This is a genomic window from Brevundimonas naejangsanensis DSM 23858 (assembly GCF_000421705.1).
Classification (GTDB): domain Bacteria; phylum Pseudomonadota; class Alphaproteobacteria; order Caulobacterales; family Caulobacteraceae; genus Brevundimonas; species Brevundimonas naejangsanensis.
In genome coordinates this window covers 1-42,138 of record NZ_ATXN01000010.1, presented here as the reverse complement: position 1 = coordinate 42,138, position 42,138 = coordinate 1, and the positions used below count along the sequence as shown (strand labels likewise).

General features: G+C 65.7%; 35 protein-coding genes, 1 tRNA gene and 1 pseudogene. 13 read left to right on the top strand and 24 right to left on the bottom strand.

The genetic code is table 11. The features are described 5' to 3' along the window. Nucleotides 1-226: pseudogene (locus tag H556_RS16440) on the top strand (M61 family metallopeptidase); the annotation flags it as partial. A 272-nt stretch (nucleotides 227-498) separates the two neighbouring features. Here the strand turns inward: H556_RS16440 and rplL are convergent. The 5 genes from rplL to H556_RS0115480 all read right to left on the bottom strand — a co-directional run bounded on the left by rplL (nucleotide 499) and on the right by H556_RS0115480 (nucleotide 3,906). Then, the gene (rplL, locus tag H556_RS0115500) at nucleotides 499-879 is read right to left on the bottom strand and encodes a 50S ribosomal protein L7/L12 (protein ID WP_003168523.1); all 381 of its coding nucleotides are present in this window, start codon (nucleotides 877-879) and stop codon (nucleotides 499-501) included. 55 nt (nucleotides 880-934) lie between these two features. Continuing rightward, nucleotides 935-1,450 carry a 50S ribosomal protein L10 gene (rplJ, locus tag H556_RS0115495; RefSeq protein ID WP_024355300.1) on the bottom strand — a complete coding sequence of 172 codons (516 nt, stop codon included), beginning with the start codon at nucleotides 1,448-1,450 and terminating at the stop codon, nucleotides 935-937. A gap of 341 nt (nucleotides 1,451-1,791) precedes the next feature. After that, nucleotides 1,792-2,241 carry an NUDIX hydrolase gene (locus tag H556_RS0115490; RefSeq protein ID WP_024355299.1) on the bottom strand — a complete coding sequence of 150 codons (450 nt, stop codon included), beginning with the start codon at nucleotides 2,239-2,241 and terminating at the stop codon, nucleotides 1,792-1,794. Beyond that, on the bottom strand, nucleotides 2,241-3,242 hold the full coding sequence (locus H556_RS0115485) for an inorganic phosphate transporter (protein WP_024355298.1): 1,002 nt from the start codon (nucleotides 3,240-3,242) through the stop codon (nucleotides 2,241-2,243). Before H556_RS0115485 ends, H556_RS0115490 begins: the two co-directional genes overlap by 1 nt. A 7-nt stretch (nucleotides 3,243-3,249) precedes the next feature. After that, a complete protein-coding gene (locus H556_RS0115480; protein WP_024355297.1) occupies nucleotides 3,250-3,906 on the bottom strand; it encodes a DUF47 domain-containing protein in 657 nt (218 codons plus the stop codon). Between H556_RS0115480 and H556_RS0115475 the strand changes: the two genes are divergently transcribed. Beyond that, entirely contained in the window at nucleotides 3,905-5,284 is a 1,380-nt protein-coding gene (locus H556_RS0115475) for an aspartyl/asparaginyl beta-hydroxylase domain-containing protein (protein WP_245559523.1), read from the top strand. The genes H556_RS0115480 and H556_RS0115475 overlap by 2 nt on opposite strands. Here the strand turns inward: H556_RS0115475 and H556_RS0115470 are convergent. Further along, complete coding sequence (locus H556_RS0115470; RefSeq protein ID WP_024355295.1) at nucleotides 5,257-5,682, bottom strand: winged helix-turn-helix transcriptional regulator; 426 nt, start codon at nucleotides 5,680-5,682, stop codon at nucleotides 5,257-5,259. The two genes, H556_RS0115475 and H556_RS0115470, sit on opposite strands and share 28 nt — an antisense overlap. Before the next feature lie 55 nt (nucleotides 5,683-5,737). Here H556_RS0115470 and H556_RS0115465 point away from each other — a divergent pair, with 55 nt between their 5' ends. Further along, nucleotides 5,738-6,349 carry an NAD(P)-dependent oxidoreductase gene (locus H556_RS0115465; RefSeq protein ID WP_024355294.1) on the top strand — a complete coding sequence of 204 codons (612 nt, stop codon included), beginning with the start codon at nucleotides 5,738-5,740 and terminating at the stop codon, nucleotides 6,347-6,349. 13 nt (nucleotides 6,350-6,362) lie between these two features. Beyond that, nucleotides 6,363-6,875 carry a nuclear transport factor 2 family protein gene (locus H556_RS0115460; protein ID WP_024355293.1) on the top strand — a complete coding sequence of 171 codons (513 nt, stop codon included), beginning with the start codon at nucleotides 6,363-6,365 and terminating at the stop codon, nucleotides 6,873-6,875. 118 nt (nucleotides 6,876-6,993) lie between these two features. On the opposite strand, the gene rplA is transcribed toward H556_RS0115460, so the two are convergent. The 6 genes from rplA to H556_RS0115430 all read right to left on the bottom strand — a co-directional run bounded on the left by rplA (nucleotide 6,994) and on the right by H556_RS0115430 (nucleotide 10,019). After that, on the bottom strand, nucleotides 6,994-7,683 hold the full coding sequence (rplA, locus tag H556_RS0115455; protein WP_003168515.1) for a 50S ribosomal protein L1: 690 nt from the start codon (nucleotides 7,681-7,683) through the stop codon (nucleotides 6,994-6,996). Nucleotides 7,684-7,686: 3 nt separating this feature from the next. Continuing rightward, nucleotides 7,687-8,118, bottom strand: coding sequence for a 50S ribosomal protein L11 (gene rplK / locus H556_RS0115450; RefSeq protein WP_024355292.1), 432 nt, complete (start codon nucleotides 8,116-8,118; stop codon nucleotides 7,687-7,689). 197 nt (nucleotides 8,119-8,315) lie between these two features. Then, nucleotides 8,316-8,891 carry a transcription termination/antitermination protein NusG gene (gene nusG / locus H556_RS0115445; protein ID WP_003168512.1) on the bottom strand — a complete coding sequence of 192 codons (576 nt, stop codon included), beginning with the start codon at nucleotides 8,889-8,891 and terminating at the stop codon, nucleotides 8,316-8,318. Nucleotides 8,892-8,904: 13 nt separating this feature from the next. Further along, complete coding sequence (secE, locus tag H556_RS0115440) at nucleotides 8,905-9,204, bottom strand: preprotein translocase subunit SecE (protein ID WP_024355291.1); 300 nt, start codon at nucleotides 9,202-9,204, stop codon at nucleotides 8,905-8,907. A 70-nt stretch (nucleotides 9,205-9,274) separates the two neighbouring features. Further along, nucleotides 9,275-9,350, bottom strand: a tRNA-Trp gene (locus H556_RS0115435). 138 nt (nucleotides 9,351-9,488) lie between these two features. Next, nucleotides 9,489-10,019 (bottom strand): pyridoxamine 5'-phosphate oxidase family protein, encoded by a 531-nt coding sequence (locus tag H556_RS0115430; protein WP_024355290.1) that lies wholly within the window; start codon nucleotides 10,017-10,019, stop codon nucleotides 9,489-9,491. A gap of 17 nt (nucleotides 10,020-10,036) precedes the next feature. Here H556_RS0115430 and H556_RS0115425 point away from each other — a divergent pair, with 17 nt between their 5' ends. Continuing rightward, nucleotides 10,037-10,549 carry a hypothetical protein gene (locus tag H556_RS0115425; protein ID WP_024355289.1) on the top strand — a complete coding sequence of 171 codons (513 nt, stop codon included), beginning with the start codon at nucleotides 10,037-10,039 and terminating at the stop codon, nucleotides 10,547-10,549. Nucleotides 10,550-10,608: 59 nt separating this feature from the next. After that, nucleotides 10,609-11,349, top strand: a complete 741-nt coding sequence (locus H556_RS0115420; protein ID WP_024355288.1) for a Crp/Fnr family transcriptional regulator — start codon at nucleotides 10,609-10,611, stop codon at nucleotides 11,347-11,349. Between the two features lie 64 nt (nucleotides 11,350-11,413). Here H556_RS0115420 and H556_RS0115415 read toward each other — a convergent pair whose 3' ends face one another. From H556_RS0115415 to H556_RS0115400, 4 genes are all read right to left on the bottom strand, one after another. Then, on the bottom strand, nucleotides 11,414-12,067 hold the full coding sequence (locus tag H556_RS0115415; protein ID WP_024355287.1) for an OmpW/AlkL family protein: 654 nt from the start codon (nucleotides 12,065-12,067) through the stop codon (nucleotides 11,414-11,416). Between the two features lie 192 nt (nucleotides 12,068-12,259). Beyond that, nucleotides 12,260-12,379, bottom strand: a complete 120-nt coding sequence (cydX, locus tag H556_RS0115410; RefSeq protein ID WP_024355286.1) for a cytochrome bd-I oxidase subunit CydX — start codon at nucleotides 12,377-12,379, stop codon at nucleotides 12,260-12,262. A 22-nt stretch (nucleotides 12,380-12,401) separates the two neighbouring features. Next, complete coding sequence (gene cydB / locus H556_RS0115405) at nucleotides 12,402-13,550, bottom strand: cytochrome d ubiquinol oxidase subunit II (protein WP_024355285.1); 1,149 nt, start codon at nucleotides 13,548-13,550, stop codon at nucleotides 12,402-12,404. A gap of 26 nt (nucleotides 13,551-13,576) precedes the next feature. After that, nucleotides 13,577-15,142, bottom strand: coding sequence for a cytochrome ubiquinol oxidase subunit I (locus H556_RS0115400; protein WP_024355284.1), 1,566 nt, complete (start codon nucleotides 15,140-15,142; stop codon nucleotides 13,577-13,579). Between the two features lie 184 nt (nucleotides 15,143-15,326). Here H556_RS0115400 and cydD point away from each other — a divergent pair, with 184 nt between their 5' ends. From cydD to H556_RS0115380, 3 genes are all read left to right on the top strand, one after another. Next, the gene (gene cydD / locus H556_RS0115395) at nucleotides 15,327-16,988 is read left to right on the top strand and encodes a thiol reductant ABC exporter subunit CydD (RefSeq protein WP_245559521.1); all 1,662 of its coding nucleotides are present in this window, start codon (nucleotides 15,327-15,329) and stop codon (nucleotides 16,986-16,988) included. Then, on the top strand, nucleotides 16,985-18,649 hold the full coding sequence (locus tag H556_RS0115390) for an amino acid ABC transporter ATP-binding/permease protein (RefSeq protein ID WP_024355282.1): 1,665 nt from the start codon (nucleotides 16,985-16,987) through the stop codon (nucleotides 18,647-18,649). Before cydD ends, H556_RS0115390 begins: the two co-directional genes overlap by 4 nt. A gap of 197 nt (nucleotides 18,650-18,846) precedes the next feature. Next, nucleotides 18,847-19,218, top strand: coding sequence for a hypothetical protein (locus tag H556_RS0115380; protein ID WP_024355281.1), 372 nt, complete (start codon nucleotides 18,847-18,849; stop codon nucleotides 19,216-19,218). A 43-nt stretch (nucleotides 19,219-19,261) separates the two neighbouring features. Here H556_RS0115380 and H556_RS0115375 read toward each other — a convergent pair whose 3' ends face one another. The 6 genes from H556_RS0115375 to rpsL all read right to left on the bottom strand — a co-directional run bounded on the left by H556_RS0115375 (nucleotide 19,262) and on the right by rpsL (nucleotide 27,016). Continuing rightward, nucleotides 19,262-20,575 carry a hemolysin family protein gene (locus H556_RS0115375; RefSeq protein ID WP_024355280.1) on the bottom strand — a complete coding sequence of 438 codons (1,314 nt, stop codon included), beginning with the start codon at nucleotides 20,573-20,575 and terminating at the stop codon, nucleotides 19,262-19,264. Between the two features lie 124 nt (nucleotides 20,576-20,699). After that, nucleotides 20,700-22,283 carry a PAS domain-containing hybrid sensor histidine kinase/response regulator gene (locus tag H556_RS0115370; RefSeq protein ID WP_024355279.1) on the bottom strand — a complete coding sequence of 528 codons (1,584 nt, stop codon included), beginning with the start codon at nucleotides 22,281-22,283 and terminating at the stop codon, nucleotides 20,700-20,702. 314 nt (nucleotides 22,284-22,597) lie between these two features. After that, nucleotides 22,598-23,788: an elongation factor Tu gene (gene tuf, locus H556_RS0115365; RefSeq protein WP_024353177.1), complete on the bottom strand. Its 1,191-nt coding sequence runs from the start codon at nucleotides 23,786-23,788 to the stop codon at nucleotides 22,598-22,600. Nucleotides 23,789-23,899: 111 nt separating this feature from the next. Beyond that, on the bottom strand, nucleotides 23,900-25,978 hold the full coding sequence (gene fusA / locus H556_RS0115360) for an elongation factor G (RefSeq protein WP_024355278.1): 2,079 nt from the start codon (nucleotides 25,976-25,978) through the stop codon (nucleotides 23,900-23,902). Nucleotides 25,979-26,127: 149 nt separating this feature from the next. After that, a complete protein-coding gene (gene rpsG, locus H556_RS0115355) occupies nucleotides 26,128-26,601 on the bottom strand; it encodes a 30S ribosomal protein S7 (protein WP_003168535.1) in 474 nt (157 codons plus the stop codon). A 40-nt stretch (nucleotides 26,602-26,641) separates the two neighbouring features. Next, complete coding sequence (rpsL, locus tag H556_RS0115350) at nucleotides 26,642-27,016, bottom strand: 30S ribosomal protein S12 (RefSeq protein ID WP_003165508.1); 375 nt, start codon at nucleotides 27,014-27,016, stop codon at nucleotides 26,642-26,644. Between the two features lie 370 nt (nucleotides 27,017-27,386). Here rpsL and H556_RS0115345 point away from each other — a divergent pair, with 370 nt between their 5' ends. Next, a complete protein-coding gene (locus H556_RS0115345; protein WP_024355277.1) occupies nucleotides 27,387-28,229 on the top strand; it encodes a hypothetical protein in 843 nt (280 codons plus the stop codon). Between the two features lie 169 nt (nucleotides 28,230-28,398). Here H556_RS0115345 and rpoC read toward each other — a convergent pair whose 3' ends face one another. After that, nucleotides 28,399-32,592, bottom strand: a complete 4,194-nt coding sequence (gene rpoC, locus H556_RS0115340; RefSeq protein WP_024355276.1) for a DNA-directed RNA polymerase subunit beta' — start codon at nucleotides 32,590-32,592, stop codon at nucleotides 28,399-28,401. A 99-nt stretch (nucleotides 32,593-32,691) separates the two neighbouring features. Next, nucleotides 32,692-36,807 (bottom strand): DNA-directed RNA polymerase subunit beta, encoded by a 4,116-nt coding sequence (rpoB, locus tag H556_RS0115335; RefSeq protein ID WP_024355275.1) that lies wholly within the window; start codon nucleotides 36,805-36,807, stop codon nucleotides 32,692-32,694. A 323-nt stretch (nucleotides 36,808-37,130) separates the two neighbouring features. Between rpoB and H556_RS0115330 the strand changes: the two genes are divergently transcribed. The 3 genes from H556_RS0115330 (at nucleotide 37,131) to H556_RS0115315 (ending at nucleotide 42,075) form a co-directional block, all read left to right on the top strand. After that, complete coding sequence (locus H556_RS0115330) at nucleotides 37,131-37,646, top strand: FKBP-type peptidyl-prolyl cis-trans isomerase (RefSeq protein WP_024355274.1); 516 nt, start codon at nucleotides 37,131-37,133, stop codon at nucleotides 37,644-37,646. A 264-nt stretch (nucleotides 37,647-37,910) separates the two neighbouring features. After that, complete coding sequence (locus H556_RS0115320; RefSeq protein ID WP_024355273.1) at nucleotides 37,911-39,854, top strand: M61 family metallopeptidase; 1,944 nt, start codon at nucleotides 37,911-37,913, stop codon at nucleotides 39,852-39,854. Nucleotides 39,855-40,065: 211 nt separating this feature from the next. Next, nucleotides 40,066-42,075, top strand: coding sequence for a M61 family metallopeptidase (locus tag H556_RS0115315; protein WP_024355272.1), 2,010 nt, complete (start codon nucleotides 40,066-40,068; stop codon nucleotides 42,073-42,075). Nucleotides 42,076-42,138 lie beyond the last annotated feature (63 nt).

Here is a 42,138-nt window from a genome sequence, read left to right as displayed (position 1 = left end):
GGAACTGGTGGCCGTCAACGACCTCGCCGGCTCGGCCGAGAAACTGCGCGACGCCATCACCGCCGCCAAGGGGACCGACGCCCCGATCCGCCTGCTGCTCAAGAACGGCGACCGCTACCGCACGGTCGACTTCGACTACCACGACGGCCTGCGCTACCCGCGCCTGGAGCGCATTCCCGGCACGCCGGATCGGCTGGGCGACATCCTCAGCCCGCGCCGGCGGTAGAAACCAAGGCGCGGCGCGCCTCTCCCTCCCCTTCATGGGGAGGGTGGTCGACGCGAAGCGGAGCCCGGGTGGGGGGGACTTGGCGACCCTGATCTCAGCGTTTGATTTGCCTCGCCGCCCCCCCCCGGCTTCGGCCTGACGGCCTCAGCCACCCTCCCCATGAAGGGGAGGGAGAAGATCGCGCTTCAAAAAGAAAACGGGCCGGAGGTTTCCCTCCGGCCCGCTTCGCTTTGAAAGCTGTCTCTGGCGAACCAGAGGCCAGATCCGAAATCTTACTTGATTTCGACCTTGGCGCCGGCTTCTTCCAGCTTCTTCTTCAGCTCTTCAGCGGCTTGCTTCGAGACGTTCTCGACGACCGGCTGCGGAGCGCCTTCGACCAGGTCCTTGGCTTCCTTCAGACCCAGGTCGGTGCGGACGCCGCGGACTTCCTTGATGACGTTGATCTTCTTGTCGCCGCCGTCAACCAGGACAACGGTGAACTCGGTTTGCTCTTCAGCAGCTTCAGCCGGAGCAGCGCCACCGGCGACAGCAGCGACGGCGACCGGAGCAGCAGCCGAGACGCCCCACTTGTCTTCCAGCAGCTTCGACAGTTCAGCGGCTTCCAGGACGGTCAGAGCCGACAGTTCTTCAACGATTTTGGCGAGATCAGCCATTTTAGTCTTCCTTCGGTAGGATGAGGTTCAGAGAGATATGCAGAGATGACGGGGCTTAGGCGGCGTCTTTGGTCGCGTACGCGTTGAAGACGCGGGCCAGTTGGCCGGCAGGCGCCTGCAGGACGCCAGCAACCTTGGTCGCCGGGGCTTGCAGCAGGCCGATGAGCTTGCCGCGCAGTTGATCCAGCGACGGCAGCTTGGACAGAGCCTCGACGCCCTTGGCGTCCAGAACCTTGTCGCCCATGAAACCACCAAGGATGTTGAACTTGTCGTTCCCCTTGGCGAATTCGGCCGTGACCTTGGCGGCGGTGACCGGGTCGGCTGCATAAGCGATGCCCACGGGACCCTTGAACAGGTCGTGGTACTCGCTGCCTTCCTCGACGCCCAGCGCCTTGAGCGCCAGACGGTTCTTCACCACCTTGAACGCGCCGCCTTCCTTACGAAGGCGACGGCGCAGGTCTTCCATCTCCACAACGGTCAGACCCAGGTTGTGGGTCACGACCACGGCGCCCGCGTCGGCGAACACGCTCTTCAGCTGTTCGATCGACTCGGCTTTTTGTGCGCGGTCCATTGTGGTCTCCAGTTTTGGCATTCGCCGCCGGGCTTATTCCCGACGACGGATTTGGCTTAAGCGCCATGCATCGCTGCACAGCGTTCAGGCCGGTCGTATTGTCCGAAGGAAGCGCGGCCCGCCCGCCGGATACCGGCAGGACGAAAGCTCTTTGCATCCCCATCTCCCCACGGCGCCAGAGGGCTCTCTGGACGATTATGACGCGGGCGACCCCCGCATCCCGAAGTTCTCGGACAGGCATCGTCAGAACCGAGGCCCTGACGAGATGCGGGCTCTATACACGGCCCGGCGGGAAAATCAACGGCTGGGCGGCGCCTTCCAGCGCCCGACACGAAAGCGGCCTATTCGGCCACGCCGCCGCTTGGCTGGAAGTGAAGGATCAGCTCCGACAGTTCCGCCTCGTCCACCGCCGCGGCGGCGTCTTCAGCCGACATCCAGCGGCGTTCGCGCTGGGCGTCCTCGGGCCAGGCGCCCAGTTGGATGAAGACCTCCAGCGGATAGACGCTGGCGATGGTGGCCTGAACCCGCCCCGACTTCAGCCGCTTGCCATAGCGGAACCAGCCGATGGGCGCGCCCATGACGTCGCCCTGAACGCCCGCCTCCTCATAAGCCTCGATTACGGCCGCTTCGGCGTCGGTCTTGCCGGCCATGCGGTTGCCCTTGGGGATGACCCAGCGCCGCGTCTCGCGCGAGGTGATCATCATGATCTCGACGCCGTCCGCGCCGTGCCGCCAGGGCAGGGCCGCGACCTGACGCGTCTCCGATGACAGGGTGCGGGGCTTGCTCGACATCAGGTCAGGAACAGGCCGCCCACGGCGTAGAACAGGGCGCCGATGGCGGCGGCGGCGGGCATGGTGATGAACCAGGCGGTGACGATGCTGCGCGCCACGCTCCAGCGCACGGCCGAGACACGCTTGGCCGCGCCCACGCCGACGATGGCGCCGGTGATGGTGTGGGTGGTTGAAACGGGTATGCCCATGCTGGTCGCCGCGAACAGGGTGATCGCCCCGCCCGTCTCAGCACAGAACCCCTGCTGGGGGCTGAGCCGCGTGATCCGCGACCCCATGGTGTGAACGATCTTCCACCCGCCGAACAGGGTGCCCAGGGCGATGGCCGCCTGACAGGTGATGACAACCCAGAAAGGCACATGGAACTCTCCGCCCAGCATGCCGCGCGAATAGAGCAGAATGGCGATGATCCCCATCGTCTTCTGGGCGTCGTTGCCCCCGTGCCCCAGGGAATAGGCCGAGGCGGAGACGAACTGCAAACCACGGAAGACTCGGTCGGCGAAGTTCGGATTGGCCTTGGCGAACAGCCAGGACACGATCAGCACCAGCAGCAGCGCCAGCAGGAAGCCGATCGCCGGAGACATGAAGATGGCCCCGACCGTCTTCAGCACGCCGCTGATGACCACGGCCCCGCCGCCCGCCTTGGCCACCCCGGCCCCCAGCAGGCCGCCGATCAGGGCGTGCGAACTGGACGACGGAATTCCGAACAACCAGGTGATGATGTTCCAGCTGATGGCCCCCATCAGGGCGCCGAAGATCACCTGATCCGAAATGATGTCCGGCGAGATGATGCCTCGACCGATCGTGTCCGCAACGTGCAGCCCGAAGAACAGAAAGGCGATGAAGTTGAAGAAGGCCGCCCACCCCACCGCATAGATCGGCGGCAGAACGCGCGTGGCTACGATGGTGGCGATGGAATTGGCCGCATCGTGCAGGCCGTTCAGAAAGTCGAACAGCAGGGCGACGCCGATCAGGAAGATCAGGATCAGGAGGGCGTGGTCCATGATGGTCCTACAGGTGCTCGACCAGGACGCCGTTGATGCGGTTGGCCACATCCTCGAACCGGTCGATCACCTTCTCCAGGTGATCCAGCAGTTGGCTGCCGATGATGAAGCCCAGAGTGTTGCCGCCCGTGCCGTCATGGCGGTGCGCCTCATACAGCGCCTTCATCCCGGCGTCGTACAGGTCGTCGCTGCGCGCCTCCAGATCGGTGATGCGCTCGGTCAGGACCACCAGACGTTCGTGGTTCTTGCGCATGGCCGGCAGCAGGGTGAAGGCTTCCTGCGTCAGAGCCGCGCACTGCACGGCGATGTCGGCCAGTTCCTGCATCTTGGGCGAGAAGGCGCGCATCTCGTACAGGGTGACCACCTTGGCCGCCTTCTGCATCTGGTCGATGGTGTCGTCCAGCGAGTTGGTCAGGCCGCGAATGTCGGCGCGGTCGAACGGGGTGATGAAACTGCGGCGCACGGCGAACAGAACCTCGCGCGCGACCTCGTCGGCTTCCTCTTCATGGGCGACCACCTTGGCGCACCATTCGCCGGTCTCCGGCCCGCCGTCCATCATCTTGCGCAGCGCGCCCGCGCCGTGAACCAAGCTCAGAGCATGGGCGTCGAAAAGCCGAAAGAAGTTGTCTTCCTTAGGCAGCAGCGCCTGAAACCAGTTGAGCATGGTCGTCTCCCGCAAAGCCGCCTCCTGCGTGTGGAGGATCAAGCCGGGCTCCAACTCCCGGCTTACAGCCGCTTCGTCAAGTCATCCGTATGCGGATTTCAGGTTTTCTTCCCCCACTATTGACGCCCCCCATGTGGCGCCTCATGAGGAAAAGTGTCATTTATATGGTCAAATAACGGCCAAAATCGCCATGCCATACCCTGCAGCGCAAGAACGTCTACTGGTCGCCGCCGGCCAGGCCCTGGCTCGTCGCGACCCCCGTTCCGCACTGGAATTGCTTGATCAGGCCGATCAATTCGGCCCGACGCACAATGCGACTCTGAATCGCGCCGTCGCCCTGCGTCTGCTGGGCGACTATCATGGTTCGTTGCGCGTACTGGATGACGCGCTGGAGATGCGCCCCTACGACTTCATGGCCCTGTTGGCGAAAGGGGCCATGCTGGAGAAGATCAACCAGCCCAAGGCGGCGATCGAGATCTATCGCAATGCTCTGAAGATCGCCCCCCCGCGCGATTCCTGCCCGCCGGGCGTCATCGCCCAAATGGATTACGCTGACCGCCTGGTCGAACAACACGCCAGAAATCTGGCCGATTTCATGAAGGACCGCGTGGCGTCCCTAAAGCCCGAACTCAGTGACGCCAGCCGCGAGCGTTTCGATGAGGGGCTCGAAATTTATGCCGGATTGAAGCAGCCGCCCAGACACCAACCGCTGCTGCTCAACTATCCGCGCCTGCCCATCATTCCCTTTTATGACCGTTCCCTGTTTCCGTGGCTGTCGACGCTGGAAGAGGCGACGCCGGTGATTCAGGCCGAGTTGACCGCCCTGCTTGAAACCGACTTTGACGCCTTCTCTCCCTACATCGCCTATCCTAAGGGAGCGCCGGTGAACCAATGGGGCGAGTTGAACCATTCGCGCAAATGGACCTCCCTCTTCCTGTGGAAGGACGGACGACGCCAGGACGATATCTGCGCCCGCGCGCCTGCCACAGCCGCCCTTCTGGAAAGCCTGCCCATGGCGGATCAGGAGGATTTCGCCCCTACGGCTGTATTCTCCGCCCTACAGCCCAAGACGCACATTCCACCGCACACGGGCTCGTCCAATGTGCGCCTGCTGACCCACCTGCCCCTGATCCTGCCGGGCCCGGCGCGCTTTCGCGTAGGCAATACAGTTCGCGAATGGGAGATGGGCACGGCATGGGTGTTCGACGACACCATCGAGCACGAAGCCTGGAATGACGCCGAATCCATGCGGGTCATCCTGATTTTTGACGTCTGGAACCCCTACCTGGACGAAGGCGAAAAGCGCCTGATCACCGAGATGATGAAGGCGCAGCGGGACTATATGTCAGATCAGGCTTCGCCCCGCCCCTTGTCATAGGCTGACCGAGCGGCCGCCACCTGCTCCATCCGCGTCTCGGCCCAGTCGATCATCGGTCGCAGGGCCTTCACCAGTTCCCGCCCCAGAGGCGTGATGGCGTAGGTGACCGAGACAGGCACGCTGGCCTCCACCGTGCGGGTGACAAGGCCGTCGCGCTCAATCTGACGCAGGGTCTGGCTGAGCATCTTCTGGGACACGCCTTCTATCCGGCGCTTCAGCGCGTTGAAGCGCATCGGGCCGTCATCCAGCGTCGTCAGCAACAAAACTGTCCATTTATCCGCGATCCGATCCAGCAGCAGGCGGGTCGGACAGTCGACAGCATAGACGTCGCCGCGACCATCCTCGCGCACGTCGGTCACCGCCGGGGAACCTGGTGAGGAAAAAGTGCCTTCTTGCATGGCCGCTTCCCCTATCACACCTGGTACCCATTGGTAACTTAAAGAGAGCAAGCCGATGAAAGTGACTGTTCTGGGCGCAAGCGGCCGCGCCGGTTCGGAGATCGTCAAGGAACTGGACCGACGTGGACATGCCGTGACCGCCGTCGCCCGACGGCCTGAACGCATTCCCGAGACGCCTGGCGTCACCGCCGTCGCAGGAGACGTCAACCAGCCTCAGACCCTCGCCCCTGCCCTGAGCGGCGCCGACGCCGTCGTCAGCGCCATCATGTTCGTCGACAGCGATCCGCAGCGCCTGATCAAGGCGGTCAAGGACGCGGGCGTCCCGCGCTACCTGGTCGTAGGCGGCGCAGGCAGTCTGGAAGTCGCCCCCGGACGGGCGCTGATCAACACGCCCGGCTTTCCCGACGCCTACAGGGCCGAGGCCGAGGCGGGCGGGCGCTTCCTCGAAACCCTGCGCGCCGAACCGGAACTGAACTGGACCTTCCTGTCGCCGTCGGCCCTGTTTGACGGGTCAGAGCGCACCGGGACCTTCCGACTGGGCGACAACACCCTGCTGACGGACGATCAGGGCGACAGCCGCATTTCCTTCCCCGACTACGCCATCGCCATGGTCGATGAGATCGAGACGCCCCGTTACCCCCGCGCCCGCTTCACCGTCGGCTACTGAAAAGGGCGCACAGATGAAATCGTTCGCGCTGGCCGCACTGGCCGCCCTCACCTTCAACGCCGCAGCCGCTCCGGCCAGCGCCGGTGAGGCGCCCTCTGCTTCGGCACAGACGTCCGCCGCGCGCACCCCGACTGAAGCCGAAAACGCCCGGATCGTCGTCGCCTTCTATGATCTGGCCTTCAACCAGCATCGCCCGACCGAGGCGGCGCGGCTCTACATCGGCGACCGTTACATCCAGCACAATCCCCTCGTGCCTAACGGCGCCGAGCCATTCTACGCCTACTTTGAAGGCTTCTTCCGCGACAACCCGCAATCGCGCGCCACCATCCACCGCGTGATCGCAGACGGCGATCTGGTCGCCCTGCATGTCCATTCGCAAGAGACGCCCGACGATCCCGGCCGCGCCATCGTCGACATCTTCCGCGTCGAGAACGGCAAGATCGTTGAGCATTTCGACGTCATACAGGCCGTCCCCGCCACAACCGCCAACGGCAACACCATGTTCAGCGGCGACAAGGCCGACTGACCGAGCCAGCGAATACACGCCTCAAGCAGCGCGAGGCGCGGCGAACGTAATCAACAAAGAAAACGGCCCCGGAAGATCGCTCTTCCGGGGCCGTCGTCATTCTTAGCCGTGAAGCCTATCAGGCGCCCAGCGAAGCCGGGTCGACCTTGAAGCCGGGGCCCATCGTCGAGGACAGGGCGATGCGCTTCACATAGGTGCCCTTGGCGCCCGACGGCTTGGCGCGGACGAGGGCGTCCACGATAGCCTTGACGTTGGCTTCCAGGGCGTCCTGCGTGAAGGAGGCCTTGCCGATGCCGGCGTGGACGATGCCCGCCTTTTCGACGCGGAACTCAACGGCGCCGCCCTTGGCGTCCTTGACAGCCTGGGCGACGTTCGGGGTCACGGTGCCGACCTTCGGGTTCGGCATCAGACCGCGCGGGCCCAGCACCTTACCCAGACGGCCGACCAGGGCCATCATGTCCGGCGACGCGATAACGCGGTCGAACTCCATGAAGCCGCCAGCGATCTTCTCGTACAGGTCTTCAGCGCCGACGTGCTCGGCGCCGGCCGCCTTGGCTTCTTCAGCCTTGGCGTCCTTGGCGAAGACCGCGACGCGGACGTCACGGCCGGTGCCCGAGGGCAGGTTCACCACGCCGCGGACCTGTTGGTCGGCGTGACGCGGGTCGACGCCCAGGTTGACCGAGATTTCGATCGACTCGTCGAACTTGGCCTTGGCGTTGTCTTTCACCAGCTTGATGGCGTCCGAGAAAACCAGCAGGTCTTCGGTCACGCCCGTGCGGGCCTTATGGGCTTTGGTCAGCTTAGCCATGTCTTAGCCCTCCACCACTTGAATGCCGATGGCGCGGGCCGAGCCCTCGATGATGCGCGACGCGGCGTCCAGGTCGTTCGCGTTCAGGTCCTTCATCTTCTTCTCGGCGATTTCGCGCAGTTGCGTCTGCGTGATCTTGCCGGCGAACTCGCGGCCGACGAGCTTGGAGCCCGACTTGATGCCAGCGGCCTGCTTCAGATACCAGGTCGCCGGCGGGGTCTTGGTGATGAAGGTGAACGACTTGTCCTGATAGACGGTGATGACGGTCGGAAGCGGGGTGCCCTTGGCTTCCTTCTCGGTCCGCGCGTTGAACTCCTTGCAGAAGCCCATGATGTTCACGCCGCGCTGACCCAGAGCCGGGCCGATCGGGGGCGAAGGCGTGGCCGAGGCGGCCGGCACTTGCAGCTTGATATAGCCGAGAATCTTCTTGGCCATTGGTCTCTCCTATGAATGACCCGATGACGATGCGTCGGGCCGGTGAGCCGTGGTCCGGCATGGCTGCCTCCCACGGATTTGCCGCCGGGCGACTCGAGGGTCGTCCAGCGAAGGCGCGCGTTTAGCAGGCAGACCCTGAAAACGCAAACGGGACCGCCCGGAGACGGTCCCGATCTCTGCGTGGCGTCAGCGGCCGATCAGGCGCTGACCTTCTCCACCTGATTGTATTCCAGATCGACCGGGGTCGGACGGCCGAAGATGGAGACGGCCACGCGCAGGCGGGCGTTCTCTTCGTCGACGCTTTCGACCTGACCGTCGAAGCTGGCGAACGGGCCGTCGGTGACCTTGACGTTCTCGCCGATGTCGAAGCGGATGGTAGGCTTCGGACGCTCAACGCCCTCTTCCACCTGGCCGATGATGTTCTGGACTTCGCGTTCCGAGACCGGCAGCGGCTTGGTGCCGCCCGCGGCGCCCAGGAAGCCCGTGACCTTCGGCGTGTTCTTGACCAGGTGATAGGCCTCGTCGGTCATCTCCATCTTCACCAGCACATAGCCGGGGAAGAATTTGCGCTCGGCGTTGACCTTCTTGCCGCGGCGGATCTCGACGACATCCTCGGTCGGGACCAGGATCTCAGAGAAGGCGTCTTCCAGGCCCTGCTGCTTGGCCTGATCGCGCAGCTGTTCCGCGACCTTCTTCTCGAAGTTGGAATAGGCGTGGACGATGTACCACTTGTGGCGGGGATTGGCCGCCGGCTTGGGCGCTGCATCGGTCATATGCGCGTCTCCTTTATTGGCCAAGGCTGAGGATGAGGCGGGACGCGAAGCCAAGGCCCGTATCCACGATCCAGAAGAAGGCTGCGGCGATCAGCACCATGATGAAGACCATCACCGAAGTGATCCAGGTCTCCTTGCGGCTGGGCCAGGTGATCTTGCGGGCCTCAGCGCGAACTTCGCTGATGAATTGGGGGATGGACGTCTTTTTCTTCGGCGCGGGCGCGTCGACGGCCACGGTCGCTGCGCCTTGCGCGGCTGCTGCGGTCTTGGTCCCCGTGGTGCGGCGGCCGCCGGGGGTCTTCGCCTTGGCCATTTGACGTCTCTTCAACCTCTGGATCCTGCTGCTCCACATGGGAAGTCCCAGGCGATAACAACAGGGGGAATGGCAGGAGTGGAGGGACTCGAACCCCCGGCCCTCGGTTTTGGAGACCGATGCTCTACCAGCTGAGCTACACTCCTAGTGTCCCGGACAAAGATCAGCGCGCCGTGGAAATCGTTCCAGCGGCGCGACCCTCGCCAGAGGGGGGCGTATGCCCGAGCCCCACGGCCATTTCAAGGGCCATCTGCGCCGCAGACGCATGAAGTCGCGGATTTTCCTCAGAACAACCGCGCCACGGCGCTCGGCTCATAGCTCAGGCCTTTGACCAGGTCGTCGGGGTCGCCGATCGAGAAGGATTCGGCCCGGCTGCGGCCGCCGATGACCGCCACCGCCTTGATGGTTTCCGGAACCACCTTGACCACGGCCACAGCGTCGCCGCCCGGCGCCCACGGACTGAAATCCGGCGAGCGGGCGATAATCAGATCGTTCAACCGCTTCACCTCATCGCCGTCCGTCACCTCTTCGGCGCGACCGTCGATGGAGACGCCGACCGCCTCGCCCTCTTCGCCCACGCCGCGCACCGCCACGCCGACGCGCGGATCGGCGGTCAGGTTCTTCAGCTTCTCGCTGTCGCGGCCGGTGACGAAATACAGGTTCAGCCCGTCGTTCAGATAGCCCAGCGTCGCCGCCTGCGGGCGTCCATCCGCCCGGTTCACCGCCAGGGTCATCAGCTTCTGGCTGTCCAGCAGCTTCAGGATGGCGGCCACCGCCCCGCCGTGGATCGGGGTCGTGCGCGAGGTCGAGCTCATGGCGATTCTCCAAAAGGATGGCGACAACAGACTGGGACGGCAGCTTCATCCCGGCCTTGACGCAGATCAAGGCGACTGGACGCCGCTTCGGTTCCAATCGTCCCATGACAGAGTCCCGCCTCGCGCCTGACGCGCCTCGTCTCGAGGTGTCCCCCCTCAGCAAAGCCGAGGCGCCGGCCGCCTTCGCCCTGGCGCGGTTGTGGCGCCCCAGTCTGGAGCCCGCCCAGTGGGACGCCTTCCTGTCGTCCTGGCGCGCCGCGCCGGAGAGCCGCGGCATCCTCAGCGCCCGCAATCAGCGCGGCGGGGTGCTGGGCTTCGTCAGTTGGTGGCGCCAGCCTGACCTGGAGTACGGCGAGACCCTGTGGGCCGGTCCCTTCGTGGTGCGCGAGATGGGCGTGCGGCCGCTGGTGCGTCAGAGCCTGGCCGTCGAGCTGACATCCCTCGCCGCCCAACTGGGCGCCCGGCTGCGCTATGCCGAAGAGGCCCATACGCCGGACTGCGCCGTCGAAAGGACGGCTAGGACAGGCTGACCTATTCGAAATCGGCGACGCTTGGCCTAGACTGCCCCGTCATCCGGGAGACGACCTTCGTGAACACCGCTGCGGCCCAGACCCAAATCGAAGAGGTGCGTCTGGAGGACGTGCATCCGTGCGCCAGCTGCGGCGCCCGTCCGCTGGGCGTCTGCGCCGACCTGAAGGGGCATGAGCTCCAGAGCATGGCCTGCGCCAGCGAGACCGTCACGGCCCAGCCGGGGCAGGCCCTGTTCCATGAAGGCGATCCCAATCCCTTCGTCTTCAACGTCGTGGACGGAGCGGTGAAGCTGTATCGCCTGCTGCCTGACGGGCGTCGCCAGATCACCGGATTCCTGTTTCAGGGCGACTTTCTGGGCCTGGGCGGGCGCGGAGCCTCCAGCTTCACGGCCGAGGCCCTGACGCCGCTGAACGCCTGCCGCTTCCGGCGCAGCGACTTCGATCAACTGCTGAACGCCCTGCCCGCGCTGGAGCACCGCCTAGTGGCCCTGGCCGGGGACGAACTGATGGCGGCTCAGGAACAGATCGTCCTTCTGGGCCGCAAGACGGCGCGCGAGCGGCTGGCCAGCTTCCTGACCCGCCTTGCTGAACGTCAGGTGCAGTTGGGCGGCCCGGAGGGTCAGGTCCACCTGCCGATGACCCGGCTGGACATCGCCGACTACCTGGGCCTGACGATCGAGACGGTCAGCCGGGTCTTCACCCAGTTCAAGACCTCGGACCTGATCCAGCTTCTGCCGGGCAACGACGTCGCCCTGCCCGATCCGGCCGCGCTGAAGGCTCTGGGCGAAGGCGCCGCCTGATCCATTTTCATTGAAGGGATAAGGGGACGCGGCCTGACGTTCCGCGCCCCTCCCCGCATCGGCTCTAGAACTTGCGGCCGACGCCCACCGACACGACCCAGGGATCCAGACTGACGCTGCTCTTCAGCGCGCCGCCGTTGATCTTGGCGTCCGTGTCGAACCACACCTTCTTGGCGTCCAGGTTCAGCGTCCAGGGGCCGGAAATGTTCCAGTCCGCCCCGGCCTGAAGGGCGACGCCGAAGCCGTTGTCCAGATCGACCTCGAAGCCGTTTTTGTCCTTGCCGCTGAAGAAGGCCATGTAGCTGACGCCCGCACCGACATAAGGGCTGATCGTCGCGTTCGGGGTCGGCCGGTATTGCAGCGTCACCACCGGCGGCAGCACCCAGGTCTCATGCACCGCAACATCCGTTCCCGCCCCCTTGGCGCGGACTTCATGCTGGGTCGCGCCCAGAATGGCCTCGACGGCCCAGTGGTCAGCGACGAAATAGGTGAAGCCCAGCGTCGGCATCCAGTCGTCGCCCACATCGACCTTCAGGCCGCTGTCGGCCCCGGCGGCGGTGACGATGGCGTCGTCGGCCTGGGGCAGGACGCCGGTCATGCGGGCGGTGACGATCAGCGAGCCCTTGCCCACCGGTTCGGGTGCGGCCGTCTGGGCGGAAGCTGCGCCCGCGACAGCCAGCAGGCTGACGGAAGCGATAAGGGCGGCGGCGTTTTTCATCGGTTCAATCCCCGACATTCGCCGGGTCGGAAGAGGGCCCGGCTTCGATGTCCCGATCACCCTGCGCCCACCCCGTCCGTCTCGCCTTGATCCATCGCAAGCAGCGGATATTTCATCGGTTTCGTTCAAGAAAAATCCCCTCCGGCGAGCGCCGAAGGGGATGATTCAGTTCAGTCCGTCAGAGGTCGGGTTTCAGGGCTCGGAGTGCCCCTCATCCCCTTCGTCGAACAGCCGGAACTCGTGCCACAGGCCGTTCAGGACGCCAAAGGCCACCGCCAGGCCGAGGCCCAGGATCCAGGCGAAATACCACATGAGATGATCTCCTTTCGCGGGATCAGTAGAGGTCGGGGTTGGTCTTCAGCGCGTCCATCGTCGAGCGGCCCCACAGCACCTTATAGACCCAGGAGGTGTAGAGCAGGACGAAGGGCAGGAAGACCGCGACCACGATCAGCATGATGAACAGGGTCGTGTGGCTGGACGAAGCGTTCCACACCGTCAGGCTGGACTGGGCGTCGATCGAGCTGGGCAGGATGAAGGGGAACATCGACAGGCCGACCGTCGAGATGATCCCGACCGCCGAAGCCGACGATCCGCCGAAGGCCAGGGCCGCCGACTTGCGCCACATCCCCAGCAGACCGACCGCAGCGCCCGCAAAGCCCAGAACGGGCGCGATGAGCATCCACGGATAGCGGCCGTAGTTGTCCATCCAGGCGCCCGGCGCCGCCTCCACCGCCGTGCGCAGGGGGTTGGAGGCGCCCGCCGTGTCGACCACGCCGGTGATGCGGAAGCCCATGTCGCCGAAGGCGACCATGGCTCCGCCGATGGCGAACAGCACCAGACTGGCTGCACCGGCGGCGGTGCCGATGGCGCGAGCGCGTTTCAGCACCGGACCTTCTTCGCCCTTGATCGACAGCCAGGCCGCGCCGTGCAGGACCAGCATGGACACCGACAACAGGCCGCAGATCAGAGTGAAGGGCGAGAACAGACCCAGCAGGCTGCCCTCATAGAAGCTGCGCAGGTCGCTCGTCAGGCGGAAGGGCGCGCCCAGCAGGACGTTGCCGACCGCCACGCCGAACACCAGAGCCGGAACGAAGCTGCCGATGAACAGGCCCCAGTCCCACATGGAGCGCCAGCGCGCCTCGGGCCGCTTGGAGCGATACTTGAACGACACCGGCCGCAGTATCAGCGCGGACAGCACCAGGAACATCGCCAGGTAGAAGCCCGAGAAACTGACGGCGTAGACCTGCGGCCAGGCGGCGAAGATCGCCGCTCCGCCGACGATGAACCAGACCTGGTTGCCTTCCCAGGTCGCGCCGATGGTGTTGATCACCATGCGACGCTCTTCATCCTTCTTGGCGACGAAGGGCAACAGGGCGCCGACGCCCATGTCGAACCCGTCGGTCAGGGCGAAGCCGATCAGCAGCACGCCCAGCAATCCCCACCAGATCAGGCGGAGGGTGGTGTAGTCGAGGGGGAGTTCCATCTCTCTTTTTTCCTTCAACGACCGGGTCAGGCGACCGCGGGCTCGCCTTCCGTGCGGGCGTCTTCTTCGCGGGCTTCCTGCTCAGCGAACGGCCCCTTCTTGACCGCGCGCAGGATCAGGCCGACCTCGACGACGGCGAGGGCGCCGTACAGCAGGGTGAAGCAGATGATCGTGGTCCACAGATGCGCCACCGTCAGGCTGGACGCGCCCAGGAAGGTCGGCAGAACGCCTTCCACGGCCCAGGGCTGACGCCCCACTTCGGCCAGAAGCCAACCGGCCTCGATCGCGATCCACGGTAGCGGGATGGCCAGGACGGCCAGGCGCAGGAACCACTTGGTCTCATGCTTGCGCAGGGTGCACAGCACGAAGGCCGCGCCGAACAGGCCGATCATCAGGAAGCCGATGCCCGCCATGAAGCGGAACACCCAGAACATCAGCGGCACGTTCGGCACCGTCGACCAGGCGGCCAGCTTGATCTGGTCCGGCGTCGCGGCGCGCGGATCCTCGACATAACGCTTCAGCAGCAGGCCATAGCCCAGGTCGTTGCGGACCGTCTCGAACTGGCCGCGCGCAGCCATGTCGGTCGGATCGGCCTTGACCTTCTCCAGCGCGTCATAGGCGACGACGCCGCGTTCGATGCGGTCTTCGGCGACGGCGACCAATTCCAGGATGCCCTCGACCGGCTTGTCGATGCTGCGCGTCGAGATCAGGCCCAGAACATAGGGCACCTTGACCTCGAAGTGGGTGTGACGGTCCTCAAGGTTCGGCAGGCCGAACAGGGTCAGGCCGGCGGGCGCCTCTTCGGTGCGCCACATGGCTTCCAGGGCGGCCAGCTTCATCTTCTGGTTGTCGGTCAGCGCATAGCCCGACTCATCGCCCAGAACGACCACCGACAGCGAGGACAGCAGGCCGAAAGCGGCGGCGACGGTCATCGACCGCTTGGCGAAGCCCTTGTGCTTGCCCTTCAGCAGATAGAAGGCCGAGATGCCCAGCACGACCACGGCGGCGCAGACGTAACCGGCCGACACGGTGTGCACGAACTTGGCCTGGGCCACCGGGTTGAAGATCACCGCCATGAAGTCGGTGATTTCCATACGCATGGTGTCGGGATTAAAGGCCGCGCCGACGGGGTTCTGCATCCAGCCGTTGGCGACCAGGATCCACAGGGCCGACAGGTTGGTGCCCAGGGCGACCATGAAGGTGACGAACAGGTGGGCGTGCGGCTTCAGCTTGTCCCAGCCGAAGAACATCAGGCCGACGAAGGTCGCCTCAAGGAAGAAGGCCATCAGGCCCTCGATCGCCAGCGGCGCCCCGAAGATGTCCCCGACGTAGTGGGAATAGTAGCTCCAGTTCATGCCGAACTGGAATTCCATCGTCAGGCCGGTGGCGACGCCCAGCACGAAGTTGATGCCGAAAATCGTGCCCCAGAAACGGGTGATCGTCCGCCAGATCGGCCGGCGGGTCATCACATAGATGCTCTCCATGATGACCAGCATGAAGGAGAGGCCCAATGTGAGGGGCACAAACAGAAAGTGGTATAGCGCCGTCAGTGCGAACTGAAGGCGTGAAAGGTCTACGACCGCCAGGTCGATCATCGTTCCAGGCTCCTGACCGCCAGCCCCCATCGACCGGCGTTCTACTCTAACCTAAAGCCACGCGGTTTGGCGCGCCTTGATCCTGATCAAAGCCGACAGAGCCGACTCGGACTAGACGGCGTTTCGCCCAAGGTCCTTTCGTCCCATGGGCCTTTTGCCCAATCCCGCGTCGTCGGCGATCATGGCTGATCCGCTGATCGACCCTGGAGACAAGATGACGGCCCAGCCGATCGCCCCCAACGCCCCTGCCTTAGACGACACGCAGCCCGCCGCCTGGTTGAAGGCCGCTCTGGCGCCCTGGCGGCGGCTGATGACCCTGGGCGGCGCGCTGGTCATCGCCGACACCGTGCCTGCGGTCGGATTCGCAGCCGGTCTGGCCCTGGCGGTCGGCGCCCTGCCTCAAGGCATCGACGGCGCCCTGCCGGGCCTGGGTCTGGCAGCCGTCTCCCTGCTGGCGCGCGGCGCGCTCAGCCACACTGCGGTCAAGGTGAACACTCGCGCGGCCCGCGCCGCCAAGAACGGAATTCGCCGCTCCATCCTGACGGAGGCCCTGTCCGGCCGTCTCTCCGACGCCGCCGCCATGACCGCCGTCGTCGAAGGGGTCGAGGCCCTGGACGGCCATGTCGCGCGCTTTTCGCCCGCCCGCACGGCGGCCGCCGCCTCGCCGCTGATTCTGATCGCCGTGACCGCCATAGTCAGCCCCTTCACCGCCGGCATACTGATCTTCACCCTCCTGCCCTTCATCATCGGCATGGCCCTGACCGGCATGGCGGCGGGCGCCGAAAGCCGTCGTCAGTTCCAGGCGCTGGAACGGCTGTCGGGCCTGTTCCTGGACCGGGTTCGCGCCCTGCCCGCCATTCTCGCCTTTCAGGCCGAGACGCAGCAGAGCCGCGTCATCGCCCGCGCCTCCGACGACCTGGCCCGCCGCACCGGCAAGGTGCTGAAGGTCGCCTTCCTGTCCTCGGCGGTGCTGGAGTTCTTCTCCGCCCTGGCCGTGGCCCTGGTCGCCGTTTATTGCGGCTTCAACCTGCTGAAGCTGCTGCCCTTTCCGGCGCCGGAACAGCTCAGCCTGACGCGCGCCTTCTTCGTTCTGGCGCTGGCGCCGGAAGTCTATCAGCCGATGCGCCGCCTCGCCGCCGCCTACCACGACCGTCAGGCCGCCGAGTCCGCCGTCCCCAGCCTGCGTCGCCTGAGCGTCGAAGCGACGCGGAGCACGCGCCCGCCCCGTCCCGGCCAGGCGCCCGCCATCGCCTTCCACGACGTCGCCATCGCCTATGACGGCGCGCCTGTGATCGAAGGCTTCACTCTGGATGTCGCCCCCGGCTCAATCGTCGCCCTGACCGGCCTCAGCGGTTCGGGCAAGAGCAGCCTGCTGCACCTCTTTCTGGGCCTGTCGCCTCTCAGCGCGGGAGAGGTCATGATCGGCGAAACACGCCTGTCTCAGGGGGGAGATCTGACCGACTGGATCGCCTGGGCCGGGCAAGCCCCGGTCGTCATTCGCGGCACCCTTGGCGAAAACATCGCCCTGGCCCATCGCGGCGCGACGCCCGAGGCCGTGGAACAGGCGGCGCGCAAGGCGGGCCTGAACGGCGCGCTGGACCGCCCAATCGACGAACGCGGCGGCGGCCTGTCGGGCGGCGAGCGCCGCCGTCTGGGTCTGGCCCGCGCCTTCCTGAAGCCCGCGCCCCTGCTGCTTCTGGACGAACCCACCGCCAATCTTGACGCCGACGCCGAAGCCGCCCTGCTGCCCGTCATCCGCGAAGCCGCGCGCGGCCGCACCGTCCTGATCGCCACCCATTCCGACGCCGTCGCCGCCCTGGCCGACAAGGTGGTGCGCCTGTGAGCCGTTCTGATTCGCCTGGCGTCGCCCGCCTGAAGGCCCTGATCCGCGCCCAGGAGAAGGCTCAGCGCCCGCGCCTGCTGGCCGCCTCCGTCACCGCCGCCCTGGTGTCGGCCGGCGCCGTCCTGCTGCTGGGCCTGTCGGGCTGGTTCATCACCGCCGCCGCCCTCGCCGGCGCCGCCGGACCCGCCGTGGCCCACGTCTTCAACTACATGGTGCCCAGCGCCATGATCCGCTTCTTCGCCATCGTGCGCACCGCCTCCCGCTATGGCGAGCGCGTCACCGGCCACGACGCGGCGTTGAAGGCGCTGGCCGCCCTGCGTCCGCAGTTGTTCATCGGCCTGGCGCGCGCCCCCACGACCAAAGCCCTTTCCTTGGCGGGCGGCGAAGCCTCCGCCCGGCTGGTTCAGGACGTGGACGCGATTCAGGACCGTTTCGTGCGCCTGTCGACGCCCTGGGGCGCGGGGGCCGGTCTGATCGCCGGCGTCGGCATGGCGGCCCTCGCCGGATGGGCCCCGGCGCTGGTCGTCGCGGGCGCCGCCGCTCTGGGCGTCATCCTGGCCGTCGTGATCGGGCGCCGCTTCGCCGAGCCCGCCGGCCAGCGCCTTCAGCAGGCGTCCGGCGCCCTGAAGACCGAGTTCGCCGCCCTGGCCGCCGCCGCGCCCGAGCTTCAGGCCTATGGCATGAAGGCCTGGGCCGCCGACCGTCTGGCCGAACATGGCGACGCCGTCGAAGACGCCGCCGAACGACTGGCGCGCGCTGGCGGCCTGATCATGGCCAGCCAGAGCCTCGCCATGGCCGCTGGCGTGGCGGGCGCGGCTCTGGCCGCAGGCGCGGGGGCCCCTGCCCTGACCGCCCTGTCCATGCTGGCCGCCGTGGCCACGGTTGAAAGCGCAGGAACCCTGCTGAACGCCCTGCGCCAGAACGGCGCGGTGAAGGCGGCGGTCCAACGTCTGGGCGAACTTCTGGACGAGGAGGCGCCCGCCTTGCCGGTCGCTGCTGCATCTCCGAGCCTGCGCCTGTCCGGCGCCGATCTGGCGGTCGCCCCGCCGCAGCGCCTGGCGATCACTGGCCCGTCCGGCGCGGGCAAGACGACCCTGATTGAACGCATGATGGGCCTGCGCCCCGCCTCCCCCGGCGAGATCCTGCACGGAGACGCCGACGCCGCCGCCCTCGGCGCCGAGGCCTTGCGTCCCCTGTTCGCCTATGCCCCGCAGCAGGCGGTGCTTCTAACCGGCAGTGTGCGCGAAAACCTGCGCCTGGCCGCCCCGTCAGCCTCGGACGACGATCTGTGGGCCGCGCTGGAAGACGCCGCCCTGGCCGACCGCATCCGCGCCGCGCCCGGCGGGCTGGACGCCTCCGTAGGCGAGAACGGCGCCCGCCTGTCGGGCGGCGAGCGACGCCGTCTGGGGCTCGCCCGCGCCTATCTGCGCCCGGCGCCCTGGCTGGTGCTGGACGAACCCACCGAAGGTCTGGACGCCGCCACCGAAGCGCAGGTGCTTGAACTGCTCTCCGCCCGTCTGCATCACAGCGGTCAGGGCTTGATCGTCGTCAGCCACCGCCCGGCGCCCCTGGCTCTGTGCGACGCCGCCCTGACCGTTTCGGGCATAGACGCCGACGGCCGCATCCAGATCAGTGCAAGGCCCCGGCAAGCCGCCGCCTGATAGCGCCATATCTTTGATCTCCATCAAGGCGACGCGGGCGTTTAGCGGCTCTTCTGTCGGCAGAGGAGATCACCCATGCCCGCAGACATCATCGCCCCCATCGTCGCCATCAGCGCCTTCTTCATGACCTTCATCGTCGGCATGGCCTACGGCTGCATCGCCAGCAGCCTGGCCAAGCCCGAAGAGGGCTGAGCCTCATGACCCTGCATCACATCCGCCTTGAGCTCGCGCGGGCGCCCGAACATCCGCACGGAGACGCTGGGGACGGCTACGACCTGGTCTTGACGCTGGACCAGAACGCCCGGCTCGACACAGCCGCCATCGCCATCGCGCCAGAGAAGACCCGTGTCCGCCGCTTCAAGGGCACGCAGACGCTGGCTATCGGCCAACTGACCCGCGCGGAAGACGGCCGGTGGATTCTCGACCTTCCAGGCGAAGATGCGGACGCCGAAGGTTTCCGTCTGGAAGACGAACAGTTCGTCGTCGGCGAATACGTCTCCCTGGCCCAGCCGGGCGGGGACATGCGCGCCTATCGCGTCACCCTGGCCCAGCCGCTTCCCACGGCCTGACAGCCGCTGACAATCGAAGCCTTCCGCGACGCCGCCTGAGAGTTCAGGCGGCGTCGTCGGCGTGCGTGTGGATCACTGGGCGGAACAGCAGCTTATCGATGCGACGGTCGTCCATGTCGATGACCTCGACCTCGAAACGGCCCAGTTGCAGGATGTCGCCCTCGTTCGGCACGCGCGACAGATGGTGCAGCACCAGACCCGCCACAGTGTGGAAGCCTTCGTGCTCGCCGAAGTCTTCGCCCAGGATTTCACCCAGTTCGTCCAGATCAATCTGACCGTCGACCGCCCAGGTCCCGTCATTGCGTTTGCGCACGGCGGTTTCGGTCTCGTCGTGGCTTTCGTTGAAGTCGCCGGCGATCATCTCCAGCAGGTCCGTGGCCGTGACCACGCCTTCAAAGGCGCCGTATTCGTCGACGACGAAGGCCATGTGCACCTTCGATCCCTTCAGGATCTCCAGCGCCTTCAGCACCGAGGTCGACTGGGGGATGAAGGCCGGTTCGGCCACCAGCGTCTCGACGTTGAACTCGCCATTGGTGAGCAGGCTGTCCAGCAGGTCTTTCTTGTGGACCACGCCCAGCGGATTATCGATATCGTTGTCCCGCGCCACCACGATACGCGAATAGGGGCAGGTGCGGATTTCCTCGCGCAGCGTCTCTTCGGAATCGTCCAGCGCGATCCAGTAGACCTCGTGGCGCGGCGTCATGGCCACGCGCACCGCCCGGTCGCCCAGGCGCAGGATCTCTTCGATCATCTCCTGCTCTTCCGGCTCGATCAGCCCCGCAGACGTGCCCTCGGCCAGAATGCTTTCCACCTCTTCCTGGGTGACGTCCGAACCATCGCGGTCCTTAACGCCCAGCAGCTTCAGGATGCCCGAGGTCGAGGCCGTCAGCAGCAGCACGAACGGCTTCATCACCAGGGCCAGGGTCGAAATCGGACCGGCCATCTTGGAGGCGATGGTCTCAGGGAAGATCAGGGCCAGCCGCTTGGGCACCAGCTCGCCGACAATCAGCGAGACATAGGTGATCAACACCACCACCACGGCGGTGGCGATGATCTGCGAATAAGGCGCCAGGGCGGGCAGGTTCGCCTTGAGAATCTCATCCAGCTGGCCGGCGATAGCCGCCTGACCATAGGCGCCCGCCAGAATACCGATCAGGGTGATGCCCACCTGGACGGCCGACAGGAACTGCGTCGGCTCTTCGGCCAGCTTCAACGCGGCTCGGGCGCCGCGGTCGCCTCTTTCGGCGCGGCTCTGCAGCTTGGATTTTCGGGAAGACACGACCGCAAGTTCGGTCATGGCGAAAAGGCCGTTCAGCACCACAAGCAGCAGCACGACGACGATAGCGATGGTCAACATCGAAAAGGGAGAAGCCCTGACGCGGCGCGACTAACGGCGTCCGCGCGGCCTATAGTAAAGATGAACCTCGGTCCGCGCCAGCTTTCTTGTCGGCTATGCGGCGGCCCGTCGCTGCCGCCCCGCATCAGGCCGCCGTCGGAATCTTGACTTCCGACCACGTGTCGGCTGCTGCGGCGCCCCGCTCCATCCCGTTCAACAGAATCTGCAACGTAACCGGCTTGGCTGTCAGATGGTCCGCCCCGGCCTGCATGGCCTTCACATGGTGCGCCTCGGTCGTATTGGCGGTCAGCATGACGATCGGCGTGCGGCGCCGCCCTGATCGCGCCTCGGCCGCCCGGATACGCCGCATGGCTTCCAGTCCGTCCATGACCGGCATCTGCATGTCCATCAGAACCATGTCGAACGGCTCAAGCATGAAGCGCTCGACGCCCTCCGCGCCATTGTCAGCGGTGACGATCTCAAAGCCCAGCGGCTCCAGCAGACAGCGCACTACCATCTGATTGGCCGGATTGTCCTCCACCGCCAGCACGCGCAGGCGTCCCGCCGGTTCCGGCTGTTCCGCCGTCTCCGCCGAAGCCTCGTCGCTATTAGGCGCCTGCCGCTCGATGGGTATGGCCACGCGGAATACACTGCCGCGTCCCAAGGCCGATTCCGCCGAAATCGTTCCGCCCATCAACTCCGCCAACAGGCGACAGATCGACAGCCCCAGTCCGGTCCCGCCGAATTGGCGCGAGATGGCGTCGTCGGCCTGAACGAACGGCTGGAACAGACGCTGCGCCGCCTGTTCGTCGAAACCGATCCCCTCATCCTCCACCTCGATAAGCAGGCGCTCTGCCTGCGCGTCGCCGGCCACATCGACGCGAACCGCCACATGGCCCTGAGCCGTGAACTTCACCGCATTGGAGACCAGATTGGAGACGATCTGCGCGATCCTTACGCCATCGCCGACCACCATGCCGTTCGCCGCATCGCTGAAGGTCGCCGCCAGCGTAAGCCCCTTGGCCTCGGCCCCTGCACGGCGCATCTCCACGACCGCGCCGATATCGGCCCTCAGGTCGAACGGCGCGGGTGCCAGGGTGAACTGCCCCGCCTGCATTTTCGACAGGTCCAGCATGTCATCCAGCACCCGGCGCAACGCATCCCCCGCCCCCGTGATCAGGTTCAGCATCTCGTTCTGGCGCGGAGTCAAGGTCGTGTGCGTTAGGGCCGACGCCAGCCCCAGCACGGCGTTCAACGGGGTGCGGACCTCATGGCTGATGTTCGCAAAGAAGCGATCCCGCGCCTCGGCGGCCTGGCGCGCTTCCGCCTGCGCAACCTCCAGCGCCTTCAGCGCCCGCACGTGATCCGAGACCTCGAAGCGAATGGCCGTATAGGTTTCCGGCCGCCCATCAGACCCGAGATTCGGCACAATGGTGGTGTCCACCCAGTAGGGCGCGCCAGCCTTGGTGCGGTTCTCAATGGTGCCGCGCCATACCTGACCGCTCGCAATGGTGCGGTACAGATCGCGGAAATAGTCGCGCGTGTGGGCGCCGGAGTTCACTACCCTGTGCGTCTGGCCGATCAGTTCCTCGCGCGAATAGCCGCTGACCGCCTCGAACTTGTCGTTGCAATACAGGATGCGGCCGGCACGGTCGGTGATCGCCACAATGGCGGCCTCGTCCAGTGCGGCAGAGAGCCCCGCCCGGCGGGGCCAATCGACGTCAGACATTAGTTAGGGGGTCCTTTCAGACCGCCACATGCGCCCGCCATCGCTGCCAAATGCTTAATCGTAACACCCGACCAAGGTCTAGGGTTACGCTTTGATCCAGCGCAAAACGCCCGTCGGCCATGCAAAACGGCCCCCGGATCGCTCCGGGGGCCGCTCTGTTACGCTTTACTCTTGGCCTAACGCCCTTGCGGGCTGCTTGAGGCCATTACTGCGGCCTAACGCGCTTTCGGGCTGCTTGAGGCCGGTACGCTTACGCTTACTCGTTACTGGCGAACCAGCGAGGGCCGAGGCCCTCGCTCATTCTGACGTCGATATTACTCGACGATTTTGGCCACGACGCCGGCGCCGACGGTGCGGCCGCCTTCGCGGATGGCGAAGCGCAGCTTCTCTTCCATCGCGATCGGCGTGATCAGCTCGACGTCCAGCTCGGCGTTGTCGCCCGGCATGATCATTTCCACGCCTTCCTTCAGGCGCACGATGCCGGTCACGTCCGTCGTGCGGAAGTAGAACTGCGGGCGGTAGTTCGTGAAGAACGGCGTGTGACGGCCGCCTTCTTCCTTGTTCAGGATGTAGGCTTCAGCCACGAACTTGGTGTGCGGGGTGATCGAACCCGGCTTGCACAGCACCTGGCCGCGCTCGACGTCTTCACGCTTGGTGCCGCGCAGCAGCACGCCCACGTTGTCGCCCGCCTGGCCCTGGTCCAGCAGCTTGCGGAACATTTCGACGCCCGTGCAGGTCGTCTTCTGAACCGGACGGATGCCGACGATTTCGACTTCTTCACCGACCTTGACGATGCCGCGCTCGACGCGACCCGTCACCACGGTGCCGCGGCCCGAGATCGAGAACACGTCTTCGACCGGCATCAGGAACGGCATGTCGATCGGGCGTTCCGGTTGCGGGATGTAGCTGTCGACCGCCGCCATCAGCTCCAGGATGCGCTCTTCGCCGATCTGCGGGTCGCGGTCTTCGACGGCGGCCAGGGCCGAGCCCTTCACGACCGGGATGTCGTCGCCCGGGAACTGGTACGAGCTGAGCAGCTCGCGCACTTCCATTTCGACCAGCTCCAGCAGTTCCTCGTCGTCGACCATGTCGACCTTGTTCAGGAACACCACCAGGGCCGGAACGCCGACCTGACGCGACAGCAGGATGTGCTCGCGGGTCTGCGGCATCGGGCCGTCAGCGGCCGAGCACACCAGGATCGCGCCGTCCATCTGGGCGGCGCCCGTGATCATGTTCTTCACGTAGTCGGCGTGGCCCGGGCAGTCCACGTGCGCGTAGTGACGGTTCGCCGTCTCATATTCCACGTGCGACGTGTTGATCGTGATGCCGCGCGCTTTTTCTTCCGGCGCGTTGTCGATGTCGGCGTAGTTCATCGCCTTGCTGCCGCCAGCCTTCGCCAGCGTCATCGAGATCGCCGCCGTCAGCGTCGTCTTGCCGTGGTCAACGTGGCCGATCGTGCCGATGTTCACGTGCGGCTTGGTGCGTTCGAACTTTTCCTTGGCCATTCTCTAGCTCCTGGAATCCCCAAAACGGGGGTCCAAATGGGTTTGGGGATAGATGGGGCGATTTGTGCTCAAACCGCCCCGTTTTCAAGTGCGTCCGTCGGAAAGACGGACTTAGGCGTACTTCTTGATCACTTCGTCGGCGACGTGTTGCGGCACCGCTTCATAGTGGTCGTACTGCATGGTGAACTGGGCGCGGCCCTGCGACATGCCGCGCAGCGTGTTCACATAGCCGAACATGTTGGCCAGCGGCACGAAGGCGTTCACGACGACGGCGTTGCCGCGCATGTCCTGACCCTGGATCATGCCGCGACGGCCGTTCAGGTCGCCGATGATCGAACCCAGGTACTCTTCCGGGGTCACGACCTCGACGGCCATGATCGGCTCGAGCAGCTTCGGTCCGCCCTTTTCCTTCAGTTCGCGGAACGCGGCGCGCGAGGCGATTTCAAACGCCAGCACCGAGGAGTCGACGTCGTGGAAGGCGCCGTCGATCAGGGTCGCCTTGACGTCGATGACCGGGAAGCCGGCCAGCAGGCCGTTGTCCTTGGCCGACTTCAAGCCCTTTTCCACGCCCGGGATGTATTCCTTGGGCACGGCGCCGCCGACGATGGCCGACTCGAAGACGAAGTCCGAACCCGGCTCGCCCGGCTCGAACACCAGCTTGACGCGGGCGAACTGGCCCGTACCGCCGGTCTGCTTCTTGTGGGTGTAGTCGATCTCGGCCTTGCGGCTGATGGACTCGCGATAAGCAACCTGCGGCGCGCCGATGGTCGCTTCGACCTTGTAGGTGCGCTTCAGGATGTCGATCTTGATGTCCAGGTGCAGCTCGCCCATGCCCTTCAGGATCGTCTGGCCCGACTCGTGGTCGGTCGAGACGGTGAAGGACGGATCTTCCGAAGCCAGCTTGGCCAGGGCGACGCCCAGCTTCTCCTGGTCGGCCTTGGTCTTGGGCTCAACGGCGATCTCGATCACCGGCGCCGGGAATTCCATCTTCTCGAGGATGACCGGCGACTTCAGCGGATCACACAGGGTGTCGCCGGTGCGGGTTTCCTTCAGGCCGGCCAGGGCGACGATGTCGCCGGCGTAGGCTTCCTTGATGTCTTCACGGTTGTTCGAGTGCATCAGCAGCATGCGGCCGACGCGCTCGCGCTTGTCGCGCGACGAGTTCAGCAGCGACTGGCCGGTTTCCATCTTGCCCGAGTAGATGCGGCAGAAGGTGATCGAACCGACGAAGGGGTCGTCCATGATCTTGAACGCCAGGACCGACAGGGCTTCGTCGTCCGAAGCCTGACGCGAGGTCGGTTCTTCGGTCTTGAAGTCGATGCCCGGGATGGCGGGGATGTCCACCGGCGACGGCAGATAGTCGACGACGGCGTCCAGCAGCGGCTGCACGCCCTTGTTCTTGAAGGCCGAGCCGCAGAGGATCGGATAGAAGGCGCCCGAAATCACGGCCTTGCGGATGCAGCGCTTCAGCACTTCGACCGAAGGCTCTTCGCCGCCCAGGTAGGACTCCATGGCTTCGTCGTCGATCTCGACGGCGTTGTCGACCAGGTACTGGCGGGCTTCGGCGGCGGCGTCGGCCAGGTCAGCCGGGATGTCGCGCACGTCAGCGGAAGCGCCGACTTGGTCGGTTTCCCAGACCAGGGCCTTCATCTCGACCAGGTCGATCACGCCCTTCAGGTTCGATTCCGAACCGATCGGCAGTTGGATCGGCACAGCCTTGGCGCCCAGACGGTCGCGGATCGACTCGACCGACTTCTCGAAGTCGGCGCCGATCTTGTCCATCTTGTTGACGAAGACGATGCGCGGAACCTTGTATTTGTCGGCCTGACGCCAGACGGTTTCCGTCTGCGGCTCAACACCGGCGTTGCCGTCCAGAACGGTCACGGCGCCGTCGAGCACGCGCAGCGAACGCTCGACTTCAATGGTGAAGTCCACGTGGCCGGGGGTGTCGATGATGTTGAGGCGCTTCTCTTTCCAGAAGGCGGTCGTCGCGGCCGACGTGATGGTGATGCCGCGTTCCTGTTCCTGATCCATCCAGTCCATGGTGGACGCGCCGTCGTGCGTCTCGCCCATTTTGTGGTTCTTGCCGGTGTAGAACAGAATCCGCTCGGTCGTCGTCGTCTTGCCCGCGTCGATGTGGGCCATGATGCCGAAGTTGCGGTAGTCTTCGATTTTATGTGTGCGGGGCATTCGATTTGCCTTCCGGGAGCTTCGCGGACGCGCGAGCGCCCTAGGGTGTCGGATATGACGGCGCGGGCAGTTCAGTCTGAACGCCCGCGCCGGATCGTCTGATTAGCGACCGCCCCATTATCCGAAGAACAGGGACGGTTTTAAGACGTTTACCAGCGGTAGTGGCTGAAGGCGCGGTTGGCTTCGGCCATCTTGTGGGTGTCTTCACGCTTCTTGACGGCGGTGCCGCGGTTGTTCGAGGCGTCCAGCAGCTCGGCGGCCAGCTTTTCGGTCATGGTGTTTTCGCCGCGGTTGCGCGCAGCGTTGACCAGCCAGCGGATGGCCAGGGCGCGACGACGGTCCGGACGGACCTCGACCGGCACCTGATAGGTGGCGCCGCCGACGCGACGCGAGCGGACTTCGACGGCCGGGGCGACGTTTTCCAGCGCAGCGTGGAAGGTCTCGACCGCAGTCTGTTCCTTCTTCTTCTCCGCCAGGATGTCGAACGCGCCGTAAACGATGTTTTCGGCGACGGCCTTCTTACCTTCGTACATGACGTAGTTCATGAACTTGGTGACCACCAGGTCGCCAAACTTCGGATCCGGCAGAACTTCACGCTTCTGAGCGCGGTGACGACGGGACATGGATGTATCCTCTTAAATCTGTAGGGCGCTAAGGAGCGGATTACTTCGGACGCTTGGCGCCGTAGTGCGAACGACGCTGCTTGCGGTCCTTGACGCCCTGGGTGTCGAGCACGCCGCGCAGGATGTGGTAGCGAACGCCGGGCAAGTCCTTCACGCGGCCGCCGCGGATCAGCACGACCGAGTGCTCCTGCAGGTTGTGGCCTTCGCCGGGGATGTAGCACACGGCTTCGACGCCGTTCTTGGCCAGACGGACCTTGGCGACCTTACGCAGAGCCGAGTTCGGCTTCTTCGGGGTCGTGGTGTAGACGCGGGTGCAGACGCCGCGGCGCTGGGGCGAACCTTCCAGGGCCGGGACCTTGTTACGGACCGGCTTCGGCTTGCGGGGCTTGCGGATCAGCTGGTTGATCGTGGGCATTCGAATTCGTCTCTTTTCGATGTGGAGGCGTGTGTCTTTCGACCGGAGCGCCTCATGAGCCTTCTTTTGAACGGGACCGAAGCCCCGCCCGGGTGTTATCGAGCCGAACGAGACGCCCAAACAGAAAAACCGGAACGCGCGCTTCGGGCGTTCCGGCGGGCGCAGCCCGTCCGTTCGATTGTCACGATCTGAGCGAACGGCGAACCGCCCACCTCTCGAAAGTGCGCGGCTTCTACGCGCGATCCGTTAACAGGTCAAGGGTTTCGCAGACGCGTCCGCCTTATCGCACGCCGTTCGTCCTGTTCAACGCTCCGCCCACATATCGCCACGCTTGCAAAGCCATGTTCTCCTTGAGGGATGGGGAGGTCGCATGACCGTCGCGGTTCTGGACAGATTCAGCTTGTGCCGCCAGTCCGGCCGACAACGCGCGGTAACGATCGGCGCGTCCGTAGTGATCCACGGCCTGCTGCTGGCCCCCCTCGCCTTCCATACCGTCAGACCGGCGCCGAATCTGAATCAGACCGCCCCTGCCGTCGTCTATCTGGATATAGAGCCGCGCCCTCTTCTGCCCCATGAGCGGCCTCGCCTGCCTACGGTCGCCCCAGCTCCCGCTCCGCAGGTCCGCCCCGCAGGTCCGGTCAGCCGCCAGCCAGCGCCCGCTCTTCCCTCCGCCGAACGCCCCGCCCCGCTGGCCCCGCGCCTGGCCCGCGAAGCGCCGGAGGGCGCGCCCGCACCGCCTGCCGAACAGGCTGCCGATCCCTGGCAGGTGACGCCGGAAAGCCAAGCCGCCGCGACAGCGCGCGCCTTGCGCACGTCTCCGGTCGGCTGCCGCTCGCCGGAACTGCTGACCCGCGCTGAACGGGTGATCTGCGACGAGCGCTTCAACGAGCGCGCGGCCGAAGCGGCGGCGCGGCGCCCCATCACCGGCAGCGGAAATCCTGATCGCGACACGCGCTTCGCTCGCGAAGGCGCGCGCGAGCTGCAACGCTATGAGGCCAAACGTCGTCCTCTCAGCGGGGGCGTCGGCGTTCTGGCGCCGCAGGACTGCCCCGGCTCCAACTTCGGCACGGGCTGCGCGGGCGCCCATCTGGATTCCTCGATGCAGATGGACTCCAGCCGCAACGTCAAGACCCGCCGTGACGGCGCCCCTGCCTCCGGCCGCCCGATGACGCCCGGCGCCGCCGGACCGCGCGAGCCGATGCGGCCGCAGTAGGCTTTCGGCGCACGCCCCTCCTCAGCTCGCGCACGCCCAACGGCCTCAAGCAGCCCAGAGCGTGGCAGGCCAACAAACGGCCTCAAGCAGCGCGAAGCGCGATAGGCCAACAAAAAAGAGCGGCGCCTTTCGGCGCCGCCCTCCTCAGTCTTTCAGGTCTGAGCCCGGATCAGTCGGCCGACTGCTCCAGCTCCAGGGCCAGATCCGCGGGAAGCGGTTCGACCGCCTCTTCGCGGGCCTGGGTCAGCACAGCGTCGCGCTCGTTGGCGATCTTCTGCAGGCTGCGCAGGTAGGCGCCGGTGCCGGCCGGGATCAGGCGACCGACGATGACGTTTTCCTTCAGGCCTTCCAGCGTGTCCTTCTTGCCGTGGACCGAAGCCTCGGTGAGGACGCGGGTGGTTTCCTGGAACGACGCCGCCGAGATGAAGCTGCGGGTCTGCAGCGACGCCTTGGTGATGCCCAGCAGGACCGGCTGCACGGTGGCGATACGGCCGCCGCGCTTCTCGACCTTGGCGTTCTCGATATCGACTTCGACCTTATCGACGTGGTCGCCCTTGATGAGCGTCGTCTCGGCGGAGTCGATGACTTCGACCTTCTGCAGCATCTGGCGAACGATCACCTCGATGTGCTTGTCGTTAATCGGCACGCCCTGCAGTCGGTAGACCTCCTGCACTTCGTTCACCAGATACTCGGCCAGCGCTTCGACGCCCTGGATGCGCAGCAGGTCGTGCGGATCCGGGTTGCCGTCGATGATGTAGTCGCCCTTCTGGATCAGATCGCCGTCGTGGACGGAGATATGCTTGCCCTTCGGGATCAGGAACTCAACCGCTTCGCCCTGGTTGCCGTCGGCATCCGGCTCCGGGGTGATCTTGATGCGGCGCTTGTTCTTGTAGTCGCGACCGAATTCGACGCGACCGTCCATCTCGGCGATGACCGCGCAATCCTTGGGACGACGGGCTTCGAACAGCTCGGCAACACGCGGCAGACCGCCGGTGATGTCGCGGGTCTTGGCGCCCTCGGTCGGGATACGGGCGATGATGTCGCCCGGCTTGGTCTCGTCGCCATTGGCCACCGACAGGATGGCGCCGACGGGCAGCAGGTAACGCGCGTCAGAACCGCTCGACAGCTTGGCGTAGCTGTCGCCCTGGGTGACGCCCATGGCCGGACGCAGGTCCGCGCCGCGCGGGCTGGCGCGCCAGTCGGAGACGACGCGCTGGGCGATGCCCGTGGCCTCGTCGGTCTCTTCCTTGACGGACAGGCCGTCGACCAGGTCCTCGAAACGCACCACGCCGCCGACTTCCGTCAGGATCGGGGTGGTGTAGGGGTCCCACTCGGCCAGACGCTGGTTCTTGGTCACCTCGGCGCCGTTCTTGACGCGCAGGCGCGCGCCGTAAGGCACCTTGTAGGATTCGCGGTCCTTGCCGTCGACGGTCACCGTGACCACCACGTTGCGGCTCATGGACACCGGGTCGCCGTGTGCGGCGATAACGGTCGGTCCGACGACCTTGATGACGCCGGCGTTGGTCGCCTCGAAGAAGGAGGTCTCCGCCACCTGAGCCGTACCGCCGATGTGGAAGGTCCGCATCGTCAGCTGGGTGCCCGGCTCGCCGATCGACTGGGCGGCGATGACGCCCACCGCTTCGCCGATGTTGACGTTGGTGCCGCGCGCCAGGTCACGGCCGTAGCAGGTCGCGCAGATGCCGGTTTCGGCTTCACAGGTCAGGGCCGAACGGACCTTGATGGACTGGACGCCCACCTTGTCGATCAGCTCGACTTCCTCTTCCTGCAGATAGGTGTCGGCAGGGAACAGGACTTCGCCGCCCGGCTCCTTGATGTCTTCGGCCGCGTAACGGCCCAGCACGCGCTGGCCCAGCGAGACGAGCACGTCGCCGCCTTCGACCACGGCGCGCAGGGTGATGCCGCGCGTCGAGCCGCAGTCTTCCTCGGTGACGATGGAGTCCTGCGCCACGTCCACCAGACGACGGGTCAGATAACCCGAGTTGGCGGTCTTCAGGGCGGTGTCGGCCAGACCCTTACGGGCGCCGTGGGTGGAGTTGAAGTATTCAAGGACGGTCAGGCCTTCCTTGAAGTTCGAGATGATCGGCGTCTCGATGATCTCGCCCGAGGGCTTGGCCATCAGGCCGCGCATCCCGCCCAGTTGCTTCATCTGGGCCTGCGAACCACGGGCGCCCGAGTTGGCCATCATGAAGACCGAGTTGATGTCCGGCTCCTGCCCCTTGATCAGCACGCGCGGCTGGGCGATTTCGCCCATCATCTCATCGGCGATCTTGTCCGTGGCCTTGGCCCAGGCGTCGACGACCTTGTTGTACTTCTCGCCCTTGGTGATCAGGCCGTCGGCGTACTGTTGCTCGTACTCCTCGACCTGGGTGCGGGTCTCGTTGACCAGCTGTTCCTTCTTGGCCGGGATGACGATGTCGTCCTTGCCCACCGAGATGCCGGCCTTGGCCGCCTCGCGGAAGCCCATCTGCATCATCTGGTCGGCGAAGATGACCGTCGCCTTCTGACCGCAGTGACGGTAGACCTGATCGATCAGGTTGCCGATCTCCTTCTTGGTCAGGTTCTTGTCCAGAAGGTTGTAGCCGATGTTCGGGTTCAGCGGCAGCAGGGCGCCCAGCTTCATCCGGCCCGGCGTGGTGTCGATCACCTTGGTCACGACTTCGCCTTCCGAGTTCATCTCGGTCCAGCGCGCCTTGATCTTGGTGTGCAGGGTCACGACACGGGCGTCCAGCGCCGCGTCGATTTCGCCCATGTTGGCGAACAGCTTGCCTTCGCCGGGCTGCTTTTCCTTGACCAGCGACAGGTAGTACAGGCCGAGCACGATATCCTGCGACGGCACGATGATCGGCTTGCCGTTGGCGGGCGACAGGATGTTGTTCGTCGACATCATCAGCACGCGCGCTTCCAGCTGGGCCTCAAGGCTCAGCGGGACGTGCACGGCCATCTGGTCGCCGTCGAAGTCAGCGTTGAACGCCGTACAGACCAGCGGGTGCAGGCGGATGGCCTTGCCCTCGATCAGCTTGGGCTCGAACGCCTGGATGCCCAGACGGTGCAGCGTCGGGGCGCGGTTCAGCAGAACCGGGTGCTCGCGGATGACCTCGTCCAGGATGTCCCAGACGGCGGGCTGTTCACGCTCGACCATGCGCTTGGACTGCTTGACGGTGCCCGACAGGCCCTTAGCGTCCAGACGCGCGTAGATGAACGGCTTGAACAGTTCCAGCGCCATCTTCTTGGGCAGGCCGCACTCGTGCAGCTTCAGCTCCGGGCCCACGGTGATGACCGAACGGCCCGAGTAGTCGACGCGCTTGCCCAGCAGGTTCTGACGGAAGCGGCCCTGCTTGCCCTTCAGCATGTCGGCCAGCGACTTCAGCGGACGCTTGTTGGCGCCCGTGATCACGCGGCCGCGACGGCCGTTATCGAACAGGGCGTCGACCGACTCCTGCAGCATCCGCTTTTCGTTGCGGATGATGATGTCCGGCGCGCGCAGTTCGATCAGGCGCTTCAGGCGGTTATTCCGGTTGATGACCCGGCGATACAGGTCGTTCAGGTCCGAGGTGGCGAAGCGGCCGCCGTCCAGCGGCACCAGCGGACGCAGTTCCGGCGGGATGACCGGGACGATCGTCAGGATCATCCACTCGGGCTTGTTGCCCGACTCGATGAAGGCTTCCAGCAGTTTCAGGCGCTTGGACGCCTTCTTGGCCTTCAGCTCCGACGGGTTGTCGGCCAGCTCGGCGCGGTGCTTCTCGGCCTCGGCGTTCAGATCGATCGCCATCAGCAGGTTGCGGACCGCCTCGGCGCCGATCTCGGCGGTGAAGCCGTCGTCGCCGAACTCTTCCTGGTAGTGATAGAACTCGTCTTCCGTCAGCAGCTGGTTCTGCTTCAGCGGGGTCAGGCCCGGCTCGGTGACGATGTAGTTCTCGAAATACAGGACGCGCTCGACGTCCTTCAGCGCCATGTCCAGCATCAGCGAGATGCGGCTCGGCAGCGACTTCAGGAACCAGATGTGGGCGACCGGGGCGGCCAGGTCGATGTGGCCCATGCGCTCGCGACGAACGCGGGCCAGGGTGACCTCAACGCCGCACTTCTCGCAGATGATGCCCTTGTACTTCATGCGCTTGTACTTGCCGCACAGGCATTCGTAGTCCTTGGTCGGGCCAAAGATACGGGCGCAGAACAGGCCGTCACGCTCGGGCTTGAACGTGCGGTAGTTGATGGTTTCCGGCTTCTTGATCTCGCCGAACGACCACGAGCGGATCTTCTCCGGCGAGGCCAGGGCGATCTTGATCTGGTCGAAGGTCGGGGTGACCGGGACCGGGTTGAAGATGTTCAGGACTTCCTGGTTCATCTTTTTTCCTTCTGCGGGAATGCCCCGCGAAAATCATTCAGAGAGGAGAACAGGCGGACCGCCCTTCCCCGCCGAGGCGAGGAAGGGCGCTTGATCCGATCAGCTGTTTTCCAGCTCCACGTTCAGGCCCAGCGAGCGCATTTCCTTCACGAGCACGTTGAACGACTCGGGGATGCCGGCCTCGAAGCTGTCGTCGCCGCGGACGATGGCCTCGTAGACCTTGGTGCGGCCGGCCACGTCGTCCGACTTCACCGTCAGCATTTCCTGCAGGGTGTAGGCGGCGCCGTAGGCTTCCAGAGCCCAGACCTCCATTTCCCCGAAGCGCTGACCGCCGAACTGCGCCTTACCGCCCAGCGGCTGCTGGGTGACGAGCGAGTACGGGCCGATCGAGCGGGCGTGGATCTTGTCGTCGACCAGGTGGTGCAGCTTCAGCATGTAGATGTAGCCGACCGTGACCGGACGCTTGAACTGCTCGCCGGTCTGACCGTCGTACAGGATCGACTGGCCCGAACGATCCAGGCCCGCTGATTCCAGCAGGTCCTCGATGTCCGAGATGCGCGCGCCGTCGAAGACCGGGGTCGCGAAGGGCACGCCCTTGGACAGGTTCTTCGCCAGTTCGATCAGGTCTTCCTCGTCGTCCGGCAGCGGGGTGTCGGCGCCATAAACCTCGGTCAGACGCTCGATCAGAGCCTGCTTCTGACCGCCGTGCTGCCAGGCTTCCAGCAGACCGGAGATCTGCTTGCCCAGACCGGCGGCGGCCCAACCCAGGTGGGTCTCGAAGATCTGACCGATGTTCATGCGCGACGGCACGCCCAGCGGGTTCAGCACCACGTCGACGTGGGTGCCGTCTTCCAGGTACGGCATGTCCTCGATCGGCAGGATCTTGGAGATGACGCCCTTGTTCCCGTGACGGCCGGCCATCTTGTCGCCCGGCTGCAGCTTGCGCTTCACGGCCACGAAGACTTTGACCATCTTCATGACGCCAGGCGGCATCTCGTCGCCGCGCTGCAGCTTCTCGACCTTGTCTTCGAAGCGACGGTCGAGGGCCTTACGGGCGTCCTCGAACTGCTTCTTCATGGCCTCCAGCTCGCCCATCGCCTTCTCGTCGTCGAGGGCGACCTGCCACCACAGGCCCTTGGACACTTCGGCCAGCTTCTCTTCGGTGACCTCGCCGCGGCCCATGCCCTTCGGGCCGGACACGGCGGTCTTGCCGAGCAGCAGCGGCTTCACGCGGCCGTAGACGTTGCGCTCAAGGATCTTGAGCTCGTCGTCGCGGTCCTTGCCCAGGCGCTCGATCTCGGCGCGCTCGATCGCCATCGCGCGCTCGTCCTTGTCGATGCCGTGGCGGTTGAACACGCGCACGTCGACGATGGTGCCGGCGACGCCGGGCGGCAGACGCAGCGAGGTGTCGCGCACGTCCGAAGCCTTCTCGCCGAAGATGGCGCGCAGCAGCTTCTCTTCCGGAGTCATCGGGCTTTCGCCCTTCGGCGTCACCTTGCCGACCAGGATATCGCCCGGCTGGACTTCGGCGCCGATGGCCACGATGCCCGCCTCGTCAAGGTTGCGCAGGGCTTCCTCGCCGACGTTCGGGATGTCGCGGGTGATCTCTTCCGGGCCCAGCTTGGTGTCGCGGGCCATGACCTCGAACTCTTCCAGGTGGATCGAGGTGAAGATGTCGTCGCGCACGATCCGTTCGGAGATCAGGATCGAATCTTCGAAGTTGTAGCCGTTCCAGGGCATGAAGGCGACCAGGGCGTTGCGGCCCAGAGCCAGTTCGCCCAGGTCCGTCGACGGGCCGTCGGCGATGACGTCGCCCGCCTTCACCGCATCGCCCACGCGCACGATCGGGCGCTGGTTGATGCAGGTCGACTGGTTCGAACGCTGGAACTTCGACAGCCGATAGATGTCAACGCCCGAGCGGCCGGCTTCCACGTCGCCCGTGGCGCGCACGACGATACGGGTGCCGTCGATCTGCTCGACCACGCCCTCACGACGGGCGACCACGACAGCGCCGGAGTCCACGGCCACCACGGCTTCCATGCCGGTGCCGACCAGCGGTGCGTCCGACTTCACCAGCGGCACAGCCTGACGCTGCATGTTGGCGCCCATCAGCGCGCGGTTGGCGTCGTCGTTTTCCAGGAAGGGGATCAGGGCGGCGGCGACCGAAACGACCTGCTTCGGCGACACGTCCATCATGTCCACGTCGGCCTTGGTCAGCAGCTGGGAGTCGCCGTTGATACGGCCCGGCACCAGCTCCTCGACGATCTCGCCGTCCTTCAGGTCGATGTTGGCCTGAGCGATGACGTGCTTCGCCTCTTCCATCGCCGAGATGTAGACCACCTCGTCCGTCGCCTTGCCTTCGACCACGCGACGGTACGGGCTTTCGATGAAGCCGTACTTGTTAACGCGGGCGTGGGTGGCCAGCGAGTTGATCAGACCGATGTTCGGGCCTTCCGGCGTTTCGATCGGGCAGATGCGGCCATAGTGCGTCGGGTGCACGTCGCGGACTTCGAAGCCCGCGCGCTCGCGCGTCAGACCGCCCGGGCCAAGCGCCGAGAGGCGACGCTTGTGGGTGATTTCCGACAGCGGGTTGGTCTGGTCCATGAACTGCGACAGCTGCGACGAACCGAAGAACTCGCGAACCGCAGCGGCGGCCGGCTTGGCGTTGATCAGGTCGTGCGGCATGACCGTGTCGATATCGACCGAGGACATGCGCTCCTTGATGGCGCGCTCCATGCGCAGCAGGCCGACGCGGTACTGGTTTTCCAGCAGCTCGCCCACCGAACGGACCCGGCGGTTGCCCAGGTTGTCGATGTCGTCGATCTCGCCGCGGCCGTCCTTCAGGCCGACCAGGATCTGCAGCACCTTCAGCACGTCGTCCTTTTGCAGGACGCGGATTTCGTCCGAAACCTCGGGGGTTTCCAGACGCATGTTCATCTTCACGCGGCCCACGGCCGACAGGTCGTAGCGCTCGGCGTCGAAGAACAGGGAGTTGAACATGGCCTCGGCCGCTTCCGGCGTCGGCGGCTCGCCCGGGCGCATGACGCGATAGACGTCGAACAGAGCGTCCTCGCGGCCCGTGTTCTTGTCCACGCGCAGGGTGTTGCGCATGTAGGCGCCGACCGTGACGTGGTCGATGTCCAGCACGTCGATGGTGGTGAAGCCGTTGGCTTCCAGCAGCTCAATCGCCGCGGCGTCCAGCTCGTCGCCCGCCTCGGCGTAGATTTCGCCGGTCTCGAAGTTGACGGCGTCAGAGGCCAGATACTTGGTTAGCAGGGCGTCAGCCGCCAGCGACAGCGACTTCAGACCGCCGTCGGCCAGCTTCTTGGCGGCGCGGGCGCTGATCTTCTGACCGGCCGGGGCGACCACTTCGCCGGTGTCGGCGTCGACCAGATCGAACTCCGGCTTCACGCCGCGCCAACGTTCCGGCTTGTAGGGCGTGACCCAGCCTTCGCCGCGCTTCTCGTACGGAACCGTCTCGTAGAAGGTCTTGAGAATCTCTTCCCCGTCCATGCCCAGGGCATAGAGGAAGGTCGAGGCCGGCAGCTTGCGGCGACGGTCGATGCGGACGTAGACGATGTCCTTGGCGTCGAACTCGAAGTCCAGCCACGAGCCGCGATAAGGAATGACGCGGGCGGCGAACAGCAGCTTGCCCGACGAGTGGGTCTTGCCCTTGTCGTGGTCGAAGAAGACGCCCGGCGAGCGGTGCATCTGCGAGACGATCACGCGCTCGGTGCCGTTGACGATGAAGGTGCCCTTGTCCGTCATGAGCGGGATGTCGCCCATGTAGACGTCCTGCTCCTTGATGTCCTTGACCGAACGTGCGCCCGTTTCTTCCTCGGTCTCAAAGACGATCAGGCGCAGCTTGACCTTCAGCGGCGCGGCATAGGTCATGTCGCGCTGGATGCATTCCTCGACGTCGTACTTCGGGTCCTCGAACTCGTAGGAGACGTATTCCAGGACGGCGCGCTCGTTGAAGTCCTTGATCGGGAAGACCGACTTGAAGACCGCCTCGATGCCCTCGTCGTTGCGCAGACCGGGGCGCGACTCGCGCTGCAGGAACTGCTCGTACGAAGCGCGCTGAACCTCGATCAGGTTCGGCATCTGCACGGCTTCGGGGATGCGCCCGAAGCTGTAGCGAATGCGCTTCTTGCCGGTAAACGACGTGGCGGCAGCGATCTTACCCAAGGCGAGACCGTCGGTGGACTTGGCCATTCTGTTTTCCCAATCGCGGCCCCTTGCGAGGCCCGCTCTCAATGCAGCAGCCACGGCGCGCCGACCGGCGATCCGTGACCGTTAAATGTCTCTCGACGTCCACCCTCGATCCGCACGCAGATCAGGACGCCTGGATGTATCCGCCCCCTTGGGGAGGGGCGACGCCTTCGCACCGGTCGGAGGGCGACAAACCGGGCCTCGGCGCTTTCGCGCGGGATTCATGGAATCTGCGGGACGCGCATATATACGCCCTTCTTCGGCGAAATAAAGGCCCCCACACGCGAGCAGGTGACAGTTTCGATCAGCGTGATAAGCCTTGCGTTATGAAGTACATCGCCCTGCCCCTCCTCGCCGCCCTGTCGTTGGCGGCCTGCGCCTCGACGTCGGATATCGGCTATCCCGGCCTGCGAGAGTCGGTCGGCCCCGCGACCCAGGAGAATTGGGAGGTCGGCCAGGCCGCCTATCTGATGTGGAACAGCCAGCGTCGCGGCTGGACCTCGACCCCGTCGGGCCTGCAGTATCGCCTTGTCAGCAAGGCCAATCCGAACGGCGCCCAGCCGTCCGCGACCGACACGGTCAAGGTCCACTATCGCGGCACCTTCATCGACGGGCGCGAGTTCGACAGCTCCTATTCACGCAACGAGCCCGCGACCTTCCCCCTGAACCGGGTCATCAAGGGCTGGACCGAGGGCGTCGCCCTGATGCGCGAGGGCGAGACCTATGAGTTCGTCATCCCGGCCGATCTGGCCTACGGCTCGCGCTGGATGGGGACGGACATCCCCGCCAACTCGGCGCTGCGCTTCACGGTCGAGCTGCTCGAAGTGAATCCGCAGGGCTGACGCGCCGCTCGGCATAGAATTTGGGAGCTAACTCTAATCCCCGCTCATCCCAGCGGACGCCGGGAGTGAGAGCGCCACACTGGGACTTATCCCCTCGGCGAGGCGCCGGAAGCCAAAGTACTGGGTCCCGGCGTCCGCCGGGATGAGCGGGATGGAAAGCATCGACACGGAATCGTCATCCATCTTGACGACGCCTGCGACACATTGTCGTCTGCGCCTCCTTGTTGAGGCCGCGTTGGGGGCGGCCGTCCTGAGATAGCCGTCATGAAACCTTTCCTCCTGGCCGCCAGCGCCTCGGTCCTCTTGTTGGCGACGGGCGCGCCCGTTCTGGCACAGGTCGGGACGCCCGCCCTGCCCGTAGCCCTGGCGCCGATCCCGACGGCCAGGGACGAAGCCTATCCCGGCGTTATCAAGCTGGATGTCGACGCCACCGACATCGACCGCCGCCTGATCCAGGTGCGTCAGACTATCCCCGTCAGCGGCCCCGGCCCTCTGATCCTCTTCTATCCCCAGTGGATTCCCGGCCATCACGGTCCGGTCGGCCCAGTCGCCAACGTCGGCGGCCTGACCTTCACCGCCAACGGCCAGCGACTGGAATGGGTGCGCAACACCGTCCAGCCCTGGGCTTATCAGATCGAAGTTCCCGCCGGTGTGACCGAGGTCGAGGCCGCCTTCCAATGGCTGACGCCGATCGAGGGCGGCCAGGGCCGCGTCACCGTCACCCCCGAAATGGCCAATGTCCAGTGGGACAAGACCCTGCTCTATCCGGCGGGCTATTATTCGCGCCAGATCACCTTCCAGCCGACGCTGAAACTGCCGCAGGGCTGGAACTACGGCACGGGGCTGGACACCGTCAGCTTTGAGAACGGCGTGGCGACCTTCGCCCCCATCACGCTGGAGCATCTGGCCGACAGCCCCGTCTTCGCGGGCGCCCATTATCGCCAGTTCGACCTTGATCCGGGCGGTCGGTCGCCGGTGCGGCTGAACGTCATCGCTGACACCGCCAAGATGCTGGAAGCCTCGGACGAGCATATCCAATTGCACCGCAATCTGGTCCAGCAGGCCGACCGCCTGTTCGGCGCGCGCCACTATGACCACTACGACTTCCTGCTGGCCGTGACCGACAAGCTGGGCGGCATCGGCCTGGAGCATCACCGCTCCTCCGAGAACAGCGCCGATGTGAAGTATTTCACCGACCGCGAAGCGACCCTGGCCGACCGCGACCTGCTCGGCCACGAATACACCCACAGCTGGAACGGCAAATGGCGCCGCCCGGCGGATCAACTGACGCCCAATCTGAACGAGCCGCTGCAGAACTCCCTGATGTGGGTCTATGAGGGCCAGACGCAGTACTGGGGTCTGGTCCTGACCGCCCGCGCTGGGCTGATGAGCAAGCAGCAGGCGCTGGACGTGCTGGCTATGACCGCCGCCAGCTTCCAGAACATTCCCGGCCGCCAGTGGCGCGCCATGCAGGACACCACCAACGACCCCATCATCAGCCAGCGCCGCCCCCAGCCGTGGAGTTCCTATCAGCGCAGCGAGGACTATTACCGCGAGGGCTCGCTGATCTGGCTGGACGCCGACACCCTGATCCGCGAGCGGACGGGCGGCAAGCAGTCGCTGGACGACTTCGCCAAGGCCTTCTTCGGCGTCGAGGACGGGAACTGGGATCCGGCCCCCTACACCTTCGCTGACGTGACCTCGACCCTGAACGGAGTGCAGGCCAACGACTGGGCCGCCTTCCTGCGCGAGCGGCTGGACGCGGTCGGCCCCGGCTCGCGCGGTCCGCTGGACGGCATCGAGCGCGGCGGTTACCGCCTGGTCTTCAAGGAAGAGCCGTCCGGCTACATGGGCGCCCTCTACAAGGAGCTTGGCCGCAACGACTTCACCTATTCGCTCGGCTTCATGATGAACAAGTCGAACAAGATCACCTCCGTCCTGTGGGGCGGCCCCGCGTTCGAGCAAGGTCTGACCTCGGGCTGGGAAGTCGTCGCCGTCGGCGGCCGCGCGGCCTCGGCCGACGTGCTGAAGGAGGCGGTCACCGCCACCAAGGGGGCTTCCGAGCCGATCGAACTGATCCTGAAGAATGGCGACGTCTTCAAGACGGTGCGCTTCGACTACCATGACGGCCTGCGCTACCCGCACCTGGAGCGGATCGAGGGCACGCCCGACCGATTGGGCGACATCCTGTCGCCGAAGCGGCGGTAACGGCCAAGCGCCGCGCCTCTCCCTCCCCTTCATGGGGAGGGTGGTCGGAGCGAAGCGAAGACCGGGTGGGGGCGGCAAGGCTGATCAAGCACCGGCGTCCTGCATCGCCAAGCCCTCCCCACCCGGCCTCGGCCTGACGGCCTCAGCCACCCTCCCCATGAAGGGGAGGGAGAAGGTCGCGCTGCGGCGGAAACGCCGCTACAGCTTCAACATGACCCTGACACACCGCCTGCCCGCCGCCGCCCTCGCCCTGCTGCTGTCCTCCGCTGCGCCTGCCGCCCTCGCCCAGGACTGGACCGGCCCGCAGGCGCCGACCGCGCCGACGCCCCAGAACACGCCTCTGGCCCTGCCCCGCGCCCTGCCGCCGATCCCGGCGCCGACGGCCGAGGCCTATCCCGGCGTCATCCGCTATGAGGTCGACGCCACCGACGTCGAGAAGAAGATCGTCCGCGTGCGCCAGACCATCCCGGTCGCGCCCGGCCCTCTGGTCCTGCTCTATCCGAAATTCCTGCCGGGCAACCACGCTCCGACCGGCCCGATCCAGCTGGTGTCGGGCGTGAAGGTCCAGGGCGGCGGCTCAGATGGCTCTGGGCGCATCGACTGGCTGCGCGACACCATCGACCCCTACGCCTTCCACATCGAGGTGCCTCAGGGCGTCAGCGAGATTACCGTCGAGTTCCAGTGGCTGACCCAGCCCGACAACTCGACCTGGCGCGTCGTCATGACCTCCGAGATGGTCAATCTGCAGTGGGAAAAGGCCCTGCTCTATCCGGCGGGCTATCGCTCGACGGGCATCACCTTCGCCCCGTCGATCCGCCTGCCGCAGGGCTGGAAATACGGCGTCGCCCTCGACACCGAGAGCTTCGTCGACGGTCTGGCGACCTTTGCGCCGACCGACCTCTACACCCTGATCGACAGCCCCCTGTTCGGCGGCGCCCATTTCCAGCGCATCGCCATCGACCCGCGCCGGGGGAACGGCGAAGGCGCCGTCCACCTGAACATCATGGCCGATACGGCCAAGGATCTCGCCCCCACGGCCGAGCAACTGAGCTGGTTCGAAAATCTGGTCGCCCAGACCGACCGTCTGTTCGGCGCCCGCCCCTATGACCGCTACGACTTCCTGCTGGCCGCGACGTCAAAGCTGGGCGGCATCGGCCTGGAGCATCACCGCTCGTCCGAGAACTCGGTCCCGGCCGACTTCTTCACCAACTGGGGCAAGAGTATGGGCGCCGTCGGCCTGCTGCCGCACGAGTTCACCCACGCCTGGAACGGCAAGCGCCAGCGCCCGGCCGACGAACTGACCGCCAACCACAACATTCCGACGCAGAACACCCTGCTGTGGGTCTATGAGGGGCAGACGGAATATTGGGGCGACGTGCTGACGGCGCGCTCAGGCCTAGCCTCCAAGGCCGACATCCTGACGAGCTTTGCCGAGGTGGCGGCCTTTTACGACAACCAGCCGGGCCGTGAGTGGCGCCCGCTACAGGATACGAACAACCACAACCTGCTCGGCTATCGCACCGGCAATCCCTATTCCTCGTGGATGCGCGGCACCGGCGACTACTATCGCGAGGCCCTGCTGATCTGGCTGGACGCCGACACGCTCATTCGTGAAGCGACGGGCGGCAAGAAGTCGCTGGACGACTTCGCCAAGGACTTCTTCGGCGGCGACGACGGCTCATGGGCGCCGCGCGGCTATACGTTCGACGACGTTGTGACGGCGCTGAACGCGGTCCACTCGCACGATTGGGCGACGTTCCTGCGCACCCGTCTGGACGCCAGCGGGCCGGACGCCAAGGCGCCGCTCGACGGTCTGACGCGCGGCGGCTACCGCCTGACCTACACCGACAGCCTGACCGCCGATGAAAAGCGCGTTCAATCGGGCTGGGCTAACGACTTCCAGTATTCCCTGGGCTTCACCCTGTCGTCCTCGAATAAGCTGACCGGCGTCCGCTGGGGTGGCCGCGCGTTCGAGGCCGACATCGGGCCGGGCTGGGAACTGGTGGCCGTCAACGACCTCGCCGGCTCGGCCGAGAAACTGCGCGACGCCATCACCGCCGCCAAGGGGACCGACGCCCCGATCCGCCTGCTGCTCAAGAACGGCGACCGCTACCGCACGGTCGACTTCGACTACCACGACGGCCTGCGCTACCCGCGCCTGGAGCGCATTCCCGGCACGCCGGATCGGCTGGGCGACATCCTCAGCCCGCGCCGGCGGTAGAAACCAAGGCGCGGCGCGCCTCTCCCTCCCCTTCATGGGGAGGGTGGTCGACGCGAAGCGGAG

Bases quoted from the DNA above. Each gene is read 5' to 3' on its own strand.
- rplL (WP_003168523.1), bottom strand. From the start codon at position 879: ATGGCTGATCTCGCCAAAATCGTTGAAGAACTGTCGGCTCTGACCGTC.
- rplJ (WP_024355300.1), bottom strand. From the start codon at position 1,450: ATGGACCGCGCACAAAAAGCCGAGTCGATCGAACAGCTGAAGAGCGTG.
- H556_RS0115490 (WP_024355299.1), bottom strand. From the start codon at position 2,241: ATGTCGAGCAAGCCCCGCACCCTGTCATCGGAGACGCGTCAGGTCGCG.
- H556_RS0115485 (WP_024355298.1), bottom strand. From the start codon at position 3,242: ATGGACCACGCCCTCCTGATCCTGATCTTCCTGATCGGCGTCGCCCTG.
- H556_RS0115475 (WP_245559523.1), top strand. From the start codon at position 3,905: ATGGTCGTCTCCCGCAAAGCCGCCTCCTGCGTGTGGAGGATCAAGCCG.
- H556_RS0115480 (WP_024355297.1), bottom strand. From the start codon at position 3,906: ATGCTCAACTGGTTTCAGGCGCTGCTGCCTAAGGAAGACAACTTCTTT.
- H556_RS0115470 (WP_024355295.1), bottom strand. From the start codon at position 5,682: ATGCAAGAAGGCACTTTTTCCTCACCAGGTTCCCCGGCGGTGACCGAC.
- H556_RS0115465 (WP_024355294.1), top strand. From the start codon at position 5,738: ATGAAAGTGACTGTTCTGGGCGCAAGCGGCCGCGCCGGTTCGGAGATC.
- H556_RS0115460 (WP_024355293.1), top strand. From the start codon at position 6,363: ATGAAATCGTTCGCGCTGGCCGCACTGGCCGCCCTCACCTTCAACGCC.
- rplA (WP_003168515.1), bottom strand. From the start codon at position 7,683: ATGGCTAAGCTGACCAAAGCCCATAAGGCCCGCACGGGCGTGACCGAA.
- rplK (WP_024355292.1), bottom strand. From the start codon at position 8,118: ATGGCCAAGAAGATTCTCGGCTATATCAAGCTGCAAGTGCCGGCCGCC.
- nusG (WP_003168512.1), bottom strand. From the start codon at position 8,891: ATGACCGATGCAGCGCCCAAGCCGGCGGCCAATCCCCGCCACAAGTGG.
- secE (WP_024355291.1), bottom strand. From the start codon at position 9,204: ATGGCCAAGGCGAAGACCCCCGGCGGCCGCCGCACCACGGGGACCAAG.
- H556_RS0115430 (WP_024355290.1), bottom strand. From the start codon at position 10,019: ATGAGCTCGACCTCGCGCACGACCCCGATCCACGGCGGGGCGGTGGCC.
- H556_RS0115425 (WP_024355289.1), top strand. From the start codon at position 10,037: ATGGCGACAACAGACTGGGACGGCAGCTTCATCCCGGCCTTGACGCAG.
- H556_RS0115415 (WP_024355287.1), bottom strand. From the start codon at position 12,067: ATGAAAAACGCCGCCGCCCTTATCGCTTCCGTCAGCCTGCTGGCTGTC.
- cydX (WP_024355286.1), bottom strand. From the start codon at position 12,379: ATGTGGTATTTCGCCTGGATCCTGGGCCTCGGCCTGGCGGTGGCCTTT.
- cydB (WP_024355285.1), bottom strand. From the start codon at position 13,550: ATGGAACTCCCCCTCGACTACACCACCCTCCGCCTGATCTGGTGGGGA.
- cydD (WP_245559521.1), top strand. From the start codon at position 15,327: ATGGCTGATCCGCTGATCGACCCTGGAGACAAGATGACGGCCCAGCCG.
- H556_RS0115380 (WP_024355281.1), top strand. From the start codon at position 18,847: ATGACCCTGCATCACATCCGCCTTGAGCTCGCGCGGGCGCCCGAACAT.
- H556_RS0115375 (WP_024355280.1), bottom strand. From the start codon at position 20,575: ATGTTGACCATCGCTATCGTCGTCGTGCTGCTGCTTGTGGTGCTGAAC.
- H556_RS0115370 (WP_024355279.1), bottom strand. From the start codon at position 22,283: ATGTCTGACGTCGATTGGCCCCGCCGGGCGGGGCTCTCTGCCGCACTG.
- tuf (WP_024353177.1), bottom strand. From the start codon at position 23,788: ATGGCCAAGGAAAAGTTCGAACGCACCAAGCCGCACGTGAACATCGGC.
- fusA (WP_024355278.1), bottom strand. From the start codon at position 25,978: ATGCCCCGCACACATAAAATCGAAGACTACCGCAACTTCGGCATCATG.
- rpsG (WP_003168535.1), bottom strand. From the start codon at position 26,601: ATGTCCCGTCGTCACCGCGCTCAGAAGCGTGAAGTTCTGCCGGATCCG.
- rpsL (WP_003165508.1), bottom strand. From the start codon at position 27,016: ATGCCCACGATCAACCAGCTGATCCGCAAGCCCCGCAAGCCGAAGCCG.
- H556_RS0115345 (WP_024355277.1), top strand. From the start codon at position 27,387: ATGACCGTCGCGGTTCTGGACAGATTCAGCTTGTGCCGCCAGTCCGGC.
- rpoC (WP_024355276.1), bottom strand. From the start codon at position 32,592: ATGAACCAGGAAGTCCTGAACATCTTCAACCCGGTCCCGGTCACCCCG.
- rpoB (WP_024355275.1), bottom strand. From the start codon at position 36,807: ATGGCCAAGTCCACCGACGGTCTCGCCTTGGGTAAGATCGCTGCCGCC.
- H556_RS0115330 (WP_024355274.1), top strand. From the start codon at position 37,131: ATGAAGTACATCGCCCTGCCCCTCCTCGCCGCCCTGTCGTTGGCGGCC.
- H556_RS0115320 (WP_024355273.1), top strand. From the start codon at position 37,911: ATGAAACCTTTCCTCCTGGCCGCCAGCGCCTCGGTCCTCTTGTTGGCG.
- H556_RS0115315 (WP_024355272.1), top strand. From the start codon at position 40,066: ATGACCCTGACACACCGCCTGCCCGCCGCCGCCCTCGCCCTGCTGCTG.